Annotated in this window: 48 protein-coding genes and 3 pseudogenes (1 of these 51 cut by a window edge); 30 read left to right on the forward strand and 21 right to left on the reverse strand. The window is 70.4% G+C overall.

Features of this window, described 5'->3' with window-relative positions; translation table 11 throughout:
• Positions 1-91: 91 nt before the first annotated feature.
• Positions 92-436, reverse strand: coding sequence for a hypothetical protein (locus tag ABH940_RS30215; RefSeq protein ID WP_370106710.1), 345 nt, complete (start codon positions 434-436; stop codon positions 92-94).
• A 159-nt stretch (positions 437-595) separates the two neighbouring features.
• Positions 596-1,822 (reverse strand): serine/threonine-protein kinase, encoded by a 1,227-nt coding sequence (locus tag ABH940_RS30220; RefSeq protein ID WP_370106711.1) that lies wholly within the window; start codon positions 1,820-1,822, stop codon positions 596-598.
• Between the two features lie 173 nt (positions 1,823-1,995).
• Here ABH940_RS30220 and ABH940_RS30225 point away from each other — a divergent pair, with 173 nt between their 5' ends.
• Together ABH940_RS30225 and ABH940_RS30230 are read left to right on the forward strand one after the other, a co-directional pair.
• Positions 1,996-2,841: a class I SAM-dependent methyltransferase gene (locus tag ABH940_RS30225; RefSeq protein WP_370066027.1), complete on the forward strand. Its 846-nt coding sequence runs from the start codon at positions 1,996-1,998 to the stop codon at positions 2,839-2,841.
• Positions 2,841-3,485, forward strand: coding sequence for a hypothetical protein (locus tag ABH940_RS30230; protein ID WP_370066029.1), 645 nt, complete (start codon positions 2,841-2,843; stop codon positions 3,483-3,485). The genes ABH940_RS30225 and ABH940_RS30230 overlap by 1 nt, the downstream gene beginning before the upstream one ends.
• A gap of 129 nt (positions 3,486-3,614) precedes the next feature.
• On the opposite strand, the pseudogene ABH940_RS30235 reads toward ABH940_RS30230, so the two are convergent.
• A pseudogene (locus tag ABH940_RS30235) lies at positions 3,615-4,004 on the reverse strand (DUF1992 domain-containing protein); the annotation flags it as partial.
• Between the two features lie 85 nt (positions 4,005-4,089).
• Between ABH940_RS30235 and ABH940_RS30240 the strand changes: the two are divergent.
• The 4 genes and pseudogenes from ABH940_RS30240 (at position 4,090) to ABH940_RS30255 (ending at position 6,995) form a co-directional block, all read left to right on the forward strand.
• Positions 4,090-4,635 carry a MarR family winged helix-turn-helix transcriptional regulator gene (locus tag ABH940_RS30240; protein WP_370066031.1) on the forward strand — a complete coding sequence of 182 codons (546 nt, stop codon included), beginning with the start codon at positions 4,090-4,092 and terminating at the stop codon, positions 4,633-4,635.
• Entirely contained in the window at positions 4,626-5,900 is a 1,275-nt protein-coding gene (locus tag ABH940_RS30245) for an MFS transporter (protein ID WP_370066033.1), read from the forward strand. The genes ABH940_RS30240 and ABH940_RS30245 overlap by 10 nt, the downstream gene beginning before the upstream one ends.
• A 25-nt stretch (positions 5,901-5,925) precedes the next feature.
• A pseudogene (locus tag ABH940_RS30250) lies at positions 5,926-6,123 on the forward strand (VOC family protein); the annotation flags it as partial.
• A gap of 89 nt (positions 6,124-6,212) precedes the next feature.
• On the forward strand, positions 6,213-6,995 hold the full coding sequence (locus tag ABH940_RS30255) for a maleylpyruvate isomerase family mycothiol-dependent enzyme (protein WP_370066035.1): 783 nt from the start codon (positions 6,213-6,215) through the stop codon (positions 6,993-6,995).
• Between the two features lie 119 nt (positions 6,996-7,114).
• On the opposite strand, the gene rox is transcribed toward ABH940_RS30255, so the two are convergent.
• Positions 7,115-8,605: a rifampin monooxygenase gene (gene rox / locus ABH940_RS30260; protein ID WP_370106712.1), complete on the reverse strand. Its 1,491-nt coding sequence runs from the start codon at positions 8,603-8,605 to the stop codon at positions 7,115-7,117.
• Between the two features lie 232 nt (positions 8,606-8,837).
• On the opposite strand from rox, the gene ABH940_RS30265 reads away from it, so the two are divergent.
• Entirely contained in the window at positions 8,838-10,175 is a 1,338-nt protein-coding gene (locus ABH940_RS30265; RefSeq protein WP_370066039.1) for a hypothetical protein, read from the forward strand.
• 48 nt (positions 10,176-10,223) lie between these two features.
• Here the strand turns inward: ABH940_RS30265 and ABH940_RS30270 are convergent, their stop codons facing one another.
• From ABH940_RS30270 to ABH940_RS30285, 4 genes are all read right to left on the reverse strand, one after another.
• Positions 10,224-10,646 (reverse strand): hypothetical protein, encoded by a 423-nt coding sequence (locus ABH940_RS30270; protein ID WP_370106713.1) that lies wholly within the window; start codon positions 10,644-10,646, stop codon positions 10,224-10,226.
• A 110-nt stretch (positions 10,647-10,756) separates the two neighbouring features.
• Positions 10,757-11,569, reverse strand: coding sequence for an SAM-dependent methyltransferase (locus ABH940_RS30275; RefSeq protein WP_370066043.1), 813 nt, complete (start codon positions 11,567-11,569; stop codon positions 10,757-10,759).
• Between the two features lie 49 nt (positions 11,570-11,618).
• Positions 11,619-11,909: a DUF397 domain-containing protein gene (locus ABH940_RS30280; RefSeq protein ID WP_370066045.1), complete on the reverse strand. Its 291-nt coding sequence runs from the start codon at positions 11,907-11,909 to the stop codon at positions 11,619-11,621.
• Entirely contained in the window at positions 11,906-12,778 is an 873-nt protein-coding gene (locus ABH940_RS30285; RefSeq protein ID WP_370066047.1) for a helix-turn-helix domain-containing protein, read from the reverse strand. The genes ABH940_RS30280 and ABH940_RS30285 overlap by 4 nt, the downstream gene beginning before the upstream one ends.
• A gap of 212 nt (positions 12,779-12,990) precedes the next feature.
• Between ABH940_RS30285 and ABH940_RS30290 the strand changes: the two genes are divergently transcribed.
• Positions 12,991-13,461, forward strand: a complete 471-nt coding sequence (locus tag ABH940_RS30290; RefSeq protein WP_370066049.1) for an ATP-binding protein — start codon at positions 12,991-12,993, stop codon at positions 13,459-13,461.
• 58 nt (positions 13,462-13,519) lie between these two features.
• Here ABH940_RS30290 and ABH940_RS30295 read toward each other — a convergent pair whose 3' ends face one another.
• On the reverse strand, positions 13,520-14,437 hold the full coding sequence (locus ABH940_RS30295; RefSeq protein WP_370066051.1) for a LysR family transcriptional regulator: 918 nt from the start codon (positions 14,435-14,437) through the stop codon (positions 13,520-13,522).
• A gap of 311 nt (positions 14,438-14,748) precedes the next feature.
• On the opposite strand from ABH940_RS30295, the gene ABH940_RS30300 reads away from it, so the two are divergent.
• Positions 14,749-16,005 (forward strand): MFS transporter, encoded by a 1,257-nt coding sequence (locus tag ABH940_RS30300; protein ID WP_370066053.1) that lies wholly within the window; start codon positions 14,749-14,751, stop codon positions 16,003-16,005.
• A 23-nt stretch (positions 16,006-16,028) separates the two neighbouring features.
• Here ABH940_RS30300 and ABH940_RS30305 read toward each other — a convergent pair whose 3' ends face one another.
• Entirely contained in the window at positions 16,029-17,255 is a 1,227-nt protein-coding gene (locus ABH940_RS30305) for an epoxide hydrolase family protein (RefSeq protein ID WP_370066054.1), read from the reverse strand.
• A gap of 70 nt (positions 17,256-17,325) precedes the next feature.
• Between ABH940_RS30305 and ABH940_RS30310 the strand changes: the two genes are divergently transcribed.
• Positions 17,326-17,607, forward strand: a complete 282-nt coding sequence (locus ABH940_RS30310) for a hypothetical protein (RefSeq protein ID WP_370066056.1) — start codon at positions 17,326-17,328, stop codon at positions 17,605-17,607.
• Between the two features lie 323 nt (positions 17,608-17,930).
• On the opposite strand, the gene ABH940_RS30315 is transcribed toward ABH940_RS30310, so the two are convergent.
• The 3 genes from ABH940_RS30315 to ABH940_RS30325 all read right to left on the reverse strand — a co-directional run bounded on the left by ABH940_RS30315 (position 17,931) and on the right by ABH940_RS30325 (position 21,671).
• Positions 17,931-18,794 (reverse strand): transposase, encoded by an 864-nt coding sequence (locus ABH940_RS30315; RefSeq protein WP_370066058.1) that lies wholly within the window; start codon positions 18,792-18,794, stop codon positions 17,931-17,933.
• Positions 18,795-18,922: 128 nt separating this feature from the next.
• Positions 18,923-20,419: an HlyD family efflux transporter periplasmic adaptor subunit gene (locus ABH940_RS30320; protein WP_370106714.1), complete on the reverse strand. Its 1,497-nt coding sequence runs from the start codon at positions 20,417-20,419 to the stop codon at positions 18,923-18,925.
• Positions 20,420-20,426: 7 nt separating this feature from the next.
• A complete protein-coding gene (locus ABH940_RS30325) occupies positions 20,427-21,671 on the reverse strand; it encodes an NAD-dependent epimerase/dehydratase family protein (RefSeq protein ID WP_370066062.1) in 1,245 nt (414 codons plus the stop codon).
• 533 nt (positions 21,672-22,204) lie between these two features.
• Here ABH940_RS30325 and ABH940_RS30330 point away from each other — a divergent pair.
• From ABH940_RS30330 to ABH940_RS30370, 9 genes are all read left to right on the forward strand, one after another.
• Positions 22,205-22,993, forward strand: a complete 789-nt coding sequence (locus tag ABH940_RS30330) for a phosphoadenylyl-sulfate reductase (protein ID WP_370066064.1) — start codon at positions 22,205-22,207, stop codon at positions 22,991-22,993.
• 3 nt (positions 22,994-22,996) lie between these two features.
• On the forward strand, positions 22,997-23,959 hold the full coding sequence (cysD, locus tag ABH940_RS30335) for a sulfate adenylyltransferase subunit CysD (protein WP_370106715.1): 963 nt from the start codon (positions 22,997-22,999) through the stop codon (positions 23,957-23,959).
• The gene (locus ABH940_RS30340; protein WP_370106716.1) at positions 23,959-25,380 is read left to right on the forward strand and encodes a sulfate adenylyltransferase subunit 1; all 1,422 of its coding nucleotides are present in this window, start codon (positions 23,959-23,961) and stop codon (positions 25,378-25,380) included. Before cysD ends, ABH940_RS30340 begins: the two co-directional genes overlap by 1 nt.
• Positions 25,377-26,489 carry an ABC transporter substrate-binding protein gene (locus tag ABH940_RS30345; protein ID WP_370106717.1) on the forward strand — a complete coding sequence of 371 codons (1,113 nt, stop codon included), beginning with the start codon at positions 25,377-25,379 and terminating at the stop codon, positions 26,487-26,489. Before ABH940_RS30340 ends, ABH940_RS30345 begins: the two co-directional genes overlap by 4 nt.
• A gap of 86 nt (positions 26,490-26,575) precedes the next feature.
• The gene (locus ABH940_RS30350) at positions 26,576-27,355 is read left to right on the forward strand and encodes an ABC transporter ATP-binding protein (protein ID WP_370106755.1); all 780 of its coding nucleotides are present in this window, start codon (positions 26,576-26,578) and stop codon (positions 27,353-27,355) included.
• On the forward strand, positions 27,342-28,244 hold the full coding sequence (locus ABH940_RS30355) for an ABC transporter permease (protein ID WP_370066072.1): 903 nt from the start codon (positions 27,342-27,344) through the stop codon (positions 28,242-28,244). Before ABH940_RS30350 ends, ABH940_RS30355 begins: the two co-directional genes overlap by 14 nt.
• A 66-nt stretch (positions 28,245-28,310) precedes the next feature.
• A complete protein-coding gene (locus tag ABH940_RS30360) occupies positions 28,311-30,302 on the forward strand; it encodes a glycosyltransferase family 2 protein (protein ID WP_370066074.1) in 1,992 nt (663 codons plus the stop codon).
• Positions 30,303-30,424: 122 nt separating this feature from the next.
• A complete protein-coding gene (locus tag ABH940_RS30365) occupies positions 30,425-31,381 on the forward strand; it encodes a hypothetical protein (RefSeq protein WP_370106718.1) in 957 nt (318 codons plus the stop codon).
• Between the two features lie 298 nt (positions 31,382-31,679).
• A complete protein-coding gene (locus ABH940_RS30370; RefSeq protein WP_370066078.1) occupies positions 31,680-32,897 on the forward strand; it encodes a glycosyl hydrolase family 28-related protein in 1,218 nt (405 codons plus the stop codon).
• 31 nt (positions 32,898-32,928) lie between these two features.
• Here ABH940_RS30370 and ABH940_RS30375 read toward each other — a convergent pair whose 3' ends face one another.
• Positions 32,929-33,666 (reverse strand): helix-turn-helix transcriptional regulator, encoded by a 738-nt coding sequence (locus ABH940_RS30375; protein ID WP_370106719.1) that lies wholly within the window; start codon positions 33,664-33,666, stop codon positions 32,929-32,931.
• 189 nt (positions 33,667-33,855) lie between these two features.
• Between ABH940_RS30375 and ABH940_RS30380 the strand changes: the two genes are divergently transcribed.
• On the forward strand, positions 33,856-37,194 hold the full coding sequence (locus tag ABH940_RS30380) for a bifunctional cytochrome P450/NADPH--P450 reductase (RefSeq protein WP_370106720.1): 3,339 nt from the start codon (positions 33,856-33,858) through the stop codon (positions 37,192-37,194).
• A gap of 64 nt (positions 37,195-37,258) precedes the next feature.
• On the opposite strand, the gene ABH940_RS30385 is transcribed toward ABH940_RS30380, so the two are convergent.
• On the reverse strand, positions 37,259-38,416 hold the full coding sequence (locus tag ABH940_RS30385; RefSeq protein ID WP_370106756.1) for a DUF222 domain-containing protein: 1,158 nt from the start codon (positions 38,414-38,416) through the stop codon (positions 37,259-37,261).
• A gap of 518 nt (positions 38,417-38,934) precedes the next feature.
• Between ABH940_RS30385 and ABH940_RS30390 the strand changes: the two genes are divergently transcribed.
• Positions 38,935-39,564 carry a DUF3887 domain-containing protein gene (locus tag ABH940_RS30390; RefSeq protein ID WP_370070135.1) on the forward strand — a complete coding sequence of 210 codons (630 nt, stop codon included), beginning with the start codon at positions 38,935-38,937 and terminating at the stop codon, positions 39,562-39,564.
• 44 nt (positions 39,565-39,608) lie between these two features.
• Positions 39,609-39,947 carry a hypothetical protein gene (locus ABH940_RS30395; RefSeq protein ID WP_370070133.1) on the forward strand — a complete coding sequence of 113 codons (339 nt, stop codon included), beginning with the start codon at positions 39,609-39,611 and terminating at the stop codon, positions 39,945-39,947.
• Positions 39,948-39,984: 37 nt separating this feature from the next.
• Here the strand turns inward: ABH940_RS30395 and ABH940_RS30400 are convergent, their stop codons facing one another.
• Complete coding sequence (locus ABH940_RS30400) at positions 39,985-40,875, reverse strand: winged helix-turn-helix domain-containing protein (protein ID WP_370106721.1); 891 nt, start codon at positions 40,873-40,875, stop codon at positions 39,985-39,987.
• A 394-nt stretch (positions 40,876-41,269) separates the two neighbouring features.
• Here ABH940_RS30400 and ABH940_RS30405 point away from each other — a divergent pair, with 394 nt between their 5' ends.
• The 6 genes and pseudogenes from ABH940_RS30405 to ABH940_RS30430 form a co-directional block, all read left to right on the forward strand.
• Positions 41,270-42,511: a serine hydrolase domain-containing protein gene (locus ABH940_RS30405; protein WP_370106722.1), complete on the forward strand. Its 1,242-nt coding sequence runs from the start codon at positions 41,270-41,272 to the stop codon at positions 42,509-42,511.
• A 183-nt stretch (positions 42,512-42,694) separates the two neighbouring features.
• The gene (locus ABH940_RS30410) at positions 42,695-43,375 is read left to right on the forward strand and encodes a class I SAM-dependent methyltransferase (protein ID WP_370106723.1); all 681 of its coding nucleotides are present in this window, start codon (positions 42,695-42,697) and stop codon (positions 43,373-43,375) included.
• A 146-nt stretch (positions 43,376-43,521) separates the two neighbouring features.
• Entirely contained in the window at positions 43,522-44,109 is a 588-nt protein-coding gene (locus tag ABH940_RS30415) for a hypothetical protein (protein WP_370070127.1), read from the forward strand.
• 215 nt (positions 44,110-44,324) lie between these two features.
• On the forward strand, positions 44,325-45,959 hold the full coding sequence (locus ABH940_RS30420) for an APC family permease (protein WP_370106724.1): 1,635 nt from the start codon (positions 44,325-44,327) through the stop codon (positions 45,957-45,959).
• 278 nt (positions 45,960-46,237) lie between these two features.
• On the forward strand, positions 46,238-46,999 hold the full coding sequence (locus ABH940_RS30425; RefSeq protein WP_370106725.1) for a hypothetical protein: 762 nt from the start codon (positions 46,238-46,240) through the stop codon (positions 46,997-46,999).
• 547 nt (positions 47,000-47,546) lie between these two features.
• A pseudogene (locus tag ABH940_RS30430) lies at positions 47,547-47,780 on the forward strand (glycoside hydrolase family 3 N-terminal domain-containing protein); the annotation flags it as partial.
• A 634-nt stretch (positions 47,781-48,414) separates the two neighbouring features.
• On the opposite strand, the gene ABH940_RS30435 reads toward ABH940_RS30430, so the two are convergent.
• Positions 48,415-48,831, reverse strand: a complete 417-nt coding sequence (locus ABH940_RS30435) for a winged helix-turn-helix transcriptional regulator (protein ID WP_370106726.1) — start codon at positions 48,829-48,831, stop codon at positions 48,415-48,417.
• A gap of 150 nt (positions 48,832-48,981) precedes the next feature.
• On the opposite strand from ABH940_RS30435, the gene ABH940_RS30440 reads away from it, so the two are divergent.
• Complete coding sequence (locus ABH940_RS30440; protein ID WP_370106757.1) at positions 48,982-50,376, forward strand: MFS transporter; 1,395 nt, start codon at positions 48,982-48,984, stop codon at positions 50,374-50,376.
• 55 nt (positions 50,377-50,431) lie between these two features.
• Positions 50,432-51,283: an IS5 family transposase gene (locus ABH940_RS30445; RefSeq protein ID WP_370106727.1), complete on the forward strand. Its 852-nt coding sequence runs from the start codon at positions 50,432-50,434 to the stop codon at positions 51,281-51,283.
• A 41-nt stretch (positions 51,284-51,324) separates the two neighbouring features.
• On the opposite strand, the gene ABH940_RS30450 is transcribed toward ABH940_RS30445, so the two are convergent.
• The 4 genes from ABH940_RS30450 to ABH940_RS30465 form a co-directional block, all read right to left on the reverse strand.
• Positions 51,325-52,130 (reverse strand): IS5 family transposase gene (locus ABH940_RS30450; RefSeq protein ID WP_370106758.1). Its coding sequence is split into 2 segments (ribosomal slippage): positions 51,325-51,788 and positions 51,788-52,130, totalling 807 coding nucleotides; the frame shifts between segments, so codons are not numbered across the junction.
• Positions 52,131-52,627: 497 nt separating this feature from the next.
• Positions 52,628-52,921: a transposase gene (locus ABH940_RS30455; RefSeq protein ID WP_370106728.1), complete on the reverse strand. Its 294-nt coding sequence runs from the start codon at positions 52,919-52,921 to the stop codon at positions 52,628-52,630.
• 116 nt (positions 52,922-53,037) lie between these two features.
• Positions 53,038-53,556 carry a hypothetical protein gene (locus tag ABH940_RS30460; RefSeq protein WP_370106729.1) on the reverse strand — a complete coding sequence of 173 codons (519 nt, stop codon included), beginning with the start codon at positions 53,554-53,556 and terminating at the stop codon, positions 53,038-53,040.
• Positions 53,556-57,439, reverse strand: the 3' portion of a protein-coding gene (locus ABH940_RS30465; protein WP_370106730.1) for a hypothetical protein. It continues 67 nt past the right edge of the window; 3,884 of the gene's 3,951 nt are visible here — the last part of the coding sequence; its start codon lies beyond the right edge, outside the window; the stop codon is at positions 53,556-53,558. The genes ABH940_RS30460 and ABH940_RS30465 overlap by 1 nt, the downstream gene beginning before the upstream one ends.

Genomic DNA, 57,439 nt, shown 5'->3' on the forward strand with positions numbered 1-57,439 from the left:
CACCGCCAACCAGCCGGACCCGAAAGCCCCCTGGCAGAACTCGGTACACCAGACAACTCACGAGGCGACGAACAACCTCAAGACCAGATCACTAGTGGCTGGGCCGCGGGGCGGCAAGCGTGCGGTGCTTGGCTCCGGCGTAGGCGGTCAGCTCCGCGCGCAGCCGCTGGAGGATGGCGGGGCGGCTGAGCTTGCTGTAGGCGACGCGGGCAGGGTGGCACAGGACGTAGCCGTCGCCACCCTGGTAGGGGCTGATGCCGTGCTCCTGCAGCCACTCACGCCCGGGATCGTTGCCGCGGCTGAACCACGCGACGACGGGGGCGTCCCGCCCACTGCCCGCGACACCGATCCGGTCGATCGCGGTCCAGGGGACGGAGAACCGCACCACGCGCAGGACACCCTGCTGCCTGACCTCCTGTTCGACGGTCAGATGCACCCGGTCGAGGAGGACCCTGCCCCGAGGGGCGTCCTTGGCCAGGCCGAACCTGACGTATTCGGCGAGGACGCACCCCAGGAATACGATGCCGAAGACCGCGTAGTCCGGACCCTCGGGCGTCCAGCTCTGCCGGGGATCGGACAGGTGGTAGATCGCCGCCTACACCGTCAGCACTGCCGCAGCTATCAGCACCTTGACCAGCAACCCGTAGACGTGTGGGCCCAACGGGCGTGGGAAGGCGGCGGGTTGGGCGGCATGGGGATTCGAGGTGAGGAACCAGCCCGGCTCGCGCCTCGCTCGCTCGTGCAACGGGCCGATCACCTGGTCCCGCTTCTGCACGACCACGCCTTCCAGTACCTCCGCAGGTACCTCCGGATGTGCCTCCGGAGGTACCTGCGGGCGCTCCTGGCTGCGCCGGCGTTCGAGCCTCCGGAGCGCGGTCGCCAACTGCCGGTACTGGGCCCTGCGTGCGGCAGCGAGCTCTGCGGTCGCCCCCGGGCGCTCGACCCCGGGGTGCTCGACCGCCGGACGGTCCACCCCCGGCCGGTCCACCCCCGGCCGGTCCACCCCCGGCCGGTCGACCACGGTCGGTGGGTGCCAGGGTGCTCGGGCAAGTCCGCGCAGCACTCCGGCGACCGCGACGGCGCTGTCGTACCGCTCGCCCGGCTCCTTCCGCAGGAGGGTCAGGACGACGTCGTCCCAGGCGGGCGGAATCCCCTCGGAGAGCGTGCTGGGCGCGGGGGGCTCCTCGGTGAGATGGGCCGTGATGTAGCCGAGGGTGTCACCGGCCTCGAAGGGCAGACGGCCCGTGATCATCTCGAAGAGCAGGCACCCGAGCGCGTACAGGTCACTGCGCTTCTCGGCCTTGCCGCGCGCCTGCTCCGGTGCCATGTACGGCGGGGTGCCGACGATGAAACCGGTCTGGGTGATCCGGTCCGCCGTCGCATAGGGGTCGGCCGCGCGGGCGATGCCGAAGTCCAGGACCTTGACCGCGCCCGAGGGCATGACCTGGATGTTGGACGGCTTGATGTCCCGGTGGAGGACGTCCGCCCGGTGCGCCTCGGCGAGCGCCTCGCAGATCTGCGCGCCCCAGTCGGCCGCCTGGGGGAGGGGGACCGGGCCCCGGCGCAGCACCGCGTCCAGCCCTTCGCCACGGAGCAGCTCCATCACCAGGAAGGGGGCCGTGCCGTCCTCGCCGTGGACCTCGCCGAGATCGTGGACGGTCACGATGTTGGGGTGCTGGAGCAGGCCGGTGATCTGCGCCTCCCGAAGGAACCGGGTCCGCGCCTCGTTCCCCCGGCTGCCGCCGCCGGACAGCAGGGTGATCACCTTGACGGCGACGGAGCGGCCCAGTGTGCCGTCATGGGCCTGCCATACCTGCCCCATGCCTCCTTCGCCAGCTGCCGGACCAGCCGGTACCGACCCCCGAGAAGCTGTCCCTGCACCGCACCGGCCCCCGTTCGGAACACATCTGACACCCCGACAGTAACCCGGTACCCGGACCGGCTCCCGTTCAACGGCACAACCGGAACACGGAGCTGATCGACTACGGTGGTGGCGTGAGCGACGACACCTGGGCAAGCCTGGCCGATCAGTTCGCGGACGAGGCCTACGCCTCGGTGAAGGGCCAGGTGCGCACCTATGTGATGCACCAGCAGCTGCTGGGGCATCTGCCGCCGCCTCCCGCCTCCGTGCTGGACGTCGGCGGCGGAGCGGGGAACCAGTCGTTCCCGCTGGCCCAGGCCGGTTACCAGGTGACCCTGCTCGACCCGTCGCCCGGGATGCTCGACAAGGCGCGTCAGCGCCTCCAGCGGTTGCCGGAGGACGTCCAGCAGCGGGTGACCCTCGTGCACGCCGACGGCGCGGACGCCGACGCGGCGCTTGCGGGCCAGCGCTTCGACGCGGTGCTCTGCCACGGCGTGCTCGGGTACCTGGAGGATCCGACGCCCCTGATCGATCAGCTGTGCCGCTGCGCCGCGCCCGGCGGTATCGTCTCGATCATGGCGGGCAATGCCAAGGCGGGTGCGGTGCGCCCGGCCATGGAGCGGCGCTGGGACGACGCCCTGGCCGCGTTCGACGCCACCCGTGAGATCGGCGTACTGGGTCTGCCGACCCGCGGCGACACGGTGGAGGAGCTGAGCGAGCAGATCCGCAGCCGTGGCGTGGAGCCGCTGGACTGGTACGGGGTCTGGTTGTTCGTCGACTGGCTGGAGTTCGGCGGAGCCGAGCTGGACCCGAAGGACGCCGAGCAGGCGCAGAAGGTCGCCGCCGTCGAACTCGAAGCCGGCCGCCGCGACCCCTACCGCCAACTCAGCCGCGTCTTTCACCTCGTGGGACGCAAGGGCGAGACGCAGGAGCGGGAAGGGGAACGGGAACGGAAACAGGAGCAGGAGCGGACGAGCTGATGAGCGAGGAACTTCCGCCCGGGGGAGTGGAACTGTCGCCCGCCGAGCTCGATGCCCTCGAAGTGCAGTGGGCGCAGTCCGCCTGGACCCCGAGCGAGGTCGCCGAGCGCCTGGCCGGCGTCGCCACGCCGTGGTGCGTGGCGGCGGGTTGGGCACTGGACCTGTTCCGGGGTGGGCAGACGCGCCCGCACGGTGACCTCGAGATTGCGATCCCCGCCGCGGACTTCCCCGAGATCCGTGACCGCTTCCCCGGCTACGCCTTCGACGCGGTGAGCAGCGGCCGGATCTGGCGGAACGCCGCACCGGAGGTGCTCGCCGCCACGCACCAGACCTGGCTGCGCGATCCGGACGCCGAGGCCTACCGCCTCGACGTGTTCCGTGAGCCCCATGACGGGGGGACCTGGATCTCCCGCCATGACCCGACGATCCGGCTTCCCTACAGCGAGATCGTCGGGCACACCCCGGATGGCATCCCGTACCTCACACCCGAGTTGGTCCTGCTGTTCAAGGCCAAGCACGCCCGTCCCAAGGACCAGGCGGACTTCGAGTCGACCGTCCCGCAGTTGACGACGCGTCAGCGTGCGCGTCTGGCCGGGTTTCTCGCACACACCTACCCCGGGCATCGCTGGCTCGAAGGCCTGTGAACCGGGCGGCTACGGCCTCCTGCGCCCGCGGCGTCGCAGGCGCTGGAGCAGGCCCCACTTGTGGGAGTCACGCGCCGGCGGGGGAGTGCTCGGCCCGGACGCGGCTGTGTCTGCCGACTTCGCTGGGTGGCGCAGGCGCCAGTCCTCCACGATCGCGCCGATGTCGTAGGGGGCGAGGTTGAGCGGCGGCCCCTCGACGGGCCCGCGCAGGCAGGCGCTGATCTTGTCGTTGATGTCCGAGACGATCCGGCGCACCTCGGACTCGGACGGCGCGTCCGCGGCAGCGGCCAGGGCGTCCTCGGCCTCCTTGCGCAGGGCGAGCGTCGGCGGCAGGATCGACAGGCCCTCCGTCGCCAGCTTCTGTTTGACCCACCACAGTTCGTCGTAGGGCTTGTCCTCGTCGGGCAGGGGCTTGCCGAACCCGGGCAGGTTCTCGAAGTCGCCCCGCTCCTGCGCTTCGCGGATCTGCTGGTCGACCCATGACTCGAAGCTGAGGCCGGGGGGTTTCCGCTCCGTCATACCTCCATCCTGCCTCCGGCGGGTGCGGCCCCGGCATTGGTTGCAGATATAACAGTGCTTATATAAGTGCTGTTACGATGCCTGCATGGCAGACGAGCGCGCGCTTGATTCCATCCAGCCTGATCCCACTCGGCTTGATCCCACTCCGCCTGATCCCACCCAGCAGAGCCTCTGGCGTCCCCTGCGGTTCCTCCAGGACGCGATCGAGGCGGACATCGCCCGCGTCTATGCGGAGGCGCCGATCGAGGGGCTGAAGTCGAGCTTCGTCATGGAGCTGCTGCGGCTGCACGCGGCCGGGCCGATGACCATCACCGAGCTGGCCGAGTCGGTCGGGCGGACGCACTCGGCACTGAGCCAGAAGGTGGCCGCGATGCGCGCCGCCGGCTGGGTGGAGACCGTCGCGGGCGACGACGCGCGCAGCAAGAAGGTGACGCTGTCGGAGCAGGGCCGGAGCGTCGTGGGTCGTCTGGCGGCGGAGTGGCGGGCGACCGAAGCCGTCCTCGCCGAGATCGAGGCCGAGATCCCCTACCCGCTCAGCCGGGTGGTCACCGACATCGAACGGGTCCTTGCGCGCCGGAGTTTTCACGACCGGATGGACGAGAAGCTCGCCGAGGACCCGGAATGGCGCTGAGGCGCGCCCTCCGCGACACCGTGAAGGGCGCACTGCTGGACATCGCGCCGCTGGGGTCCTCGCCGACCTTCCGGCGGCTGTGGATCGGGCAGTCGCTGTCCGGATTCGGCGGGCAGATGACGCTCGTCGCCGTGATGTTCCAGGTCTGGCAGGCGACCAGGAGCACGGCGTGGACCGGTGCGGTCGGGCTCGCCCAGGCGATTCCCCTGGTGGCGCTCGGACTCTTCGCCGGATCGCTCGTCGACCGCGTGGATCGGCGAAGGTTCTACCTGGTCACGACCGGCGGGCAGGCCGTGTGCTCGTTCCTGCTCGCCGCGCAGGGCCTGACCGGGAACCTTCCGGTGGCGGCGGTGCTGGCACTGCTCGCGGCGCAGTCCTGCCTCGCGGCGGGGAGCAGCCCGGCGTCGCGCACCTTCATGCCGCACCTGCTGTCCAGGGATCAGCTGGCGGCCGGGCTCGCGCTGCGGCGGATCGCGTTCCAGGGCTCGATGCTGCTCGGACCGGCGCTCGGCGGCGTGATCGTCGGCTGGCTCGGGGTCGGCGGCTGCTACCTGATCGACGCGCTCAGTTTCGCCGCCGCGTTGTACGGCGCGTTCGGCCTGCCCCGGCTGCCACCCGGCGACGCCCCCGCCCGAGCCGGCCTGCGCGGGGTCGCGGACGGGCTCGCCTTCCTGGTCCGGTCCCCGGTCATCCGTGGGGCGCTGCTGACCGATCTGGCCGCGACCGTGCTGTCGATGCCGATCAGCCTCTTCCCGCTGATCAACGCGGAGCGGTTCGGTGACGATCCGCGTACCCTCGGGCTCTTCCTCACCGCGATCGCGGTCGGCGGCGTCGTGGCCTCCCTGCTCTCCGGCAGCTTCACCCGGTCGGCGCGGCCGGGCGTGGTCATGCTCGTCGGATCCGCCACCTGGGGTGGGGCGTTGGCCCTCTTCGGCCTGACGCCGAACGCCTGGGTCGGGCTCGCCTTCCTGACCCTGGCCGGAGCCGCCGACACCGTCGCGGTGGTCTCCCGCAGCACGATCGTCCAGACCCACACGCCGAGCGAGCTCCTCGGCCGGGTCAGCGCCGCCGAGCAGATCGTCGGCCAGGCCGGTCCGGACCTCGGAAACATGCGCGGCGGGTTGGTTGCTGAGGCGACGTCAGGAATGTTCACCCTGGTCAGCGGTGGGCTGCTCTGCCTGGGCGCGGTGATGCTGGTGGGGGCCGCGACGCCCGGCCTGCGCGGGGCAACGGTCTTCCCGGAGGCAGAAGCGGTCGCGGGTTGACCTGGCACACCGGCCCGAGGTGCCCCCGCAGTGGCCTGGTCAGACTGCGCCGCAGCAACTGCACCTCGACTTCGAGGTGGACCATCTGGACGAAGCCGAGGCCCGGCTGCTGGAGTTGGGCGCGGGAAGGCCGGAACCGCAGGCGCGCGGTGAGAGGTTCCGCGTGCTCACCGACCCGGCGGGACATCCCTTCTGCCTGACGCTGGGCAGCTCCGCGCCCTAGGTGTGGGCTCGCCTGGGCCGGAGTTCCCCGCCGCACCGGCTGGGAAAACCGCTGTCGGGCAAGTAGATCAAGATGGTAGAACCACCGCTGTGCATAAGACTCTGGAGTTTCCCGATCTGCTGCGGCTGATCGACGAACGTTCAACCGCCTTCCGCGCCTCGATCGCCGCCGCGCCCAGCCTCGACCTGCCCGTGCCGACCTGCCCCGAGTGGACGCTGTCCGACCTGGTGCAGCACATCGGCGAGGGCCGCCGCCGCTGGGCCGCCACCGTCGCCGCCGGGCCGGACGCCACGTCCAGGACCCCGGCCCAGGGTGACGCGGTCGCGCCGCAGGAGCGCGAGGCCGTGCTGGCCTGGCTGGCCGCCTCAACCGAGCTGTTGCTGGCGGCCCTGCGGGAGGCCGGTCCGGACCAGGGCTGCTTCACCGGCTGGGGTTACACGCAGACGCCGCACACCGCCGGTGGCGTCGCCCGGCACCAGGTCCAGGAGATCGCGGTGCACACCTACGACGCCCAGCTCAGCGTGGGCGAGCCGGCCTCACTGCCTGTCGAGGTGGCGCTCGACGGTGTCGAGGAGAACCTGTTCATCGCGAGTTTCTCGACGAGCGCCTGGCCGCACAAGCCCACCGCCTTCGACTTCCACGCCATCGAGGGCCGCTCTTGGCGCCTCACGGTCGACGGCGACGGTGCACGGACCACCCGGCTGCCCGCTACCGGCGAGGACCCGGACGCGGCAGGCCTGTCCATTCGCGGCACGGCCAGTGATCTGGTCCTCTACCTGTACCAACGCATTTCGGTGGACTCCCTGCAACTCGACGGGGACCGGGAGCTGCTCGACCAGCTCTGGGCCTGGGAACCGGAGGACTGGGCGTGACGACACGCCACCGCGCATGAACCGGCTGCTTGAATCGCGAACGGCCTCGTACCGAACGGTGGCGGTCTCACTGGATGAACCCGGCCGAGGTGCTGCGGGTGTGCCAGATCCGTCAGTCCTCAGCCGACGGCCGGCGCGCCGAACCACGTCGGCAGGGCGCTGAGCAGGTCGTCCGGGTCGTCGCCGACCCAGGCGATGTGGCCGTCGGGGCGCAGGAGGACGGCTGGGGCGTCCAACTCCTCGCTGGCGTCCAGGACATGGTCGACGCGGTCGGACCAGCCCGCAACCGAGAGGCGGCCGCCGCCGGTCTGGTCGAGGAGGAGGCCGCGGCCTGCGTGCATCAGGTCGTAGAGACGGCCCTGCTTGAGGGCGATGTCGCGCATGCGCAGGCCGAGGAGGTCGTGTCCCTCGTCCTGGCCCGCGCCCTCGCCGAAGTCGTAGCGGATGCCGATCGCGGTGATCCTGCCGACCAGGTAGCGGTTGACCTCGTCGAAGTCCGCCAGGTCGGACAGGAGCCGGCGCAGGGCGGCCGGGCCCGGGCCGGGGGAGAGCAGCTGCATCTGGGCGCGGGTGTTCTCCAGCACATCCGCGGCCACCGGGTGGCGCTCGGCGTGGTACGTGTCGAGCAGGCCTTCCGGCGCCCAGCCGTTGATCTCGGCGGCGAGCTTCCAGCCGAGGTTGAACGCGTCCTGGACGCCGAGGTTGAGGCCCTGGCCGCCGGTCGGCGGGTGGATGTGGGCCGCGTCGCCCGCCAGCAGCACCCGGTCGACGCGATAGCGCTCGGCCAGCCGCGTCGCGTCGCCGAAGCGGGAGAGCCAGCGCGGCGAGTGGATGCCGAAGTCGGTGCCGGTGAAATCCCGCAGCCGCTGCCGAAGTTCGTCCAGGGTCACGGGGGCCGTGCGGTCCTCGCTCAGGCCTTCGGCGGGCACGATCATCCGGTACCAGCCGTCCCGCATGGGCATGGCGCCGAACCTCAGATGGGTCTTGCGGACCTCGGACATCACGGCGGCCAGTTCCTCCGGCGTCACGCCGATCCTGACCTCGCCCAGCAGCGTTTCGTGCTGGGCGGGTTCGCCCGGGAAGGCGACGCCGAGCAGCTTGCGTACCGTGCTCCGTCCGCCGTCGCAGCCGACGAGGTAGCGGGAGCACAGCCGCGATCCGTCGGCGAGCTCCGCAGTGACACCCGCATCGCCCTGCTCCAGCGTGACCAGTTCGAAGCCGCGCCGGATCTCCGCGCCCAACTCGACGGCGTGTGCCTCGAGCAGGCGCTCGGTGTCGGCCTGCGGGATGCCGAGGACGTACCCGTGCGCGGTGTCGAGGCCCTCGGGCGCGGGCTTGGTGATGCCGCCGAAGAAGCCGAAGAAGGGGTGCTTCACCCCGTCGGCGAGAAACCGGTCCAGCAGACCGCGCTGGTCCATCACCTCGATGCTGCGCACGTGCAGGCCGAGACCGCGCGAGAGGCCGGTCGGCCGCGGTTCCTTCTCCAGCACCAGCACGCGGACGTCGTGCAGGCGCAGTTCGGCGGCCAGCATCAGGCCGGTCGGCCCGCCGCCGACCACGACGACGTCGAACCTGTCGCTCAGATCGATCGTGTCGGTTGTGTCAGTCATGAATTCCTCGTCCGCAGTTCTGGTTCGGCCGGCAATTGTGCGCCAGGACCAGGGCCTTGCGGCAAGGCCCCCCATACGCTATAGATTGAAACTGGCAGGGAGTGGTTCATCTCCCTGCCTTTGCTTTTGTCTGCTTTTGCCGCGCTGCTGTCGCACCGCTGCTGTGCCGCCGACGGAGTGTCGCCGCCGGGCGGCTGTGCGTCGCGGGTGTCCGGGCCGGTACGGTGCCAGGGTGGAGATCAACGGCGGGGGAGGGGCGGCACGCGGACTGGTGCTGCTGATCGGCGGCGCGCCCGGCGGCAAGCGACGGCAGCCGGTCCGTCCGGAGGCTGCGCTGGGTCTGCTGGCGACCGTGCCCACGGAGGCACTGCTGGGCAGTCCGGTCCCGGCGAGCGTGCTGCAGTTGGCGGACCCGTCGGATCCGCAGCTGCTGCTGGCGCAGCTCCAGACGGCCGCAGAGACGCCCGGCCCGGTCCTGGTGGCGCTGGCGGGCCAGCTGACGGCGGACCGACGCCGACACGAGCTGCACCTGGCCCTCGCACAGACCACGCGTGACAACACCCGCTACACCGCGCTGCCCTGGGTCTGGCTGGCCGACCAGCTGCGGCAGCGCCCGCCCGGCACCACGACGGTGCTCGCCGACCTGGTCGCCGATCCGGAGGCCTGGGCCGTGGTGCAGCAGCACGGGCCGGCTGCGCTGACCACCGGGCTGCCGCTGTTCGGTCAGGTCAGCCCGCCCGGGACCAGCGGCGACGGCTACGCGCCGCTGTACACCCGTGCGCTGGTCGAGCAACTGCGCCGCGCCCAGCCCGGCGTCCGGCCCGCCGACCTGCACCACATCGCCGGGCACTCCGGGCTGCCCGCCGAAACGATGCTGCTGGCGACGGAGATCCCGCCGCCGGCTCCTGTTCCGGTCCCCGCGCAGGCGCCTGTGCCCGTGCCCACACCTGTGCCCGTGCCCACACCTGTGCCTGTGGCCACACCCGTTCCCGTTTCCACACCTGTGCCCGCGCCACTTCCCGCACCGGTTCCCCTGCCGGTCCAGGCGCGGCCCGAGCCCGTCGCACTGCCGCCCGCCGCTCCGGTCGTCCACGCCGCCGTGGTGGAAGCGGTCCGCCCGGCACCTGCTGTCGCGGACCCGCGTGCGGACATCGCGGCGGCGCTCCACGCGGGCGACCACCCCCGTGCCGCGTTCCTGATCGCGTCCTGGGAGAGGGAGTTGCTGCGCCATCAGGGCCCGCGCGCGCCCGAGCTCGCCGACGTCGCGGACGCCCAGGCGCAGTTGGCCCTCGCGGGCGGCGACCTCGGGCAGGCGACCGGGCGGCTGATCGAGGTGGCCCGGCTGCGGATGCAGCAGTTCCCGCCGCACGCCGAGCAGGTGGCCGTGGCCGTCGACAACGCGACCGCGATCTGGGGGCGGCTGCCGCGCGAGACGGCGCTCCAGCACAGCGGCCAGCTGCTCGCGCTGTGCCGGGCGATGCCGCCCGGTACCGGTCGGGTGGAGGGGGTCGAGCAGCGGCTGGCCCAACTCACCAGGAAGACCGGCCTGCTGCGCCGCCGCGCCGGATAGGTGGCTCGGCGGCTCAGCAACTCAGCAACTCGGCGGGTCGGCCGAGCTTCAGACGAGACCCGACAGCTCCAGATCGGCCACGGCGACGAGCAGGTGGCCGCAGAGCGCGGCCGACGGGAACTCGACGGGGTGGGTGAACGGCCCGGTGACCAGGAGCAGGCGGCCCCGGGCGCGGGCGACGCGTCGCCAGGCGCGGGTGGAGTGGAGCAGCCCGTGGTACCACTGCAGGCCGTCCGGGCGGGTGACCCGGAGGCAGCCGTCGTCGAGGGTCGCCCGCCAGCGCACGGCGTCGTCGACGAAGTCGGCCGCGTCGGCCGGGAGCCAGCCGGTCTCGGTGGGATGGCCGGGGCGGGCCGGGAAGACCAGCGCCGGCAGATCCTGCCACAGCTCCGGCCAGACGGCCGACTGCGTCAGGGGCAGATCCGCGAACGACCCCGGCGGGTCCTCCTCCGCCGGGAGCGGGATCACCACGGCGCCCCCACCGCGCCATGGTGATCCGTGTCGCGCTCCGTGAGGTGCTGTACGCGCTGTAGCTGCTGTGTCACGTCGATCCCTGTGCGGGAGGGAGCAGGAGGGAGGGATCAGGGCTTGATGCCCACGCCCACCCACAGGCTGACCTCTGCGTCCGTCAGTTCCTTTGCCGGGCCGGCGTCCGGACGCCAGCGGTGGCCGACGACGACGCCCGGCTCCAGCAGGTCGAGGCCGTCGAAGAAGCTCGCCACCTCCTTGTGCGTGCGGAACCGGACCGGTGTGCCGGAGCCGTTGTAGATCTCCTCGATCTTCTGCCAGCTGTCCTGGTCGAACTCGGGCGTGCAGTGACTTATCGCCAGCGCGCTGCCGGAGGGGAGCGCACTCAGCAGGGTCCGCACGATGCGGTGCGGGTCCTGGGCGTCCGGGACGAAGTGCAGCAGCGCGTTGAGGGAGAGCGCGACGGGCCGGTCGAGGTCGAGCAGCTCGGCGAGCTCCGCGGACTCGAGCAGGCTCTCCGGGTCGTTGACGTCCGCCTCGATGTAGGTCGTGCGCCCCTCCGCGGTGCTGCGCATCAGGCGCTCGGCGTACTTGAGGACCAGCGGGTCGTTGTCGGCGTAGACGACGCGCGCGTCCGGGGCGACGGACTGGGCGACCTGGTGCAGGTTCGGCTCGGTGGGGATGCCGGTGCCGATGTCCAGCCACTGACGGACGCCGTGCTCGCGCGCCAGGACCCGGGTGGCGCGGTGCATGAACGCCCGGTTCTCGCGGGCGCAGGTGAAGATGCTGGGGTACGCGGCGGCGACCTGCTCGGCGGCCTGGGCGTCGACCTCGAAGTGGTCCTTGCCGCCCAGGTAGTAGTCGTACATCCGCGCGGAGTGCGGCCGGTTGGTGATGATGCCCCTCGCGGGCCGGGTGTCGCTCATCGGGTCCCCCAAATCGTTGTCGTGCGTCCGTTTGTCCGTCAGCGGGTCGTCAGCCGGCCGTCAGGTGGTCGGCGAGTCCCGCCTTGGCGCCCCTGACGAAGGCGCCGATCTCCTCGGCGGTGTAGATCAGGGCCGGGCCGCCCGGATCGGTGGACTGGCGCACCGCGACCCGGCCGTCGGGCAGGCGCTTCACCTCCACGCACTGTCCGCCGTTGGGCCCCGACCACGGGCGCTCCCAGCCCTCTTCGCCGAGGTCCCCGGCGGGCATGCCGTTGTGGACGCTCCTGCAGTCGTCCGTGTTTCTGCCGTTGTCCGCGCTGTTGTTGCTGGTGAGAGTCATGAGTACTCCTTGCGCATGCGGTTCAACAGGGCCTTGCTCTCGGCGGACGACGTCAGCAGCGCCATCCGGTTGTGCGCTTCGAGGTGGGCGACGACGTCCGCGCGCTGGTCCAGGTAGACGGAGGCGGACAGGATCTCGCTGTAGACGACGTCAGGGAGTTCGGGTTCCCGGAAGCGGAAGTAGGTGAATGGCGCGCAGGCGCCGACATGCGCGCCCGCGGTGAACGGGACGACGTCGATGCTGATGTGGTCGCGCTCCATCGCCTCCAGCAGCACCTCGATCTGACCACGCATCACTTCCTGGTCGCCGACCAGGCGGTGGAGCACCGCCTCCTCCATCACCACCCACAGCGTGGGCGCGTCGGGCCGGTCGAGCAGGCTCTGGCGGCGCAGTCGCAGGTCCACGCGTCGCGCCAGTTCGTCGTCGGTGTCGTTGGGGAAACCGCCGCCCAGCAGGGCGCGGGCGTAGCCGGGGGTCTGCAACAGGCCCGGGGCGCAGTGCGGTTCGTAGGTACGGAGCATGGTCGCGCCGGACTCGAGGCTGACGTAGGCCGAGAACCAGCTCGGCAGCACGTCCCGGTAGGCGTACCACCAGCCGGGCTCGTTGGCCTTCTCGGCCAGGGCGACGAACTCCTCGATCTCCTGCTGGTCGGCGCCGTACCGCTCCAGCAGCCGCTCCACGTAGAGCGGTTTGAGGGCGACCTCCGCCTTCTCCAGGCGGCGCACGGTCAGTGGGGTGACGCGCAGGACCTTGGCCGCCTGCTCCAGCGACGCGCCCGCGTTCTGGCGGCGCTCCTGGAGCCGTCGGCCGAGGATCATGCGCAGCACGGTGGGCGCGCCGACGCCGGCCGCCGAACGGCTCTCACTCACGGGCTGCACCTCCCCGATGGACCTTGCCGATGGACCTCGCCTATGAAGCTGCGGATGATCAGTTCCGGTGCCGAGGATCGGTTCCGATGATCAGTCACCATCCTGATTTTGACAGAGACTTGGCGCTGATGACCCCAGAAGGATGACATCAAGCTGAAATTATCAGGGAGTCGGTTGCGCCGTGACAATCGCGACGAGCATAGTCTGATGCCGTGAGCGCTCATCGGCACCAGACCGCCCAGCTTCTGGACGCCCGCCTCTTAGAGACGGCGGGTCCCCGCAGATCGCACTGGCTGGAACTCCCGGCCGAGCGGTCCAGCGTCGCTGTCGCCCGCCACCGCATCGCCGAGCAGCTGGACGCCTGGTCCGTGCCGCGGGCGACCCGGAACGACGCGGTCCTGCTCCTGTCCGAGCTGGCCACCAACGCGGTGGTGCACACCGCCAGCACGAGGATGCTGTGCGGCGCGGCCCTGCTGGCCGACGGCCGGGTCCGGGTCGAGGTCCACGACGACAACCCCGCCCACTGCACACTCCCGGACGCTCCCGATCTCGACGAGGAGAGCGGCCGGGGACTGCTCATCGTCCAGGAACTCGCGGACGCCTGGGGCATCGCCGGATCCACCTGCACCAAGGGCAAGTTCGTCTGGGCGATGTTGGGAACGGCCACCCCGCACGCCGCCTGAGCAGAGGCCCGCTGCCACCTGGGCCCACCACGCCGCGCGCCCGGACGGGCAGCCGGTGTCAGGAGTCGTCCTCCCGGGGGCCGTCCTCCTCCGGTGGGGCCTGCGGGGTGCGTTCGCGCAGGAGCTGGAGGAACGCGCGAGCCGCCGGTGAGGCTCCGGAGGCGATCCAGACCGCACGCACTGTTCGCGGAGGCACGCCCGTCGTAGCCACCGCGGTAACTGCGGGCATGCGCGCGGCGGTGGCGGCGGGGACCAGGCCGATGCCGAGGCCGCGCCCCACGAGCTGTTCCAGCAGTGCCATCGTGTCCGCCTCGAAGGCGACGGTGCGGGTGGCACCGGCCGCCGTGAACGCCGCGTCGTTGTGCCGGCGGATGCCGGAGCCGGGTGGCATGTCGACCATGTCCTCCTCGGCCAGCCGGGCAGGCGTGACGCGCGCTTCCTGGGCCAGCCGATGCCCGTGCGGGACGATCGCGACCAGGTCCTCCTGCGCGAGCACCCGCCCCGCCAGCCCGGCCGGGGGCCGCTCCGGGCGGGTGTCGACGAACGCGAGGTCGCAGGCGCGGTCGCGCACCTCCTGCAGCAGGTCCCGGACCAGCCTGGCGCGCAGCGTGACCTGCACAGCAGGATGCCGCTCCCGGTAGGCGGCGAGCAGGTCGGGCAGATCCACCGCGGTGAGCGGGGTGATGGTGCCGATGCTCAACTGGCCGCGTACCTCGCTCTCGGACGCGGCCACCTCGCTGCGGGCCCGCTCGATCGCGGCCAGCGCCTCGCGGGCCGGGCCGAGGAACGCCTCGCCGGCGGCGGTGATGCGAACCCGCCGGCTCGTGCGTTCGAACAGCCGGGTGCCCAACTCGCTCTCCAGCCGGGCGATCTGGTGGCTGAGGGCGGACTGGACCACGAAGCAGCGGTGAGCGGCGCGGGTGAAGCTGCCGGTCTCGGCGACGGCGACGGCGTAGACGAGCTGGCGGAGTTCCATTCATCCATCGTGTTCCACGATCGCTGGCATGACAACCATCTGTTGGATTCATCCGGGCTGGCCGGAGAGCATGAACGCGAGCCCGGACCGACCGGCGCCGCGGGAGCTGCGACGCGGTCCGCCGACGGACGTTGTCGGTGACGCTCTGATCTTGACGCTCTGATCTCGGCGCTCTGAACTTACGGAAGGAAACGGACATGGCCTCCTCCTCGGCTTCCCCCGCTGCGCCATCAACGTCCACGACAGGCGCTCCCGCACCCCGTTCGGGCAGCGCCGGCGCCGACGGTCCGGGTCGCGGCACGGTGGTGCTGATGTCCGCGGCCGTCGGGCTGTGTGTGGCGAGCAACTACTACGCCCAGCCGCTGCTGGACACCATCGCCCGGGACCTGCGGCTCTCCGCCGCCTCCGCCGCGCTGGTGGTGACGGTCGCCCAGGTCGGCTACGCACTGGGGTTGGTCCTGGTACTGCCGCTGGGCGACCTGCTGGAACGGCGTCGGCTGGTCTGCGGCCTGACCCTGGCCACGGCGTGCTCCCTGGCGCTGACGGCGGTCGCCGCCAACGCAGGGCTGCTGCTGGCCGGCACCGCGCTGACCGGTCTGCTGTCGGTGACCGCGCAGGTCCTGGTGCCGTTCGCCGCGGACCTGGCCGCCCCGCACCGGCGCGGTCAGGTCGTGGGAACGGTGATGAGCGGACTGGTGCTGGGCATGCTGCTGGCCCGAACCGCATCCGGTGCCCTGGCCGCGGTCGGCGGCTGGCGCACGGTGTACTGGGCCGCGGCGGTTGCGATGGCCGTCCTGGCTGTCACTCTGCACAGGGCGCTGCCTCAGTACCGGGGATCCGCCGGTCTGCGCTACGGACGGCTGCTGCGCTCCACCGCGCGTCTCCTGGTCGACGAACCGGTACTGCGGGTCCGGGCGTTGCTCGGCCTGCTGGCCTTCGCCTGCTTCAGCGCGCTGTGGACCTCGCTGGCATTTCTGCTCTCCGGCCCCGGTTACCACTGGTCGGACAGCGAGATCGGACTGCTCGGACTCGCCGGTGCCGCCGGTGCGGTCGCCGCCCAGCTGGCCGGACGGCTGGCGGACCGTGGACGGACCACGCTGACCACGATGGTCAGCGCGCTGCTCCTGCTCGGTTCCTGGGGACTGCTGGCCCTGGGGGCGCATCACCTGGCGGCGCTGATCGCCGGCATCGTGCTGCTGGACCTGGCGCACCAGGGCGTGCACATCAGCAACCAGTCGCTGATCTACGCCCTGCGCCCGGACGCACGCGGACGCATCACCTCGGCCTACATGACGTGTTACTTCCTGGGTGGGGCGATCGGCTCAGGGCTGGTCGGGGTGGTCCACGCCCACGCCGGTTGGAACGGGGTCTGTGTGCTGGGTGCCGCGCTCGCCCTGCTGTTGTGCCTGGCGGCGGCCGGCACCGCCATCGCCGGCACCGCCACCGGCGTCCGGAGCTGGTGGCGTGGGCGGACCCGGCTGCGCGAACTGTGGACCGTGGCGAGCGCAGGTGTTCTGGGCGCCGCTGTGCTCGCGCTCATCGCCCTGGCGATCCGCCTGGCCCGATGACCCCGGCGAGCCGGGCGAGCCGGTCATCGGGCGCGCTTCTCCGACACGCCGGTGCTCAGGGTGCGGAAGAAGGCGCGGATGTCGCCGACCAGCAGGTCGGGCTGTTCCATCGCGGCGAAGTGGCCGCCGCGTTCGAACTCCGTCCAGCGGACGATGTTGTCGGTCCGCTCGGCGATGTGGCGCAGGACGATGAAGTTCTCCGCAGGGAAAGACGCCAGGGCGGTGGGTGCCCGGGACGGCTCCGGCGGTTCTCCCCAGTAGGCCGCGTGGGCCCGCTCGTAGTAGATCCGGGCGGAGGAACCGGCCGTGCCCGTCAGCCAGTACAGCATCACGTTGGTGAGCAGGTGGTCGCGGTCGACGGCGTCCTGCGGGCCACCGCCGCCACAGTCGCCGGAGTCGGTCCACTCCTTGAACTTCTCGGCGATCCAGGCCAGTTGGCCGACCGGCGAGTCGGTGAGGGCGTACGCGAGGGTCTGCGGCCGGGTGGACTGGATGTCGGCGTAGCCCTGCCGGTCGCGCAGCCACGCGCGGGTCCGCTCCCAGGACGCCCAGGTGCGCTCGCGCTCGGCCGGGCTCAGCCCGGCGAGTTCCGCCTCGGTCGGCTCGGCTGACGCCGCGGCGCCGGGGATCAGGTTCAGGTGCACGCCGATGACCTGGTCGGGGCTGGTGCGGCCGATCTCGCGGGAGATGGCCGATCCCCAGTCGCCGCCCTGGACGCCGTAGCGCGGGTAGCCCAGACGCCGCATCAGTTCGGCGAAGGCAGCCGCCACGCGCCGGTACTCCCAGCCGGTCTCGCGGGTCGGGCCGGAGAAGCCGAAGCCGGGGATGCTCGGCAGCACGAGGTGGAACGCGTCGGCGCGGTCGCCGCCGTGGGCCACGGGGTCGGTCAGCGGACCTGCGATCCGCTCGAACTCGACGATGGAGCCCGGCCAGCCGTGCGTGATCAGCAGCGGCGTGGCGTCGGGTTCCGGCGAGCGGATGTGGGCGAAGTGGATGTTCGCGCCGTCGATCGTGGTCATGAACTGCGGCCACTCGTTCAGCCGGGCCTCGGCCGCGCGCCAGTCGTACCCGTGCCGCCAGTGCTGCGCGAGCTCCTTGAGGTAGTCGGCCGGGATCCCGTAGTCCCAGCCGACCCCCGGAAGCTGGTCCGGCCACCGGGTCCGGTCGAGCCGCTGGTGGAGGTCGTCCAGGTCGGTGTCCGGGACGGCGATGCGGAAAGGTCGGATGCTGTCGTCAGGCGAGATCCTCATAGGGGCCGCAGCATACGGCGCGGACGCTCCAGCGGATGCGTGAGTGCGTCGCCGGGCGCAGGATCGAGAGGTGACCGCGATCGTCGTGCTGATGGAGCTGGAGCCCGCCACCGAGGTGGTGGACAGCGTCGTCGGCGAGACCGACATCGGCGCCCGCGTCCGCGCCGTGCACGCCGCCGCGGCCGACCCGGACGCGCCCGGCGACCCCCTCGCGCGCACGCTCTGCGGCCTCGTCGCGGACGAGCTGGAGCCCGAGCCGTACGCGCCCGTCAGCCCGGGCGGGCCCTGGTACCCGCCCGAGTACCGCAGCCGTCGCTGCCTGGACTGCGACGCGGCGCTGAAGAGCGGCTGACGTCAACGGCACGACCGTGTTCACCCCGCCGTTCACCCCGGCATTCACGGCTCCGCGTCCCGTTCTGTCCTCACTTCTTCTCGTAGCGCCGCAGGTCAGCCGTGGTGTCGTCCCGCAGCACCGTCAGTCGCGCCTCGGCCGTGCGGTGCACGGCAGTCGGATGACAGACCGTGCTGGAAACATCTGTGCTGTCGCGGTGAGCGACGAGTACAGCGGGACTGGTACAGCGGCCTGTGCCTGGGCACCACCGACACCCAGGCAGGTGCCCACCTCGTCCAGCAGCGGTGCGAGGACACCGAGGACCTGGCACCGCGGCTGATCGGTCACCTCACCGGACCGGCGCTCCGGAGCAGGTGGCTGCGCGCGTGGACGGCGGCGTGGGGCCAGGCGGTCCGGGCCGCGGCGGGGAGCCCGGCGGTGCCGTTGCCGACGACGATGGAGACGTGCTGGAGGCCACGACAGCGCAGGTCGCCGAAGATCGGCTCCCAGACGTCGGCCGGGCCGGCTGCCCCGGCCGCCCAGAGGGAGAGCAGCTCCCGGCGCCCGTCCGCCGCGACCGCGACGGCCAGATGGACCGCCTCACGGCCGCCGGGGACGGTGGCCGTGTCGGCGAAGAGGACGAGGTAGCGCGGCGCGAGCCGACGCCGCTGCCACAGGTGCAGGCGCGCGGCGACGCGGTCGGCGACGTGGGAGAGCGGCGCCGCCGGCGGGCTGTCGCCGTAGAACTGGACGAGTCGGGCCTCGAAGTCCGCACGCGGCAGCCCACGGGCGGCGAGCGAGAGCAGCAGCGGCTCGCGTCCGGCGAGGTCACGGCGGTACTTGGGGAGGATGGCGGGGGAGAAGCTGCCCCTGCGGTCCCTGGGCATGAGCACCTCGACGGGCCCGAACGTGGTCAGCACCGTCTTGGGGCGGTGGCCGTTGTGGGAGTTGACGTCGGCCCGGTCGTCCGGGTCCTCGGCGCAGCCGTTGAGGTGGTGGTCCAGCTCCACCTGGAGGGCGGCTTCGAGGATCAGCCGGGTGACGTCGCGTAACGGGGCGTCGCAGCTGCCCAGCAGGTCACTTGCGTCGCCGTGGCTGTAGCCCGGCCCCGGCCCGAGGCACGGATCCGGCACGGACATCGGAGTGATCGCGGCGGACCGCACGGGCGGAGCTGTCTCCGGGCTGCTGCTGGCTGCGGGGTGGTTCATCGGAAGCCTCCTCGTGCCGGGACGGCGAGCAGTCGGCGGGGTCGGTTGGCGAGAGAATATGGCGGGGATATGACGATTGGTCAGACAGGTCACACAGGTCAGACAGGTCAGATGGATCAGACAGTCGATCAGTTGAGGGTGACATTCACCGACATGCCCGCCAACACGTCGGACGGGGGGTTCTCGATCGTGATGGTCACGTCGTAGTAGGTCGCGCCCGGTACCCGGGCCGGATCGAGCAGGATCTGGCTGATGCGACCGGTGAGCGTGCGTCCGTCCGAGGAGACCGAGAGGGAGGCGGTCTGGCCCCGGTGCACGGTGCTCATCTGCGACTCGGGGAGCTGCGCGGTGACCTCCAGGGTGCCGGAGTAGATGGTGATCAGCGCCGAGGTGCCCGGGTTCTCGTCGGCTGCAGAGCCGCTGCCCGCCGCCGGGGAGGGGACGAACAGCTGCACGCCAGGCTGCTGGTCGACCAGGGTGCCGGACTGGGCGGCCGGTCCTGAGTACGCGTGCACGCCGTCCGGGCCGACCAGGTCGCCGGCCGCTCCTGCGGTGTCGGCCACCACACCGTCGGCGGGTGCGAGGATGGTGGTCTGCTGCAGAGCGAGCGCGTCGGCGGCCACCTGGGCCTGGGCGGTGGCGAGTTGGGACCGCGCCTGGGCGACGGTTGCCGGGGTGAGCGCGCTGCCCTGGGCGTCGATCTGCGCCTGCGCGGCCTGGACCACGGACTGGCTCTGGGACAGGGCCGCCTGGTCCTGCTGCTCCTGGGACTGGGTGCTGGACTGCAGGCCGCTCAGCTGGGCCTTGGCCTGAGCGAGGATGGCCGCGTCCTTGTCGATCTGGGACGCGAGGTTCTGACAGAGCGCCGGATCGGGGGTGGCGGCGACCACCGCACCGGGAGTTCGTGCCGCAGGGGCTGCCGCTGGAGTCATCGTCGCCGCCGGAGTCATGGTCGGCGCCGGCGACGGGTGGGACGACGGGGGCGGGGCGGCGGGCGGAGTGACCGTCGGCGGCGTGGCGGAACTGCCGCAGGTCTGGGCGTAGCGGGTCTCGTCGTCGGTCAGTGTGGTCTGGTCGGAGGAGATGGCGGTGGACTGCGCGGTGAGCTGGTTCGCCGTGTCGGTCTGCACCAGCGACAGCGCGCCCTGGGCGCTGCTTGCGTCCGTCTGGGCCTTGGCCAGGGCGAGTTGGTTCTGTGCCGCGGTATCGGGGTCGGTGGCGGGATGCTCGTCCTCGGTGATCAGGGCGGTGTCGGCGGCGACGGCCGCGCGGGCGGCCTGGAGGTTTGCCGCCGCGACGCTGCTCTGCTGGGTGGCCAGCACCTGCCCGGCGTGGACGTGGTCGCCAGGCCGGACCAGAAGCGTCTGCACCGCCCCGGTGGCAGGGAAGTTGAGGTAGTAGGTGTGGGCGGGGGTGACCTCGCCGCTGAAACTGAGCGGCCGGTTGGCGATGGCATGGTACGTGGCTGCGGTGGCCGCGGTGCAGGCGACGGCTGCCGCCACCGCTGCACCGAGCTGCCACAGCGCCCTGGGCTTGCGGGCGGGGAGGATCTCCCCCACGCCCGCCTCCCCGTCGGCGAGTGCCGCGTTCATGCCCCGGACCGGACGGGACTTCTTGCCGCGCACGTTCTCGTCACCTCCGGGTGCTGGGCGCCGAGTCCGCCGCAGGAGCGGTCTCGGGCAGTTCGCTGACCAGGTCCTCGGCCGTCGTCATGCCCGCGCGCCAGACCGAGCGGGCGACGATCTTGCTGGGGTCGACCCGGGAGCGGTAGCGGCCGGCGACCTCGCGGCACTCCTCCATCAGGCCCTCGTTGAGCGTGGTCGGGTTCAGGCCGAGGGCGAGGAACTGGTCGTTGCGGACGTTGAGTTCGTTCTCGTCGGCCTCGCGCCGCGGATTGGGCAGGTGCGCGACGGGCACGCCGGTGAGCGAGCCGACCAGCTTGGCCAGGTCGCGCACCCGGTGGCTCTCGGTGATCTGGTTGAAGACCTTGGGCTTCTCGCCGGCGGCGGGCGGGTTCTCCAGGGCGATCTCGATACATCGCACGGTGTCGCGGATGTGGATGAACGCGCGGGTCTGCCCGCCGCTGCCGTGGACGGTGAGCGGGTGCCCGACGGCGGCCTGCATCAGGAAGCGGTTGAGTACGGTGCCGTAGTCGCCGTCGTAGTCGAAGCGGTTGATCAGCCGCTCGTCGCGGGCGGTCTGCGCGGTCTGGGTGCCCCAGACGATGCCCTGGTGCAGGTCGGTGATGCGCAGCTGGTCGTTGGCCGCGTAGAAGGCGAACATCAACTGGTCGAGCGTCTTGGTGAGGTGGTAGACGGAGCCGGGGCTGGCGGGGTGCAGGATCTCGCGCTCCACATCGCCGTCGGGCGTGGGGACCTTGACGGTCAGATAGCCCTCGGGGATCGGCGCGCTCCCGGACCAGCCGTAGCCGTAGACGCCCATGGTGCCCAGGTGGACCAGGGCCGCGTCGGTCCCGGAGTGGACCAGCGCGGAGAGCAGGTTGTGGGTGGCCCGGACGTTGTTGTCGATCGTGTAGCGCTTGGACGTGGTCGACCGCATCGAGTACGGCGCCGCCCGCTGCTCGGCGAAGTGGACGATCGCGTCGGGACGCAGGGCCGACAGCAGCGCGGTGAGGCGCTCGGCCTCGTTGGCCAGGTCGAGCCGGACGAAGCCGATCTCCTTGCCGGACACCTGGCGCCACACCCGCAGCCGCTCGCCGATCGGCCGGATCGGGGTCAGCGAATCGACCTCCAGCTCCAGGTCGATGGCGCGTCGGCTGAGGTTGTCGACGATGGTGACGTCGTGCCCGCGGTCGGACAGATGGAGCGCTGTCGGCCAGCCGCAGAATCCGTCCCCGCCAAGAATGAGCACATGCATGTGCGCGCACCTCCATGAAATACGGATGGAACACGAACGCAATACAGGGGAGAAATATCGAGGCAAGACACGCCTGGTGCTCTCGCCGTTTTGGTGCACGGCCGAGGAAATTACCGCCGCAGCTCGGCCGGCCACGGTGGACGCTGCGGAATGGCGTCCGGAGGCACGATGACGAGGCGGCCTCTTGTACCGGCCAGTACGGACTCTGGCACAAGATCTGTGTCATGTCCAGCGCACAAGATTTTTTGAACCCGCTGGTCATCCTGTCACCACTCTTGAAAGAGGCACTGTCTGTAACAAGCGGGCTGTGGACCTGCAGTGACGCACTGTCATCCACATCGAGTGCCATGCTGCGGCCGAAGTTCCGCCATGGCGATCTCACAGGAAACTCCACACATGATTTTCCGGTGTATCGGAAAAGGCCCGATGATTCGCCCGGGGTAAAGTAAAGGATCAGGTAAGAACGACCCATTCGGCATTGCCTCACGGTGCAGTTCAAAGGTTTCACTTGGGAAGGCGAAAGGAGGGCTCCCATGGCTCGAAGTGCCGCCTCGGAAGAGAATTCCGACCCGCTCCCGCTCATCGCCCCGCCCTCAGCACCCCCTGCAGCACCCCCCGCCCCGCCGGCTGATCTGCGCGCGCTCGCCGAGTCCGCCGCAGTGCTGCTGGAGGATGCCGACGCGGCCGACGTCATCGCCTGGGCCCGCCGTGAGTTCGGAACCGGGCTGGTCGTCGCGTCCTCCATGGCCGACACCCACCTGGTCCACCTCGCCCAGAGCGTCGCGCCCGGCATCGACGTGCTCTTCCTCGACACTGGCTACCACTTCGCCGAGACCATCGGCACAAGGGACGCCGTCGCCACCGTCTACGACGTCAACGTCGTCACCATGACGCCGCATCAGACCGTCGCCGAGCAGGCGCTGACCTACGGCGCGCACCTCTACCAGCGCGATCCGGACCGCTGCTGCGCGCTGCGCAAGGTCGAGCCGCTGGAGCGCGGACTCCGGCCCTACCGCGCCTGGATCACCGGGATGCGCCGCGAGGACGCACGCACCCGCGCCGGCATGCGCGTGGTCGAGTACGACAAGGCCCGCGACAAGATCACCGTCGCGCCGCTCGCACGCTGGACCCAGCAGGACGTGGACGCCTATGTGACCCGCCATCAGGTCCTGGTCAACCCGCTGCTGTACGACGGCTACACCTCCATCGGCTGCGCCCCCTGCACCAGAAGGCCCAGCCCCGGCGCCGACCCGCGCTCGGGCCGCTGGGCCGGATCGTCCAAGACCGAATGCGGGCTGCGTCAGCAGCCGGGAAGGCAGTGAACGATGAGGGACCTCGCACCCACCGGACCGGGGACCGCACTCGGGACCGCAGCCCCGCCCACCCGACAGAGACCACGCCTCTCCCACCTCGACGTGCTGGAGTCCGAGGCGGCCCACATCATCCGCGAGAGCGCGGCTCAGTTCGAACGTCCGGCGCTGCTCTTCTCCGGCGGCAAGGACTCCATGGTCATGCTGTACGTGGCGCTCAAGGCCTTCCGGCCCGCGCCGCTGCCGTTCGGGCTGCTGCACGTGGACACCGGCCACAACTTCCCCGAGGTGCTGGACTTCCGCGACCGCGTCGTCGCCGAGCACGGCCTGCGGCTCACGGTGGCCAGGGTCGAGGACTACCTCGCCGACGGCCGCCTGACCGAGCGTCCCGACGGCACCCGCAACCCGCTGCAGACCGTGCCGCTGCTCGACGCGGTGACCCGCGGCCGGCACGACGCGCTCTTCGGCGGCGGCCGACGCGACGAGGAGAAGGCGCGCGCCAAGGAGCGGGTCTTCTCGGTACGCGACGAGTTCGGCGCCTGGGACCCGCGCCGTCAGCGCCCGGAGCTGTGGTCGCTCTACAACGGCCGCCACCGCCCCGGCGAGCACCTGCGCGTCTTCCCGCTCTCCAACTGGACCGAGCTGGACGTGTGGCAGTACATCGTCCGGGAGAAGGTCGACCTGCCGTCGATCTACTACGCCCACGAGCGGGACGTCTTCCGGCGCAACGGCATGTGGCTGACCGCGGGGGAGTGGGGCGGCCCGAAGAACGACGAGCCCGTCGAGCGGCGGAGCGTGCGCTACCGCACCGTCGGCGACATGTCCTGCACCGGCGCGGTGGAGTCCGACGCCGCCGACCCGGACCAGGTCATCGCCGAGATCGCCGCCTCCCGGCTCACCGAGCGCGGCGAGACCCGCGCCGACGACCAGCTCTCCGAGGCCGCCATGGAGGACCGCAAGCGCGAGGGGTACTTCTGATGGACCTGCCCCCGCTCACCCGCACGCCCCTCACCCGTACGCCGGTGGCCACAGACCCCGACGGCTTCGACAGGCCCGACGGCCCCGACGGTCCAGGCGCACCGGCGACGCTGCTGCGGCTGGCCACCGCCGGGTCCGTGGACGACGGCAAGTCGACCCTGGTCGGTCGACTGCTCCACGACAGCCACGCGGTGCTGGCCGACCAGCTCGCCGCCGTCGCCCGCGCCTCCCGCGAACGCGGACTGGCCGCCGCCGACCTGGCGCTGCTGACCGACGGCCTGCGCGCCGAACGCGAGCAGGGCATCACCATCGACGTCGCCCACCGCTACTTCGCCACCGCCCGCCGGCGGTTCATCCTCGCCGACACCCCCGGGCACGTGCAGTACACCCGCAACATGGTCACCGGCGCGTCCACCGCCGACCTCGCCGTGGTGCTGGTCGACGCGCGCGGCCGGGTCCGCGAGCAGACGCGCCGTCACCTCGCGGTCGCCGCACTGCTGCGGGTCCCGCGTCTGGTGCTGGCCGTCAACAAGATGGACCTGGTCGGCCACGCCGAGCCGGTCTTCGCCGCCGTCGCCCTGGAGTGCGCGGGCTACGCCGCCGAGCTGGGCGTCCGCGACCTGCTGGCGATCCCGATCAGCGCCCTGAACGGTGACAACGTCGTGCACCCCTCCGCGTCGATGGACTGGTACAGCGGTCCGACGCTGCTCGAACACCTCGAATCCGTCGAGGTCGACGAGGACCCGCAGCGCCTGCCGATGCGTTTCCCGGTCCAGTGTGTCGTGCGGGCGCCGGAGTCCGGCTCGCTGCACGGCACCAGTGTCTCCGGTGTCTCCAGTGAATCCGGTGTCTCCAGCGGCTATCGCGGCTATGCCGGACGCGTCGCCAGCGGCGTGGTTCGGCTGGGCGACCCGGTCGTCGTGCTGCCGTCCGGGCGGACCTCGACGGTCGTCGGCATCGACCGGATGGACCAGGAGAACGCCGAACTCGCGGTCGCTGACCAGTCGGTGACGCTGCGTCTGGCCGACGACCTGGACGTGGGCCGGGGCGACCTGATAGCCCCGGTCGACTGCGCGCCGCCGGTCGGCCGCGAGTTCACCGCGACCGTATGCCACCTCGACGCGCGACCGCTGCGAGCGGGGGACCAGGTGCTGCTGCGGCAGCAGACCGCCCTGGTGCGCGCCGTGGTCCGCTCGCTGGACGCCCGGCTCGATCTGACCACCCTCGCGGCCCTGCCCGTGCCGACCGCGCTGGAGGCCAACGACATCGGGCAGATCACCCTGGCCACGGCCGAGGCGCTGCCGTTGGACGAGTACCGGGACAACCGGCGCACGGGCGCGTTCCTGCTGATCGACCCAGCCGACGGCAGCACGTTGACGGCGGGCATGGTCGGCGGCCTCGTACCGGGAGGGCGGCCATGACCAGCACGACCGTGACCGGCAGCCGCGGCCTATCCGTCGTGCCCGTGCCCGTGCGCGTGCCCGTGCCCGCGCTGCTGCTCGGCCTGTTCGCCCTGTTGTGCGCCGCCCTCTCCGGCTGCACGCAGGATGCGGCGGCCGCGCCGGGCCCCGCCGTGGCGCTGCGGCTCGGCTACCTGGCGGACATCACCCACGCCACCCCGCTGATCGGCCTCCAGAACGGGATCTACGCCCGCGACCTGGGGGAGACCCGGCTGACCCCGCAGGTCTTCGGGGCCGGCCCGGACGAGATGACCGCCCTGCTCGGCGGCCACCTCGACGCCGCCTACGTCGGGCCGTCCTCTGCGCTCAACGCCTATATGCGCAGCCACGGTGAGGCGCTGCGCATCGTCGCCGGAGCAACGCTCGGCGGCGCGGAACTGGTCGTGCGTCCCGGTATCACCAGCGCGTCCCAGCTGCGCGGCCGGACCCTCGCCACCCCGCAGCTCGGCAACACCCAGGACGTGGCGCTGCGCTACTGGCTGCTCCAGCAGGGCTTCCACACCGACCCGAGCGGCAGCGGCGACGTCGCCGTCGTCCCCGAGAGCAACGCCACCACGCTGGAGCAGTTCCGCGCCGGTCGGATCGACGGAGCGTGGGTGCCCGAGCCGTGGGCCTCGCGGATGGTGCTCGAAGGCGGCGGGCACGTGCTGGTCGACGAGCGCTCGCTGTGGCCCGGCGGCCGGTTCGCCACCACCGACCTGGTCGTCGCGACCTCGTTCCTGAACGCTCATCCGCAGACCGTCACCGCGCTGCTGACCGCTCAACTGGACACCCAGGCCTGGATCACCGCTCACCCGGCGACAGCTCGGACGGACGTCGGCAAGGCCCTCACCGCGGCGACCGGCGCCACCCTCCAACCGGCCGAACTCGCCCGAGCCTGGGCCGCGTTGACCCTGAGCGACGACCCGGTGGTCAGCGACCTGCCGGCGCTGGCCGCGCACGCCGCCGCCGTCGGGCTGGGCTCGGACGACGGCAGCGGTGCCGCCGCCTCGGTGTCCGGCATCTACGCGCTCGGTCCGCTCGACACGCTCCTCGCCGCGCGCGGCGAACCCACGCCCGCTTCATCCTGACTGTCCGTCACTTTCGACCCGTACGCGCCGGAGGGACCCTCGTGAGCAGTCCGCCCCAGACCGCGCCGACCAGACCGGCGCCGTCCGTGACCGTGCCCCCGCCCGCCGTGCCGCCGCCCGTCGTGCGGTTGACCGCGGTCGGCAAGACCTTCGGCCGTCCCGGAGCGACGGCCGCGCCCGTGTTGGAGGACATCGACCTGACCGTGCCGTCCGGCGGCTTCACCTGCGTCATCGGGGCGTCGGGCTGCGGCAAGTCGACGTTGCTGCACCTGATCGCGCAGCTGGCCGAGCCCAGCAGCGGGACCGTCGAGGTGGCCGGCGGGCATGCGGCGCTGATGTTCCAGGAGTCGGCGCTGTTCCCGTGGCTCACGGCCGGGCGCAACGTCGAACTCGCGCTGCGCCTGCGTGGCCTGCGTGGCCGGGCGGAGCGCCGGGCCGAGGCCGAGCGGCTCCTCACCCTGGTCCGGCTGGACGGCGCCCACCCGAAGCCGGTGCACGAGCTGTCCGGCGGCATGCGTCAACGCGTCGCGCTGGCCAGGGCGTTGGCCCAGCAGAGCAGCGTGCTGCTGATGGACGAGCCCTTCGCCGCGCTCGACGCGATCACCCGCGACGTGCTCCACGAGGAGCTGGTCCGGATCTGGCAGCAGACCGGCTGTGCCGTCGTCTTCGTCACCCACAACGTCCGCGAGGCCGTCCGGCTGGGACGCGAAGTGGTGCTGCTCTCCTCCCGCCCCGGCCGGATCACCGGACGCTGGACCGTCCCGGTCCCGCAGCCGCGCCGGATCGAGGACGCCGAGGTTGCTGGCCTCGCCGCCGAGATCACCGACCACCTGCGCCAGGAGATCAGCCGCCATGGCCGCGCCTGACAGCGGGACCGACACCGTGCCGGATGCCGCGCCGGACACCGTCCTCGTCGAGGCCGGTCTCGACGCGCTGGAGGCGCAACCCCGGCCGCGCCGGAGCGGGTTGACCGTGCTGCGCGACCGTGTACTGCCGCCCGTGCTCGGCCTCGCGCTGGTCCTCGGCGCGTGGCAGCTGGTGTGGGCGTCCGCCGTCGAACCCGACTGGGTGCTGCCGAGCCCCGTCGAGGTCGGCCAGAGCCTGCTGGGCGCGGCGGGCCAGGGGGAGGTCTGGCCGAGCATCGGTCAGAGCGTGCTGCGCGGCGTGCTCGGGTTCGCCGTGTCCGTGGCCGTCGGCACCGTGCTGGGCCTGCTGGTCGGACGGCTCCGGCCGTTGCGTCTGACAGTCGGGCCGGTGCTGGCGGGACTGCAGAGCCTGCCCTCGGTGGCGTGGGTCCCGCCCGCGATCATGTTCTTCGGCGTTACCCCGGCCGCCCTCTACAGCGTGGTCCTGCTCGGTGCGATCCCGTCGATCGCGCTGGGACTGGTCTCCGGACTGGACCAGGTACCGCCGCTCTTCCTGCTGGTCGGCCGAAACCTCGGCGCCCGTCGGCTCACCTCGGTCCGGCATGTGCTGCTGCCCGCCGCGCTGGCGGGCTATGTCAGCGGCCTCAAGCAGGGCTGGGCCTTCGCGTGGCGCTCGCTGATGGCGGCCGAGATCATCGCCGTCTCGCCCGCGCTGGGCCCGGGCCTGGGTCGGCTGCTGAAACAGGCTCAGGACGCGGGGGACATGCGGCTCGCCTTCTGCGCCATCGCGCTGATCCTGGTCGTCGGCGTCATCGTGAACCTGCTCGTCTTCGCCCCCATGGAACGCCGCGTGCTCCGTGCCCGTGGCCTCACCGCCCCCGGCCGCTGAGCCGCAGGCAGAAACTCCATACACCCAAGGACTCCTGGCACTCCACGCGAAAGGAATCGTCGGCCGATGCCGAGCACCACCAGTCGCGACACCCTGGCCGCGCTCGTTCTGGAGGCGCTGCTCCTGCTGCTGGTCACCCGCTGGCCACTGGCACGGCGCTTCGACGACAGCGACCGAGGCAGCGGCCGGATCGTCGAACTCCCGTCCGTACGGCGGCCGTCGGTCCCGCGCGTCGTCGCGTTCCTGGTGGTCGGCGCGGCCGTCAGCACCGCCATCATCGCGCTGCGGCACCCGCAACTGCTCCAGGCCTACGACTCCCTGGTCGCCGACACGCTCAACGCGACCGCACGCGACCCGCACCAGGCCCTCGTCTACGCCCAGACGCTCCCACCGCTGCTGCCCGCCGCCGTCGTCGGGTACCTGCTGACGCTGGCCGTCGTGCTGCCCGCCAGCCTCGGACGCAGGCTGATGATCCTGGCGCACGCGCCGCTCTTCGTCGCGTTGTCCGTGCTCGCCGAGTGCTTCACCGCGCTGCTCGGTGCCACCACCGGCATGCCGCTCGCGCCCGCGCCGCTGATCGCCCTCGCGCTCCAATCCACCCTCGGCTACCTGCTGATCTTCCGGCTCACCTTCACCACCTACCGGCTGCCCTCGATCACACCGTTGCGCTCCCTGCGACGCGGTGCGGACTGGCACGACAACCTTGTGCTGGCGTTCTGCCTGCTCGCCTCGCTCAGCGCGGTGACCGCCCTCGCGCTGGTCCTGATCCAGCATGTCGGCAACCACCCGCTGACGGTGTTCCTGATCCTCGCCAGCCTGCGCTCCTGCGTCACCGACCTCACCTTCGTGCTGCTCACCCTGGTGCGCGCGGTCGGCGGACGCATCGCGCGTCCCGGCCCGGAGCGGCCCCCGCTCGACGTCATCATCCCCGCGTACAACGAGGCCGCCGGGATCGAGCGGCTGCTGCGCTCCATCGACCGCGCGGCGGGGGAGTACGGCGGACCGGTGCACGTCGTGCTCTGCGACGACGGGTCCACCGACGACACCCGCGCGCTGGCCCAGGCCGCCGTCGCCGCCTGGCGGTACGCGACGGGCGAGGTGATCCAGGGTCAGCACGGCGGCAAGGCCAAGGCACTGAACCTGGCGCTGGCCCGCTGCACGGCGGAGTTCGTCTTCCGCGTCGACGCCGACTGCGCGCTGGACCCGGGCTCCTTCGCGGGTGCCATCCCGCACTTCCTCGCCGATCCGCGCGTGGGCACCGTCGGCGTGCTACCGCTGCCCAAGGAGCCCTACAGCACCTGGATCGACCGGATGCGCGCCATGGAGCAGCTGTTCACCTACGGTTTCTGCCTATCCGCGCTCAGCGAGGTCGACGCCGTGCCGTGCATTCCCGGCACCTTCTGCGCCTTCCGGCGGGAGCCGGCGGTCGAGCTGGGCGGCTTCGTGCACGGGATGTTCGGTGAGGACGCCGAGTTCACCTGCGCGCTGGCCAGGATGGGCTGGCGGGCGGTGGTCGCCCCGCAGACCATCTCCTACGAGGACGTGCCGGCCAGTGTCGGCCAGCTGCGGGTGCAGCGGTTCCGGTGGGGGCTCGGCGGCATGATGAACTTCAGCCGGTTCACGCCGTTCGGGCAGGGCGCGCCCGGAACGCGCTTCTGGTTCGAGCTGCCGCGCAGCGCGGGCACCCGGATGACCTCGCCGGTGCACTTCTTCGTGCTGATCCTGGCCTTGGTCTACGGCGTGCTCCAGCCGCAGCCGCAGCACAACGTCGCGCGCTTCGCGGTGGTGTTCGTGCTCGCGCAGATCCCCGCGCTGCTGCCCAGGGTCGCGGCGATCATCTACTACCGCCGCACCCGCCTGCTGCTGTGGCTGCCACTGTGGTTGCCCTTCACGTTCCTCAAGCGCGTCTTCCAGCTGGAGTCCGCCCTGGCCTGCGGCACCCGGCCCGTCGGCCTTCCGCTGGCGTTCCGTCAACTTCGGCGCAGCCGACGTCCGGTGGGGGCGGCAGCGGGGAGGGCAGGGGGGACGGCGGTCGCCGGAGCGGCACCGGACAAGTGAGAGGATCCGAACACTGGTCCGAGTTCAGACAAGACAGCTGCTGCTCCACCGCAAGAGAGCTGCTCCACTGCAAGAGAGCTGCTCCACCGCACGACAGGCGATCCACTGGAGGACTCCATCGCATGAAGCTCACCACCCGCGCCGCCCGGATCCCACTGCTGCTGGGCACAGCCCTGCTCCTTGCTGCCGTGGCCGGTTGCAGCTCCGACCACGGCAGCAAGGGGGCGACGGGGACACCCGCGCCGCCGAGCGGTACGACCGGCACGAGCACGGCCCCGGCCGCCGGCGGCAGCGGCGCGCTGTCCTGGATCGTCAGCGGCCAGACGCTGACGCGCATGATCGCCGTGGACGGAACCTCCGCCGCGAAGGTGTTCGACACCCCCACCACCTACGTGCTCACCGAGGCCAAGCACTGGGACGTGCCCGCGGGGTGGAACAGCACGCCCACCGCCGATTTCACCAGCTACAGCGCCCTGCGCACCGCGATCCGACACCACACCCTCGACCCGCGCATCCGTGCCGTGCTCTACGACAACGAGCACTGGTCGCTGACCCCGTCCGTCGAGCAGTCGAACCCGGCCCACTATGACCAACTGGCCGCCCAGCTCGTCCACAACGACCACCTGCAGTTCCTCGCCTCCCCGGCCACCGACCTTGCGACCGTGCTGGAGCCGAACTCGACCGGCGGCAGCTTCGACGCGATGCTCGCCAGCGGCCTGTTCGGGCAGATCGCGCCGTACACGGACGTGCTCGACATCCAGAGCCAGGGTGCCGAGCCGTCTTCCACGCGGTTCGCCTCCTACGTGCGTGCCGCCGCCGCGCAGGCGCGCGCCGCCAACCCGCACATCCAGGTCCTGGCCGGGATCAGCACCAACCCGTCCGGCCAGTCCGTGACCGCTGCCGGGATCGAACGCGCCGCCCGGTCGGTTGGCTCCTCCGTCGACGGCTACTGGCTCAACGATCCCGCCGAAGGAACCGCCTGCCCGCGCTGCGCCGGTCCCCTCCCGCAGACGGCACTTGCCGTCGCGAGCAACCTCTCCGGGTCGACCGGCCTCGCCGGGGCGGCGCCGACTTCATGACACCGCATCACCATCGCTGGAAGGACCCACCATGACAGACGTGTCACCCGACCGTGATCCACTCGCCAAGCCCCTCACGCGCCGCCGCAGCCTCACCCTCGGAGCGGTCGGCGCGGTCGGCGCGGGCCTGGGGTTAGTCGCCACCAGCGCGACGCCCGCGGCAGCCGCGACCCGGGAAGCCGCTACATCTCGTGCCGCCGCTACATCTCGTGCCGCCGCTACATCTCGTGCGGCCACTCGTTCCACCACTACATCTCGTGCCGTCACGTCTCGTGCCGGCACGTCCACCGTGTTCGACGTGACGACGTACGGCGCGCTCGGCGACGGGCACACCGACGACACCGCCGCGATCCAGAAGGCGCTCACCGCGGCGGGCGCGGTCGCGGGCTCGGAGGTCTACTTCCCGCCCGCGCCCGGCGGTTGCTACCGCACCTCCGGGGTCACCGTCCCCGGCGGCGTCGCCACGCTGTCCGGCTCCAGCACCCTCCAGGACTCGAACGCGCCCACCGTGGCCAAGCTGACCGGTTCCGTCCTCGCACCGCTGACCGCGACCACCGCGGCCCTGCTCACCGTCGGCGTCTCCGGCAACGGCAGCGTCGTCGACACCAACCCGCACGGACTGACCGTCGACGGGATCGGCTTCCTCGGCACCGCGCCCGGCGGCGGCGCCGTCGTCGGCCTGTGGGGAGCGACGGTCGTCGACACCTCCGACGTCACCTTCATCAACTGTCGTGACCTGTACTGCGGTTCGCCCGCCTTCAGCGGCTACCCGACGGGCGGCGACCCGGACGGCACCGGGGGGTTCCTCCGGTTCCTCTCCTCCGGGACGGACAACTTCTTCGCCGTCAACGGCCGCGTCCTGTCCTCTTCCTCCTACGGCGCGGGCACCTTCGTGCTGGCCGACGGCCTCTCCACCACCTACCCGGGCGGCGGCAGCACCGACGGACGGGTCAGCGGCTGCCAGGTCAACGGGCACAACCACGGCGTCCAGCTGGGCCCGGTGGTGGCGGGTGCGGGTGGCTGGTCCATCGCCGACTGCCACTTCTCCTCAGCCGAGGGGTCCAGCCACATCACCTACGGCATGGCGGGCACCCCGTGGACGCTGCGCGTCGAGGGCTGTTACTTCGACCTGGTCGCGATCGTCCACATCGACTGCCACGGCCGCGGGCTCCAGGCGGTCGGCAACTACTTCCGGGCGCTCGGTGGCCTGACCGCCGTCTCCTTCGGCAGTGAGCTCGCCACCGCCGGACGCGACCCGGGCGCGCTGCTGACGGGCAACGTCCTGGACCTGAACGGTTCCACCGCGACGGCCTGCTTCGCGCACTTCCTCGGCTTCACCGCTGCCGTGCTGACCGCTCACGGCGGCGGCCAGTACAGCGGCAACCTGGTGCACAACCACGGTGCGGCGATGCCGAAGAGCTGGGTGGGCCAGTACATGGACAACGCCCACAAGCCCGTCAGCAAGGCGTCCACCGCCCAACTCGACCTGACGGCGGGTCCGGTGCTCTCCGCCTGAGTCAGACCGCCGAGAGCCTCGCCTGGCTGCCTCACGCCTCCGGGCGTCCCGGTTGAGCCGGAGCCGGAGCCGAGGCCGGGGCCGAAGCCGGGGCCGGAGGCCAGGCGTGCGGCGCGAGCACGCCCTTGACGTAGGCGCGGGCGATCAGCGCCGTGCGGTTGGCCACGCCCCAGCGTCGGGACAGCCGGGTGAGGTGGTAGTTGACCCCGTCCGCTGTCAGGCCCACCTCGGTGGCGATCCGGGCGCTGGTGAGACCGGTCGCGGCCAGCGCGAGGATCCGCGACTCCATCGCGCCGGCCTCGGCGGGCCCGTTCTGCTGCGGCGGGGCGGTCGGCTTCGTGTCGCCGTCGGCGTGGAGGAAGAGCAGCAGGTTGGGCACGGCGTCCGGCGTGTCGCGGATCAGGTCGATCGTCAGTTCGCCGTGCCGCTCCGCGCCGGAGCCGCTGGTCCAGGAGACCGCGATCGGATAACGGGCGCTGCGGCGCAGGCGCAGAGCCTGGATGATCCGGTCGAACCGCTCCGCACCGGTGGGGTGGAAGAGCTCCTGGGCGTTGCGACCGACCAGACGGCCCGGAAGGGTGCCCCACTCGACGGCCATCGGATGGTTGGCCGCGAGGATCCAGCCCCTCGCGTCGCAGAAGGCGAGCGGCAGCGGGACCCGGTCGAAGAGGACCGCGGTGCGGTTGCGCCAGAGGACCGCCGTCTCGGTGTCCGGCACGTTGCGGCGGGCTTTCTCCGCACCGTCCGGCTGCTGTGCGGGGTCGTGCACGGGGGCTCCCGTCGGTCGGCTTGTTCCGGGCACAGGGCGATCGGGAGGGCAAGATCGCCGGGAGTGAATCCACTACAGGAAATTGTAGTGCCCCTGCGCCCGGGGTGCTGTGCGCGGCGCAAGAGTGGAGGTGATCCGCAGCGGGGGCGAGAGCCCTGAATTCCCCGATATCGGAGGGAAGTTCACCTCATGACCACAACCCGGCCCATCCAGTCGGAAACGAGCAGCGCTTTCGGTGGGGTACCCGTCGTCGACGTGTCCGAGACCGGACCTGGCGCGGTGCCCCTGCTCCAGATGATGGAGCTGGCCCGGCGTCACGGCCCCGCCTACGTCCGCCGCCTGCACGGTCGGGACGTGCTCCTCGTCAGCGGGCTCGACCTGGTCACCGAACTGGCGGACGAGCAGCGGTTCACCAAGTCGGTCGGCCCGGCGCTGGAGAACGTGCGAGCGTTCACCGGCGACGGCCTCTTCACCGCCTACAACGACGAGCCGAACTGGGCCCGCGCGCACGACATCCTGATGCCCGCCTTCGCCCTCGGCTCGATGCGCACATACCACCCGGTGATGCTCCAGGTCGCGCACCGGCTCATCGACTCCTGGGACCGCCACGCCGCCGCCGGCGCCCCGGTGGAGGTGGCCGAGGACACCACCCGGATGACGCTGGACACCATCGGCCTGGCCGGCTTCGGCTTCGACTTCGACTCGTTCGGCCGCACCGAGCCGCACCCCTTCGTCAGCGCGATGGTGCGCTCGCTGGAGTGGGCGATGCACCGCCTGGCCCGTGTCCCCGGGGTCGACTACAGCGAGGCCGACGCGGCCCTGCGGGTGGACGCCGCGTACCTGGCCGAGGTCGTCGACCAGGTGATCGCCACCCGCACGGGTGACCGGGCTGCCGGTACAGGTGCCACCAGTACAGATGCCACCGGTACAGATGCCCATGAGGACCTGCTCTCCCTGATGCTCGACACGGTCCACCCGGTCGACGGCACCACGCTGGACCTGGAGAACGTCCGCAACCAGGTGATCACCTTCCTGATCGCCGGGCACGAGACCACCTCCGGGACGCTCGCGTTCGCCCTCTACCACCTGGCCAAGAACCCCGCCGCGCTGCGGCTCGTGCAGCGCGAGGTGGACGAGCTGTGGGGCGACCAGGCGGACCCGGAGCCGACCTTCGAGGACGTCGGCCGCCTGCGGATGACCCGTCAGGTCCTGAACGAGACGCTGCGGCTGTGGCCCGCGGCCCCCGGCTTCGGTCGGCAGGCGCGCCAGGACACGCTGCTCGGGGGATGGATCCCGCTGCGCGCCGGGCAGAGCGTCCAGGTCATCTCGCCGATGCTGCACCGCGACCCGGCCTGGGGCGACAACCCGGAGTCCTTCGACCCGTTCCGGTTCACCCCCGAGGCGGAGGCGGCCCGCTCCCCGCACGCGTTCAAGCCCTTCGGTACCGGTGAGCGCGCGTGCATCGGGCGGCAGTTCGCGCTGCACGAGGCGACCATGCTGCTCGCCATGCTGGTCCACCGGTACCGGCTGATCGACCACGCCGACTACCGGCTGACGATCAAGCAGAGCCTGACCATCAAGCCGCACGACTTCACGCTCACCCTCCTCCCGCGCACCCCGGCCGACCGCGCGCTGGTCCGCGCCGCCCTGCCGAGCAGCACCCGGCCGAGCAGCACCCGGCCGAGCAGCACCCGTTCGAGCAGCGGCGCGGCCTCGGACCAGGACGGCGTCGGCGCGACGGCGCGTCCCTCCGGGCCCACCCGCGTGCGCCAGGGCACCGGCGTCCTGCTGCTGCACGGGTCCAACTACGGCACCTGCCGGGACTTCGCCGCCCGTCTCGGCGACGCTGCGGCCGAACTGGGCTGCGACACCTCCGTCGCGCCGCTCGACGCCCACGCCGACGGTCTGCCCACCGGCCGGCCGGTGATCGTCTGCGCCGCCTCCTACAACGGCCGTCCCACCGACGACGCGGCCGCGTTCGTCCAGTGGCTGGAGACCGCCGCGCCGGGTGCCGCTGACGGCGTCCGTTACGCCGTGCTCGGCGTCGGCGACCGCAACTGGTCCGCGACCTACCAGCGCATCCCTACCCTGGTCGACGATCGGCTCGCCGCCCTCGGAGCCACCCGGATCCTGCCGCGCGCCGAGGCCGACGCCTCCGCCGACCTGTCCGGCGCCGTCGAGGAGTTCACCGGGGCGCTGCGCGCCGCGCTGCTGGAGCAGTACGGCGACCCGGACACAGTCGGCCGCGGGGCTTCCGTCGGGGTGCCTTCCGGGACCGGCCAGACTGGCACCGACCAGACCGGGACCGGCTACACCGTCACCGAGATCAGCGGTGGCCCGCTCGACGCGCTGGCCGCACGTCACGGCATGACCGCGATGACCGTCACCACGGCAGAGCACCTGAGCCGGGCCGACTATCCGCGCGTCAAGCGCCTGGTCCGGCTGGCGCTGCCGGAGGGCGTCGACTACCGCACGGGCGATCACCTCTCCGTACTCCCCGCCAACGCGCCTGGTCTCGTCGACCGCGTCGCCGAGTTGATGGGTGCCGACCTCGACACCGTGCTGAGCATCGTTCCGCCCCGGCAGCGCCGAGACGGTCTCGCAGTCGACCGGCCGCTGACGGTCAGGGAGCTGCTGACCCATCACGTCGAGCTCCAGCACCGCCCGACGGCACGTCAACTGTCCCGGCTCGCCGAGCTCAACCCCTGCCCGCCCGAGCAGGCCACGCTGCGCGCCCTCGCCGCCGATCCGGCGGCGGACCCGCGCACCCTGCTGGACGTCGTCGAGGACCACCCCGCCCTGCGCGAGGTGCTGACCTGGCCACTGTTGCTGGAGCTGTTGCCCGCGCGGCGCCCCCGCCACTACTCGATCTCCTCCTCGCCCGCCCGCGACCCGCGCCATGTAGACCTGATGGTCTCCCTGCTCGAAGCCCCGGCCCGCTCGGGACGCGGCCTCCACCGGGGCACCGGCTCCGGCTACCTCAACAACGTCGGGGTCGGGGACACCGTCGTCGCCCGAATCCAGCCCTGCCGCGAGGCCTTCCGGATCGACCACGCCGCGTCGTCCCCGGTCATCATGATCGCCGCCGGTACCGGTCTGGCCCCGTTCCGCGGCGCGATCGCCGACCGGCGCGCGCGCCTTGAGGGCGGTGACGAACTGGCCTCGGCGCTCTGCTACTTCGGCTGTGACGCCCCGGACGCCGACTTCCTGCACGCCGCGGAGCTCACAGCGGCTGAGCAGGCGGGCGCGGTCTCGATGCGTCCGGCGTTCAGCGAAGCCCCGGTCGACGGCCGCCGCTTCGTCCAGGACCGCATCACCGCCGAGGCGGATGAGGTCTGGGAGCTGCTGGAGTCGGGTGCCTCGGTCTACGTCTGCGGCGACGGCGCCCGCATGGCACCGGGGGTACGCGCTGCCTTCCAGAGCATCCACCGCGAGCGGGTGAGTAGTTCGCGTCCCGAGGACGCTGAAGCCTGGCTCCAGCAACTGATCGCCGACGGCCGCTACGTCGAGGACGTCTACGGCGGCTGACCCACACCGGCCGTGCAGCCCACTGTCACTACCGGCGGGGCTGCACGGCAGTCGCTATCGAGCCCTACTGGCGGTGGGGGTAGCGGGTGTTGGGTGGGGGTGGGGTGTCGGGTGGTGGGACGGCTCGGGGTCGGCCGCTCTTCATCTGTAGTTCCCAGCCGGTGTGGTGGAGATCGGTGTGGTGTTCGTTGCAGAGCAGGGCGAGGTTGTCCAGCCCCGTCTCGCCGCCGTCGGCCCAGTGGACCAGATGGTGCGCCTCGCACCAGGTGGGTGGCCGGTCGCAGCCGGGCCACACGCAGTGGCGGTCCCGGGCGATGACCGCGTCCCGCAGGTGCGCGGGAACAGTACGGGTGGCCCGGCCGATCGACAGCGGCTTGTCCTGGCCTCGGGTGAGGATGACGCGGAGCTGGCAGTCGCAGGACTCCTTGCGGGCCTGCCAGGCGGGAAGCTGGTAGCCGCGCGTCGTGGTCGCCGCCGCCTTCGGGCGCAGCAGCCCCGCCAGCTCATCCGTCTCGTCGGTGGCGAGGACCGGGTGGGTGGGGCAGGTGGTGCGCAGGGCGTCGAGGTCGGCGATCAGGGTCAGGTGGGGACGCTGCCCGCCCGTGGTGGGGAGCTTGTCCGAACCCAGCGCGAGATCGGTGACGGCTTCGAGGGCGTCGCCCATCCGCTCGGAATGCGTCCGGGTCTCGCCCTCGACGGGGGCGCCCATCGCCGCCTCCAGGGCGACCCGCAGCTTCTCCCCCGCCACCGGCGACAGCTCCCCCGACAGGACCCAGAAGGGCCGGTCACTGGTGCCGGTCGCGGAGAGCTTGACCCAGGACTGGAACACCGCCGGAACCTCAGCAGCGTCCGTGTCCTGCTCAGGGATCAGGTGGGCGTGGATCTGCTTCGCGGCCTGGCGGACGTGCGCGAGGTGGAGCTTCGGGGTCTGCTCCACCATCAGCACCTCCGCCGCGTGACGCGCGGCGACATCGTCGATGGGGGCGAGCTCCTTCGCGAGGATCTCGACCTGGTCCGTGGACAGGACGCCATCGGCCTGCGCCTGACGCACCGTCGGCAACTTGTCCAAGTCCCGCGCCAGATTCACCAGGCGGTTCGCGTGACCCTGCGCCATCTGCGCATGCGTCCGCAGGAAACCCTTCGTCGAACGACACCGCACCGCCGTCGCACCACCCACGCGATCGAACACCGCGAGACGGCGCAGCTTCTGCGCGTCCAACATCTCCGTCACACGCTCAAGCGCCAGGAACTGCTCCGCGAGGAAATCCACACCCGCACCCAGCAGCGCGTCATCACCCTCATCCGCAAGCGCCGTCAACAACTCCCGAGCACACCCCGGAAGAGTCCGCAACGGATCCACGAACCGCGCCTGACGCGAAGAGGAAGGAGTACCCGAGACGAACCGGGAACCCGCCGCATCCCGCGGCAGACCCAGCCAGTCATCACCAGCCGGAGAAGGAGAAGGAATTGAGGGGTTACGGGGATCCGAACCAGAAGACGAACCCTGGGACTCCGGGGACCCACCCCACCCATGGACGCCATCTCCGTCTTCACACCCGCCCCCGAACATCGAGGCGTCCATAGAACAATTATCAAGCCACAACCCCACCCAAGACCATGGCCCATCAGGACTATCTTCCGAACACGAACGAGTTAGTCATTCCGTTCGATTTCCAAGCGACCCCGGCCTGCTGTAAAGGCTTCCTTGACACGCTGGCGGCGTAAAGGCATCCTTGACACATGGACGAATCTCCGCGAACCCTCGCCGCCCTGAGCGCCTTGCTCGCTGAGCAGTCCTCGGTCCTCGCCCAGGCGGTGGGGAGCCCGTTGGCGTCGCCTGCGTACCTGGACCTGGTCCAACGCGCTCGGGACGTCGACAGCCTCGCGGAGCAGGTGCTCAAGCTGTGCGTGCAGCAGAGCCGAGATGCCGGACATACCTGGCAGGAGATCGGAGACCTGCTCGGGGTCACCCGGCAGGCGGCCTTCCAGCGCTTCGGCAAGCCGATCGACCCCCGGACGGGAGAACCCATGGACAAGACGGTGCGCATGACGAACGCGGCAGAACGCGCCGTCACCATCGCCACGGCCGTCCTCGAAGGACGCATGGACGACGCCCGGAAATCGTTCAACGCCCAAGTCCTGGAGGCATTCACGGACGAGGTCCGGGGCAACGGTCTGGCGACGGTCGCCGGCCTCGTCGGAGCCTTCGAGGGATTCGGCGAGGGCGAGCCGTTCGTCCGCCGCGTCGGTGACCACACGGTCGTCGACATTCCGCTGCGCTACGAGGCCGGCGACATGAAGGCCCGCGTCGCGTTCGACGCAGACGAGAAGGTTGCCGGGATCTTCATCCTCACCCCTGAAACCCCGTGAAACACCGCTCCATAGAGCAACTGGCTGAATATCAGGAGACATAGATGGGCGTGAACACGGTCGCCTACGACGACGGTCTGATCCTCTGCAACGATCAAGGAATCACCATCCGTCGCTACTACCCATGGGGATCCAAGCAGATCCCCTACGCCGCCATCAAAGGCGTCCAGACGCTCTCCCTGACCGGCCCGAACGCGATCCGCCGGTGGCGCATCTGGGGCTCGGGCGACTTCATCCACTGGTGGAACCTCGATCCGCGGCGTCCCAGGAAGGACACCGCGCTCGTCATCGACGCGGGAGGCCGCGTGCGTCCCACCATCACGCCGGACGACCCGGCTGCCGTCGCCAGGATCCTCACCGAAAGGACCAAGGGCAGGAGTTGACCACTCGTGCGCTGGTGAACAGACGGGCGTCCTCTGCTCACAACCGCTGGTAGAGCACGTGGCGGGAGCGCCGCCTTCGGGTGACGACCCCGGCGCGGTGGAGGATCTGCAGATGGTACGAGACGGTCGCCGGGCTCAGGTGGACGCGCTCTGCGATCTCCGTGGTCGAGCGGGGCTGGCTCAGCTCGGCCAGAATGGTCGCGCGTGCGGCGCCGATGAGTTCCCCTGACGGGACGGGACGTTCCTCAGGCCCCAGCGGATAGGCGATGTGCGGGGTGTGCGGGTCCGGGGCGTCCGGGAGGTCGGCGGTCTGCACCAGGGCCCGGGGAGTGAAGGCACTCGGCGTCAGGATCAGACCTTCCGCCTCGACGGTCTTGTCGAACCGCACGCCTGCGGGAAGGTGCACGGTCAGCGTTCCGTCGCGCCATTCGAGGTTGTGGGCCAGGCGGCTCAGCATGTCCGCGAGGCCGTCGCGGGCGATTGCCGTGGCCCGCGCCGCGACGTCGGCCTCCAGTCGAGCGCGGAGTGCCGGCCAGTCCGGAGCCATGGCCGCGTGCCAGAAGCGTTCCATCTCCTCCGCGAGCCGATGGGCGAGGTGGTCCTCGCCGCGCTCCAGGGTTTGCAGGAACACGCGCGGTGGCCGACGGGAGGAGCTCTCGTCCCAGACGGAGGCGCCGAACGCCGCCGACAGGTCGTAGCGGACCCGGTCCGCCGGCGTGGTCGCGACCTGGTGCAACGCCGCGTCCAGGCTCACCTGGGGGCTCTGCGGCGTGGGCCGCAGGAAGTCCGTGCCGACCGCTCCGACCACGGCCAACAGGCCCAACCGTTGTTGGACCAGAGTTTCGGTGGCGTTGGCGCGCCAGCCTGCGGTCAGCCAGCCCGGCGCGTGGTCGCGCAGGAAGAGGAGCTGCCCCGCCGGATCCAGCACGGGAATCACGAACCTGACAGATCCCAGTCCGTGATGACCCAGAACGATGCGAATCACGAGCGGCCCCCTGGCGCTGTCGCAAGCTCATTAGAAACCCATCGAATCATTCGACCGGCCCAACTGCCCTGCTGTTCCATGGAATCCGTACGGGGGAGCCGACCGGGCCGCCTTGGGCGGCGGCCCGGTCCTGCCGCTTCGCGCTCGACCGGTCCAAGTGGCATCCCGACGTCGCGGGACATGTCGGGGACGTCCGACCGGCCCGGCCGCGCGGGGGGAGGCGTCGACGGCCGGACGGGTGGACTCGTGGCGTGGTGCACGTGGGTGGGGGCGATGGGCGCGGGGTTGACGGTGATGATGCGTGGCAAGGTCACCTCATCGGAAGACTGGAACCCAAATGCCCGCCGTGCGCCGCGCCTCCGCCCGCCGACTCGTTGCCGCCCTGGTCGCCCTCACCGCCGTCGGCTCCGCAGTCGTGGCCGCGCCGTCGGTCCAGGCCGCGCCACGGCAGGCCGCCCACGCCGTCAGCCTCCGCACCACCGGCCTTCCCTCCGGCACCGCCAGGGCCGCGGACGATTGCCCGCTGGACCCCGCGCTGGTGGCGCGCCTCGACAAGGCGATCGAAGCCGTGCAGAAGGAGACCGGGACCCCCGGTGTGACCGTCGGCCTGTGGATGCCCGGCCGTGGCGACTACGTGCGGTCGTTCGGGGTGGCCGACAAGGCGACCGGTGCGCCGATGCGGCCGGACCTCTACATGCGGATCGGCAGCGAGACCAAGACCTTCACCGCCACCGCCGTGCTCGAACTGGTCGACCAGGGCCTGGTCAAGCTGGACGCCCCGATCGTCACCTACCTCCGTGGCGTCCCGGACGGACGGCACATCACCATCCGTCAGCTGCTGGAGATGCGCAGCGGTCTGTTCCCCTACACCGCGGACGCGGGCTTCCAGAAGGCCTTCTTCACCAACCCGTACCAGCCGTTCACCCCGCAGCAGCTGCTGGCGTACGGCTACCGTCACCCGAACCTCTTCGCCCCCGGGACGAAGTTCCTGTACGACAACAGCAACTACATCCTGCTCGGCCTGCTGGTGGAGAAGGTCGGCAGGATGCCGCTCGCCGACTTCATCCGCGAGCGGGTGCTCAAGCCGTCCCACCTGGACCACAGCCACTTCCCCTTCGCCGCCGAGTTTCCGAGGCCGCACGCCCACGGCTACACCAATCAGACGTTGACCGGCGCGGTCGCCGACTCGACGCACTGGAACCCCAGTTGGGGCTGGGCGGCCGGAGCGATGATCTCCGACCTGCGGGACCTGCACCTCTGGGCCAAGGACGTTGCCACCGGCACCCTGCTGTCGCCCGCCACCCAGGCGCAGCGGCTGAAGTTCGTCCCGGTGGCGGGCTTCACCGGCGGCGGGTACGGCCTGGGCCTCTTCGAGACGCACGGTTGGCGCGGCCACAACGGCTCGCTGCCCGGCTACGAGAGCGTGACGGTGTACCTGCCGCAGGAGGACGCCACGCTGGTGATCCTGCTCAACACCGACATCCTGTACAAGGGCACCGAGCCCAGCACGCTGTTCGCGCAGGCGGTCACGTCCGTCGCGACCCCGGAGAACGTCTACACGCTCCCGAACGAGGGCTGAGCGTCCGCACTCCCGCCGGCGCGGCTCGGAGTCCGCAGGGCCGACGGTCTGCGTCTTCGGGGTGAACCTGGCACCACCCCCCGAGCGGGTGCCAGCACCGACGACAACGACCGTGCCGCTCCGGGAGGGTGGAGGCGACGGCCGCCGGGGACCCGGCGGCCGGAACCGCCTCCGAGGAGACCCGTGAACGCCCAGACCGTGCCGACCCCGTCCGCCGCCCTCGCCTCGCAGGGTTCCCGCGCCTCGCGCAGGAACCTCTGGCGCGGGGTCGCCTGTGCCTCGGCTGCGGCGGCGATGGCCGCCTGGTGGATGACCGATACGGCGCCCTACCCGTACTCCCAGCGCTGGCTGCTCGACCTGCCCCTCCCGTTCCTGTCGCTGCGGCGGCTGGACCGGATGCTGATGCCGTCCCCCGGGATGCGCGTGCTCGAGATCGGCCCCGGGACCGGACTGCAGTCCCTGCACGTCGCGCCGCAGCTCGGCGAGCGCGGACGCCTGGACGTCGTCGACGTCCAGCAGCCGATGCTCGACCACGTCAGTGCCCGCGCCGCCAAGTTGGGTGTCGGAAACATCGTTCCCACCCTGGCCGACGCGCACAGCCTCCCCTTCGAGGACGAGACCTTCGACGCCGCCTACCTGGTGACCGCGATCGGCGAGATCCCGGAACCCGCCGTCACGCTGGGCGAGCTGCGCCGCGTGCTGAAGCCCGCCGGGAGGCTGGTGGTCGGTGAGTTCTTCGACCGGCACCAGATCCGCCCCGCCCGGCTGATCGCGCACGCCGACAGCGCGCGGCTCCATGTCACGCAGATCATCGGACCGCCGTTCGCGTACTACGCGGCGCTGCGTCCGTGCGGCGCGGCGTAGGCCACGTCGTCGGACTCCCGACGCCCTGGGAGGTGGGCCGGACGAAGCAACCGCAACCGGTTCGGTCGGGGAGAGCGTCTCACCGGGCAGGAAGGCAGCTGTGTCGGTGCAGGTCGGGGGATCCGGCTGCGGCCCGGGGGTGACGGATGAGTACACGGCTGGGGGAGGCGTCCGGGAGCCTTGCGGGGCGGCTCCTGGGGACAGGGCTCGCCGCCGTGGTGGCGGTCGTGATGTGGCACATGCTCGCGGTGACGTGGGACGCGTTCGACGCGGCGGCGGGGATCGGTGGGCTGCAGGGGCGCTACACCGCCACGTCGTGCGAGAGCATCGAGATGGGCAGCGGTGACAACTCGTCGACGGCTTGGCGGTGCGTGGGCACCTTCCGGTCCGACGACGGCCGGGTCGTGCGCACGGGGGTGACCCTGCCCGACAGCGACGCGAAGGTGGGCGTCCCGACCCGCATGATCGACACCAACGGCGAGTTCCTCCTGCCCGGCCACAGCACCGTCTTCTGGCAGTTCCTCGAGGTGGCGTTCTGGTGGGTGCTGGGCTTCGGGGTGCTGGCTGTCATCTCCGGGATCGGGAAGGCGGGCAGTGAGCTCTCCGGAAGCACCGCCCTGGTCGGGATGTGGAACGCACTGTGCCACGGCGCGTGGGTGGTGACGGCCGTTCTGGCCGGCGGGGGCTTGCTGCTGGCACTGCCGGTGGGGATCGTGCTCGCCATCGCGTTGTAGTTCCGGTTCGGGTTCGGAACTCGGGCCGGTTCGGGCCGGGCCGGGACTCGGCCGGTCGGGACCCGGCCGGTCGGGACCCGGGTCGGGCCGGGTCGGGTCGGGTGAGCGAAGGCCAAGAGGTGGGCGCAGGGGCCCTGGGCGCCCGGATGGTTCGTCAACAATCCTCGTGGGTAGGCCAGTTCGACAACCTCGACAGCCCAGGGGAGGCGGCAGCCATGGTCACCGAGCCGGTTCTGGCCAAGCCCGCACGGCAGGACGATCTGCTGCGCAAGCGGCTCGGCTTCTGGTCGCTGCTGGCGGCCGGGCTCGGCAGCGTGGTCGGTTCCGGCTGGTTGCTGGCGTCGATGTACGCGGCGCAGGCCGCCGGGCCGTCGGCGTTGCTGGCGTGGGTGATCGGCGGCGTGGTGATGCTGCTCGTGGGTCTGGTCTTCGCCGAACTCGGCATGGTGAAGCCTGAGTCGGGTGGGCTGGTGCGCTATCCGCTGTACAGCAACGGCCGGTTGGCGGCGGCGGTGGTCGGCTGGTCGATGTGGGTGGGGTACGTCGGCAACCCGCCGACCGAGGCGGCCGGTGTGCTGCAGTACGCCAGCGCGTACCTGCCCGGGATGTACCACGGCAAGCAGCTGACCGGTCTCGGGGTCCTGGCCGCCGGTGGGCTGATGCTGCTCTTCGTGCTGATCAACTGGTTCGGGGTCGCGCTCTTCGCGCGTACCAACAACATCGTCACGGCGGTCAAGATCCTCGTCCCGGTGACCACCGCGATCGTGCTCATCGCTACCGGCTTCCAGTCCGGCAACTTCGGTCACCAGCACGGCGGTCTGGCCCCCTACGGCTGGTCCACGGCGCTGTCGACGATCGCCACCGCCGGGATCGTCTTCGCGTACACGGGATTCCGCAACGTCGTCGAGCTCTCCGGTGAGGCGCGGAATCCGCGGCGCACCGTGCCGACCGCGCTGATCACCACGATCGTGGTGTGCATCGTGCTGTACCTGGCCCTGCAGACCGCGTTCCTCGGGGCGGTGCCGGGCCACCTGCTGGGCAGCGGCTGGCACGGGGTGAACCTCAACTCCCCGTTCGCCAACCTGGCGATGCTGCTCAACCTGTCCTGGCTGTACTGGATCCTGATCGCCGACTCGATGGTCTCGCCGTCCGGTTCGGCGATCGTCTACACCGCGTCCAACGCCCGCAACAGCTTCGGGCTGGCCAAGAACGGGTTCTTCCCGGAGTGGGTGATGAAGGTCGACCCCCGATGGGGTGTCCCGATTCGGGCGCTGGGCATCAACTTCGTGGTGGGGCTGGCGTTCCTGCTGCCGCTGCCGAGTTGGCACGCGATCATCGGGGTGACGGGTACGCTCGCGGTCTTCACCTTCGCGATCGGGTCGGTGTCGGTGATCGCGTTCCGCCGCTGCGAGGTCGGCGACGCGGACACCCGGATCGGCGGGATGCAGGTCGTCGCACCGGCCGCGTTCGTGGTCTCGTCGCTGGTGATCTTCTGGGCCTCGTGGCCGACGCTGCTGAAGACGATCCCGATCGTGGCGCTGGGCCTGGTGCTCTACGGCCTCAACTACTTCCGGAACCGCAGCAGCGTCGGCGACCTGCGGGCCGGGATCTGGTTGCCGGTGTATCTCGGCGCGATGTACGTGCTGTCCGTGCTGGGCAGTTTCGGCGGCCACCACATGCTCTCGGCCCCGTGGGACAGCGTCACGGTGGGTGTCGTGGCTCTGGTGATCTACGTGTGGGCGGTGCGGAGTGCGGTCACGCACATGTCCGCCGACCCGGACCGCGTCGCCGCGCTCCGCGCGGAGGCCGCGGCAGGCCGCGAGTGGCAGGAGCCGGCGTCGGCGGGGTAGGCCTGCCTGGCGATACACCACAGCCGTCCGCCCCAGGGGACCCGCGCCCCTGGGGCGGACGGCTGTGTGCGGGTGACAAGAGTTCATCAACTGGTTCTCTTCCGGGCGGACGCCGGTCTGGCGGAATCCGCTCGTGCGCGCGACTCTTTGACGCATTGGGCTAGCCCAATGCTCGAAGCTCACAGTTCATCGAGCGCACAGCCCGAAGCACAGAGCTCGAAGCACCGCTGATACCCCGTCACCCACCCCCCAGCTCCCCTCTTGCCTGGAGGCACCTGATGTTCGGCAGGCTCAAAACCCCACGGCCCTGGATCGGCCGGGCCCTCACGGCCGCGCTGCTCGGCGCCGCCGTGACCGTCCCGGTCACCCTGGCCGGTCCGGCGGACGCCGCGACCACCAGCGCGAACCTGATCCTCAACGGTGACGCCGAGACGGGTCAGTGCTCGCCGGGTGGGTGGGAGGAGACGACCGTCCCCGGCTGGCAGATCACCTCGGGCGACCCGGTCATCGACTGCTACAACTCGACGAACGTCGCCAACACCACCACGCCGGGGGCGCAGGGCACGTCGTACTTCCAGGGCGGCTCGCGCGGCTCGTCGGAGATGGTGCAGACGGTGGACGTGTCGTCCGCCGCCTCGGCGATCGACGCCGGGGGAGTGTCCTCGACGCTGTCCGGCTACCTGGGCGGGGTGGGCAGCTACGCCGACGCGTCGCAGGTGACCGCGACCTACCTGGACGCCAGTGGCACCTCCCTCGGCACCAGCGTGATCGGGCCGGCCACTCCGGCCATGCGCAGCAACACCACTGAGCTGCTCGACCAGACCGCGACCGGCGCGGTGCCCACGGGCACACGCTCGATCAAGGTCGCCGTCGACTTCACCATGACGGGCACGCAGAACGACGGCCTGGCCGACGGACTGTCCCTGACGCTGAACACGGCGGTGACGGCCCCGACGCTCTCGGTCCCGACGTCGACGGTGCCCGGCTACGACCACGTCTTCGTCGTCATGATGGAGAACAACAACTACTCCGTGGCCTGAGTGCAGCAGCTTAGCGCACGGAAACGCGTTGGGATCCGACACGAGTACTTGGGTGGCAGAAGAAGGTCGAGATCAGGCTGAGGTGGGGTCGATCAGGCCTGTGGTCTGGAGTTTCTCGGGTTCGACACCGATGGGGGATGCGCTCCTCTGGTGGAGGGTGGCTGGCAGTGCGTCACTCTTGGAGATCAGTAGCGGTGAACTGTTGGCCGTGAGTACGGTCGTCTGTGACAAGGTCAGCCAGGACGAATGCTGACCCACTGCTGACTTTTATGACGAAGCGTCAGAGGGGAACTCGCCCAGGCCAGGAGGTACCAGGCCTCACCCTGGCCTCAGCCCGGTGAGCGGGCGTGCGCCGACACGGCGATTACTCGGGCCAATGCCGGGATGATGGCAGGTGGGCTTGGTCACTGCTCACCCACTTCTCCTCGCGCCGCACCGAGATCGAGGCGCGCTACGAGCAACTGTTGCGCACCTACCGTGCGGGGTTGTCCTCCTCGACGCCGAGTTCGGCGCGGGTCAGGCCTCGGGGACCGATCCGATGTTGAGCGGAACGGGCGTCAACATCAAACGCAACCCGCTCTGCGGGCGCAACATCGAATGCTTCTCCGAGGACGCCCACGTCGGCGGCGTGATGGGCGCAGCCCTCGTCAACGGCATCCAGTCGCTCGGTGTCGGCGCCTGCGTCAAGCACTCCGCCGTCAACAGCCAGGAGACGGACCGGATGCGGGTGAGCGCGCAAGTGGACGAGCAGACCCTGCGCGAGATCTACCTCCCCGCGTTCGCCGCACGTCGTCCGCCAAGCCCGCCCGACACGGTGACTCCGCGTCCGACATGTCCGTCGGGTAGCGGAGCTCGCGCCCCCCGTGGTCGCCGGCGTTCCCGAACCGGTGAGCCAGACAGCCACACGCAAGGGTGGCCGAAGTGGGCTCCGGCCACGTGATGCCGTAGAACTGCGTCAACAGGGCCTCCTGGAATGCTCATTGGTGTAGACACCCACTGAGCTACCAAGAGGCCCTGCTTTCGTGCCCGGCGGCCGCGACGACCACCCGATCGAGATCTCCAGCCCGACCGAAACCGCACGGAGAGCGGACCAACGGCCGTCACTACCTTCAAAAGAGCTGCGGGTAGGGACAGGCCTCCAGCGGCTCCGCAAGACGATCCGCCGATCGCCACCAGAAGTGACCTGCCGAGCACTTCCAGGCATGGCGGCACATGCGCTGCTTGTCCTCGTCGCGGAGAGAGAGGACGAGACCGAGGTTCTTCAGCGCTCGCCCGCAGTCGGGGCAGCCTGGCTGCTCAGGAGGGTTGCCCACGGCCGAGAGGATAGCTCACCCGATCGAGACGCCCGTTCGACCGACACCCCTCAAGATCGGAACGACAACAGCCACTTAGAGCGTCCGCCAGTAGGCGATCGTTCAACGCTCGCTGGATCCTGCGTAGGCGCCAGAGGTTGGTGCGGTGGCGGCGTCGTAGGTGGCGCGGGCGGTGGTGATGTCGGCTCGATGGCGTTCTGCCCAGCTGACGAGCCCGGCGAGGCTTGCGTGGAGTTCTCGGGCCATGGGCGTGATGCTGTATTCCACCTTGGGCGGCACCGTAGGGTAGACGGTCCGGACGAGCAGGCCGTCACGTTCCAACTTGCGCAGGTTCAGGGTGAGCATGCGCCGGCTGATGCCCGTGATGGTGCGCTCCAACTCGGTGAAGCGGACTGGCCCGTGTGCTGCGGCGACGAGAATCCCGATGCTCCACTTGCCCGCGACGTGGTCGAGAACCTCGCTGATCGGGCACGCCTCGTTGCTGACCTGGTCGGACACATCAGTGTGACTGTGGGACATGAAAGTGCCTCCTTCCGCTGCGCGCCATAGTTACAGACGATGACTGCTGTAACAAATCGTGCACCATTGGAAGGGGTTCCCTTGCGGAATATCCGGTCATCGGCGTCATCACGTTGGTCGGCACTGGCCGTGCTCTGTGCCGGGCAGTTGATGGTCATCCTCGACGGCAGCATCGTGAGCGTGGCGCTTCCGTCCATCCAGCACAGCCTCGGGTTCTCCTCGTCCAGCCTGGCCTGGGTCGTCAACGCCTACCTGATTCCCTTTGGCGGCCTGTTGCTGCTCGCCGGACGGCTCGGCGACCTCATCGGGCGCAAACGCGTCTTTATCGCGGGCCTTGGCATCTTCACCGCCGCCTCGCTGCTCTGCGGCGTCTCCCAGGACCCGGCGGTCCTGCTCGCCTCCCGGTTCGTCCAGGGCATCGGCGGCGCGGTGGCCTCCGCAGTCACGCTCGGCATGGTCGTGACCCTGTTCCCGCAACCGAGGGAGCGAGCCAAGGCCATCGGCGTCTACAGCTTCGTTCAGTCCGCCGGGGGCTCAATCGGGCTCCTCGCCGGCGGTGCCCTGACGCAGACCGTCGGCTGGCACTGGATCTTCTTCGTCAACGTCCCGATCGGCATGGTGGCCGTGCTTTCTGCTTGGCGTGTGCTTGCGTCCGAGCAGGGCGTCGGCCTCGGCAAGGGGACCGACGTGATGGGCGCGCTACTGGTCACCTCCGCGCTGATGCTCGGCGTCTACACAATCGTCGAGACCACCACCTACGGCTGGGCTTCGACCCACACGCTGAGCTCCGGCGCCGTGGCACTGGCTGCACTTGTAGCGTTCATCGCCCGCCAGGCCAAGACCCCGCACCCGCTGCTGCCGCTGCGCGTGTTCCGCTCACGCAACGTCTCAGGAGCACTGGGCGTCCAGGCCCTCATGGTGGCCGGAATGTTCAGCTTCCAGTTCCTGTGCGTCCTGTACCTGCAGAAGGTGCTCGGCTTCGACGAGATTCACACCGGCCTGGGCATCTTCCCGGTCGCGGTCGCGATCGGGACTCTCTCCCTTGGCCTCTCACCCAAGGCCATCGCACGCTTCGGTCCCCGCACCGTCCTCCTCCCGGGGCTCGCGCTGATCGCGGCGGGTCTCGCCGCGCTCGGCCGCGTGCCGGCGGGCGGCAGCTATGCGGTGGATGTCCTGCCCGCGTTGCTGCCGCTCGGTATCGGCTTCGGCCTCGCGATGCCGGCGCTGGCCACACTCGCGATGTCAGCGGCCACACCCGAGGACTCGGGGATCGCCTCCAGCATGTTCAACACCATGCAGCAGATCGGCGCCGCCTTCGGCCTCGCGGCCCTCAGCACGCTCGCCAACACGCGCACGAATGCGCTGCTGGGCGACGGGGTGAACACCGTCTCGGCCCTCACAAGCGGCTACCAGCTCGCCTTCCGCATCGGCGCGTGCCTCGTCGCCGGTGCCGTCGTCCTCGCCGCAGCCCTGCTGCGATCCTCCGCCCCAGCGCAACGTCCAGCGGTCGAGGAGATGCCAGTCGCCGAGCACGCCGCGCACTGAACAGGCTGCGACGCGACCACAGGCCGGACAGATTTCTGTGCTTGCAGGAGGATAGGTGCCTGTCGTTCCCTCGTTGATCATCGTCCCGATCCGTGAGGAGTTCATTGCGTCGTTGCCGCTGCGGGTCAGTACCCATCCGTTGGGATGTCATCGCCGACGGATCCCTGACGAGGTGGTTTTCGACAAGCTCATCGAGGTACTGGTGTCCGGGATGGGGTACGAACGAGTCGCGGACACGACCTGCTCGGCGACCACCTTGCGCAGGCGCCGGGACGAGTGGATAGCCGCCGGCGCGGGCGAAGCCCTTCGCCTGGCCGCACTCGCCGCCTACGACCGGATGGTCGGCCTCGAACTGGAACGGCTCAGCGCCGACGGCTGCCAGACCAAGGCCCCCTCAGGCGGTGAGTGCGCGGGCAAAAGCCCCGTCGATAGGGCCAAGCAAGGCGTCAAGCGCTCACAGCTCACCGAGGCGTACGGCATTCCGTTGGTCGCCGAGCCCGCACCGGCCAACATTCGCGATCACACCCTGCTGCCCGCCACCCTCGACCGCTACAACGACCTCGCCAAGACGCTGGGCCCACTGCCCGACCAACCTGTGCTGAACCTGGACGCGGGCTACGACTACCAACCGGTCTACACCGAACTCGACACGCGAGGTATCACCGCGAAGATCGCCAAACGGGGTGAACAGACCCCGCTCCAAGCCGACGGACGGTGGGTCGTAGAGCGCACGAACTCGTGGATGAACAACTTCGGCAAGCTCCGCCGGTGCACCGAACGTCGCCGCGTCTGCGTCGAATTCTTCATCGCCCTCGCCGCGGCGATCATCACCATCCGTAGCCTCATCCGCCGGGCGTGGCTCCTCTACCGCTGGCCCAACCGCCCTCGAAGCCCCCGCATCCGGTGACCTATTGGCGGACGCTCTTAGACCGTGTCCTACGTGGTGAGTCAGATCAGGCGTTTGTAGCAGCAGACGGCGGCGGCGAGGCCGAGGAAGGCCAGGTAGTTGCGGGGACCGCGCTCGTAACGGTGGTTGAGGTGCCGGTAGCCGGTTAGCCAGCTCATCGTGCGTTCGATGACCCACCTGCGGCGGCCGAGGCGTTCGCTGGACTCGGTGCCCTTGCGGGCGATGCGCACGCCGATGTGCTTGCCGCGTAACCAGCTCCGCAGGTGGGGGATGTCGTAGGCCTTGTCCGCGTGGAGGCGTTGGGGCTTGAAGTGGCGGCCTCTGGCAGGGTCGTGTCTCGTTTGGTGCCCCTGGACCATGGGCTTCAGAGCTTGGCTGTCGTGGGTGTTCGCGGCGGTGACGCCGACGACCAGGGGCAGTCCGTTCGCGTCCGACAAGACGTGCATCTTGGAACCCGGCTTGCCGCGGTCCACGGGGCTCGGACCTGTGAGTTCGCCCCCTTTTTGGCCCTCACGTGGGAGGAGTCGAGCACGACGCGGGAGACGTCGATCAGGCCGGCGTCGTCCAGGCGGTGCAGCACGGCCTCGTGCAACCGGCCCCAGACGCCGGCCCTGGACCAGATCAGGAAGCGGCGGTGGGCGGTGGACTTCGATATCCCGAAACACGGCGGCAAAGCCCGCCAGGAGCATCCGCTGACCAGCACGTAGATGATCGCCGCGAACAGCGTCTCATCAGGCGTGTTCGGTGTCCCGCCGCCCTGCGGCCGCACCCGGTCCGGCGGGATCAACGGCTTCGCGATCTCCCATAGCCCGTCCGGAACGATCCAACTCCAAGTACCCCGCCCCATAACCGGCCCAACGAGCCGCCACCACGTAGGACACGGTCTTAGGTCCGTGCCCAAGCCCTGGACGGCGTATGAGAACTGGACGCTGTCGGCGCTATCCGAGGTGATGCTGGCGATGTCCCTGGCCAGTGTGTTGATGTCAGCGGCCCCGCCACCGGTGGACCCTGAGAGGCCCACATACCAGGCATGCATGGCAGTTGTCGGCCGAGTAGCGGACGGCAGAGCGCTCTTCACGGGCGCGGATGCGGTCCTGCCCCCGCCGCTGCAGCCCGTCAGCCCGAGTGCTCCGGCGATGGCACTGATCACGAACAGATGGCTCACGCGGCGGGTCCTCCCATGTGCTCGGGCGCCTGAGCATCGACCGCCGTGTACCCGTGGTCTAAAGCGTGCCCATCTCATTGAAATGGGAGCAAATTGCGGAGAACGCCTGCGCTCGATCCGGAAACGGACTCGGCCTGGCTTTGGGCCGCCCCGATGGGCCTGGTAATGCGAGTCGTCGATCATCGTCCGCGATCATCCAACTCGCTGGCCCGGTGCAGCTTGGTTAGCAGCATCTGGCGCAGCCCGCCCCACACTCCGGCGGCGTTCTCGTCTGGCAACTGCCGCCAGCAAGTCATGCCGGAGCCGAAGCCGAACTCCTGCGGAAGCCACTCTCGTTGGATCCCCGTGTGCAGCACGAACAAGATCCCCTGCATGCACTTGCGGTCGTCCAACGGCAACCGACTCGGGAACCGCCGACGCCGCTCACGCACAGGAGGTAGCGGCGCGATCCGCTCCCAAAGATCGTCTGCCACCAGCCACGGTGGCCCCGCCCCTTTCCCTAATCGCTGACCAACGAGGCATCCGGGAAAGGGACATGGGTCACCAAGACTCTTTGCGTTAGCTCCTCTTACTCAGTCGATGAACCGCCTCAACCCCGGAGTGTGCTTATGTCCATGGTGTTGGTCGGCGGGCCTCCTTGGCTGAAGGGGCGCAGCGCGGCGGGACAGGTGGTGTCGGCGAGTGTTGCCTGGGCTGGCGTGGTGTCCCAGCTGAGCTTTAGACAGAGCCGGACCCCGCTTGAGATCTGGCCGCCGTCCAGCCAATCCTGGGCGGAGCTTTGCGCGTCGAGGGCGAAGGAGAGGGAGTAGACGTTCGGTCCTTGCCGGGTGGCGAAGATCCTGGTCTGGCTCTGCGTGGTGTTCGCGCCGGTGACCAGGCTCTTGGCCACCGCGATGCCGGCGGCCCCGCCGGCGGAGGGGTCCGCTTGGAAGGCGTTCTGGATCTGGAACGCACTTGAGCGGGCGGAGGCCAGGGCTTGGTCGTGTGCGACGTCCAACGACGGTCGCATCGCGGTCGTCCACCAGTGGATCACGGCGGCTGTCGCCGCAGCGGTGAGGGCGAGCGCCCCCACCACTACGGCGACGGCCTTCTTCGTACCGACTGTCACTACATTCCCAACGAGCGCAGAGTGGTGTTCAGCGCGCCAGCGTAGTCCAGTGCACCAGCAGCCGTCGGGTGGAAGGACTGCTGAGAGACCGGGTTGGAGCTGTTGGGGTCCTCACCAGCGGTCTTGGTCAGGACGAAGTCATTCAGCTCCTGCGGACTTCCGCACACTCCCTTGTCGGCCCAGACCGTGCGGGGGTCGGAGAAGATGACCTTCACGCCCTGAGCATTTTCCGCGTTGGACGCGTTCTGCATTGCTTGGTCGAGATCGTCGGACATCTGGTCGATCCAGGCCGCGTCGGTGGCGATGTGCGTGCTGGCGGAGATGTTCGCTGCGGTGGCGAGCACACCACCGACCGGCCCCAGGATGCCGTAGGCGGCGATCTCGTCCGCTCCGATCTTCTCGGCCAGGCAGCTGCCGCTGTCAGAGAAGAGCTCGGGGTAGCCCATCAGGACGATCTGAGCGTTCGGTGCTTCCTGGCTGATCTCGCTGAGGACACTTTCGATGTTCTGTGTCACGGCCCCACTGATCCGAGCTGGCTCTGCGGCGGAGAGAGGCTCAGAGTCACCGGTCTGTGTCACGGAGCTGCAGTCAGCGTTCACGATGTTGAAGATGCAGTTCTGCAGGATGGAGGAGAACTCAGAGTCGTTTCCGCCGACCGAGATCGTGACCAGTGTCGTGTTTGCATCGAGGTAGCCCGAGTCCAGCTGGGCGACTTCGCCGTTCTGCCCGACACCCTTGGCAGGCGTGGCGGTCGAATTGACGGGAACGCTGCTCGGGCCGTTGGGTATCGTCGTGCCCGACAGGAGGTTGAAGCTCTGAGCGCCGGAGCAGGCGATCAGGTGGTAGTCCATGGAGTTGTCTCCGTTGTCGGCCCGCAGGCCGATGGTGGAGGTGCTGTCGGCCAGGACGGCCTGCCGCGACCAGGTGTCCGGGGAGCGGTGGCAGTTGTCACGCAGGGACGGATTGGCGCCGTCGATGTCGCTGTTGGTGTAGTAGGTGCCGTTGCCCTCTCCGGAGGAGTAGGAGTCACCCATCGCGACGACGAAGTCGGCGGGCTTGGTCGGCAAGGGCTGGAAGGCGACTGCGTCCCAGGCGATGTCGTCGGTCCCGGCCCCGTCCGGAGTGGTGTTGGTGAGCTGGACGTTCTCGGTGCCAGCGGAGTTGAACTGGAACACCCCGAGTTGAACCCATTCGTTGGAGTTGTCCCGGGTGTCGACGTATCGGGTCTCCTGGGTGACGCCGCTGCTCATCCCCGTGTTGACGGTGTATGGGGCTTCGCGGGTCGTGTCGCCGCTGTCGGGGATGTGGACCCATATACGCGTCCACCCGTTGAGCGCGGGCGGGGTCCAGGTTCCGACGATGTGGTCCGCTGTGTCGGAGGCCGGTTCGGTGTGGGTGAACCAGATGTGTCCGCCGAACCCGAGGCCGAGCTGGTGAAAGTCGATCTTCCCGGGGTAGTCGATGGGGTCTGCGCACCCGTTTGCCCCGCAGTTCGGGGTGATACTGGTGAACTTGACCCCGAAACTTCCCTGATCGGTCCAGGTCTGATTGCAGCTCGCAACGCTGGGCGTGGTCACGTCGTCGACCACGATGGAGCCTGTCGGCGGGGTCTGTCCAGTGGAGTCCGAGTTGGTGTCGCCGCTGCTGTCACCCAGCGGGCGGCAGTCGGGCGGGTAGATGTCCGTGCCCAGCGGCTTGGAGCTACTGGAGGTGTAGGTGAGGACGGAAGTGCCGCAGTTGCCGGAAACAGTGCAGTCGACCCATGTCGTGGACTTGTGCCACCAGCAGTGATAGTCGGACAGGCCGCACAGGCCAGCCGAATTCGCGGTGCCGTTGGAGTCCGGTGCCGCATTGGGCGTGCAGTTGTCGTCGACCTGCGTGCAGAACGTCATGAACGCCGGCTCGCTGGGGCTGGTGCGGCCGCCTGCAGGCGTGAACGCAGGCCCCCACGCGCTGGTGGCGTAGTTGTAGCGTGGCACCGGGGAGTAGGCCCAGCCCATGACGAGTTCGGGGTAGGTCCAGTGGTTGGGAACCTTGGTGTCAGTAGTGCTGTTGGTGAAGACGCCGCGGTCGGCCGGGTAGGCGGGGTTGGCCGGGTTGTTGGCCCAGCCCAGGCCCCAGTTGCCGCTGCCGTCGGTGCAAGTGGCGCTGGGGGTGCAGCCGGTGGTGTTGCCTTCCGTGGGGCCAGGCTCGACACCGGCGTTGTACGCCCAGACGGCGAACCACCAGTTCTCGACGTGGGACGGGTCGCCGTTACCGGCGATGATGCCCGCGGCCTTGAGCTGGTTCCACTTGTCGATCAGCAGGTTCAGTGAGGCCGCGATGTTGGAGGCGTAGTCCGTCGCGATGGCCTGCTGCTGCTCGGCGGTTGTGTAAGCCATGTTGCCATCGGCGACAGGGGTGCCGCTGGGCGTGTTCATCGACATGCCAGTGGTGACCTGGCCGATGCCGTAGCCGCAGTCGACGGTGGCCCAGTCGCCGCCGTTGCCGTAGAAGCCGCCCTGGTTGAAGTTGCCGGTGGTGGAATCAACGGCATGCGGGCTGGCCTGCATGGTGTTCGACTCTTGGGCGAGCACGCCCAGGAGAACCTGCGCCGGCACGCTGCCGCCACCGGAGAGCTGCTGGAGCGGGAACATGCCCTGCGGTGTCCAGGACACCGGCATCCCCGAACCCTCCCAGTTCGCCGCGCGGCTGGGGGTCAGCTGGCCCTGTACCGCAAGGTCTGCGGCCCATTCAACCTGGGCGGCGGTCGGCTGGTAGGTCTGGATCGTCGGATCGTTGCGAGGAACCGCGCAGCCGCGGTCGGGATCCCACGTCTCGGTCGAGGGGTCGCCGCCGGTGTCGATGGCGTTCGCGTGGACCACGGCCGAGGCGGTTTTGACTGCGGAGGCCGACCGTGTGCCGGTCGTCGTCGTGGTCTGGGCCGCGCTCGCGGCGCTGGCTTGGATCTGCCCGAACTGGGTCAGTGCGGGTGATGCGGCCAGCCCGGCGTGGGATTTGAGTGCCTCGGGTGCTATGCGGAAGGCGACGTTCTTCCCCGTACCGGTGACCAGGGCGTTGATACCGATCAGGGTCGGAATATCGGTGGCCTTGGTGGAACTGGCGCTGGACTTGGCCTGGTTGAGATGGTTCGTGGAGAGGGTGACGGCCAGGGCTCCGGTGGTGGAGACGTCGGAGTCGACCGGGGCGTTCAGCCGCTGCCAGCCGCCCGGAAGCTTCGCCGCCGCGAGCGCCTTGCCCGGGTTCGACCCGACCACGAAGACCTGGTTGCCGCTACGGGTGAGCTGCACCTGCCCCAGGGCGCCGGTGCCCACCAGCTGGGATTTGCCCGCAGCGAACCTGCGGACCTGGACGTTCTTGCCCTGGGGCACTTGGTACGCCAGGCCACCCGCTCCGTCCGGGTGGATCCGGAACGGCGTGTCCTTCTCCACCGCGAGGGTGTGCTCACCGCCGCGGGTGTCGATCGAAACGAGGCGGTTGCCCAGCGCCGCGGCGACTCCTCCGTTGAAGGGGACCGGCGAGGACAGCTGCCCCGCGGACTGCGTTTCACGCAGCACCTTGCCGGTGGATGCGTCGACGACCCGGACGGTGCTGACCGCCTTGCCGCCGACGCTCTCCAGCGAGGACAAGGCAACTTGCTCACCTGCGCCGCAACCAGGGTCGTAGTAGGCAAGCGACGCCGTGAACGGCAGCTTGCGAACATCTCCGGTCACCAAGTCAACGATCGCAACGAACGCACCCTGGTTGAACACGCCGCTCTGGTTGGTGAACTGCCTCGGGGCGTAGACCACGACGGCACGGCGCCCGGACGAGGTCACACAGGACTGCCCGATCCACTGGTCCGTGTCAAAGCCGGGCTCCGACAGCGTTGCGGCCGTGCGCC

This window comes from Streptacidiphilus sp. BW17, from assembly GCF_041262485.1.
GTDB lineage: Bacteria > Actinomycetota > Actinomycetes > Streptomycetales > Streptomycetaceae > Streptacidiphilus.

Excerpts from the sequence above, each read along its gene's own strand:
- ABH940_RS30220 (WP_370106711.1), bottom strand. The coding sequence starts at position 1,822 with ATGGGGCAGGTATGGCAGGCCCATGACGGCACACTGGGCCGCTCCGTC.
- ABH940_RS30440 (WP_370106757.1), top strand. The coding sequence starts at position 48,982 with ATGGTCATCCTCGACGGCAGCATCGTGAGCGTGGCGCTTCCGTCCATC.
- ABH940_RS30380 (WP_370106720.1), top strand. The coding sequence starts at position 33,856 with ATGACCACAACCCGGCCCATCCAGTCGGAAACGAGCAGCGCTTTCGGT.
- ABH940_RS30365 (WP_370106718.1), top strand. The coding sequence starts at position 30,425 with ATGAAGCTCACCACCCGCGCCGCCCGGATCCCACTGCTGCTGGGCACA.
- cysD (WP_370106715.1), top strand. The coding sequence starts at position 22,997 with ATGAGGGACCTCGCACCCACCGGACCGGGGACCGCACTCGGGACCGCA.
- ABH940_RS30295 (WP_370066051.1), bottom strand. The coding sequence starts at position 14,437 with ATGGAACTCCGCCAGCTCGTCTACGCCGTCGCCGTCGCCGAGACCGGC.
- ABH940_RS30435 (WP_370106726.1), bottom strand. The coding sequence starts at position 48,831 with ATGTCCCACAGTCACACTGATGTGTCCGACCAGGTCAGCAACGAGGCG.
- rox (WP_370106712.1), bottom strand. The coding sequence starts at position 8,605 with ATGACTGACACAACCGACACGATCGATCTGAGCGACAGGTTCGACGTC.
- ABH940_RS30240 (WP_370066031.1), top strand. The coding sequence starts at position 4,090 with ATGGCAGACGAGCGCGCGCTTGATTCCATCCAGCCTGATCCCACTCGG.
- ABH940_RS30360 (WP_370066074.1), top strand. The coding sequence starts at position 28,311 with ATGCCGAGCACCACCAGTCGCGACACCCTGGCCGCGCTCGTTCTGGAG.
- ABH940_RS30275 (WP_370066043.1), bottom strand. The coding sequence starts at position 11,569 with ATGAGCGACACCCGGCCCGCGAGGGGCATCATCACCAACCGGCCGCAC.
- ABH940_RS30390 (WP_370070135.1), top strand. The coding sequence starts at position 38,935 with ATGGACGAATCTCCGCGAACCCTCGCCGCCCTGAGCGCCTTGCTCGCT.
- ABH940_RS30405 (WP_370106722.1), top strand. The coding sequence starts at position 41,270 with ATGCCCGCCGTGCGCCGCGCCTCCGCCCGCCGACTCGTTGCCGCCCTG.
- ABH940_RS30280 (WP_370066045.1), bottom strand. The coding sequence starts at position 11,909 with ATGACTCTCACCAGCAACAACAGCGCGGACAACGGCAGAAACACGGAC.
- ABH940_RS30245 (WP_370066033.1), top strand. The coding sequence starts at position 4,626 with ATGGCGCTGAGGCGCGCCCTCCGCGACACCGTGAAGGGCGCACTGCTG.
- ABH940_RS30415 (WP_370070127.1), top strand. The coding sequence starts at position 43,522 with ATGAGTACACGGCTGGGGGAGGCGTCCGGGAGCCTTGCGGGGCGGCTC.
- ABH940_RS30345 (WP_370106717.1), top strand. The coding sequence starts at position 25,377 with ATGACCAGCACGACCGTGACCGGCAGCCGCGGCCTATCCGTCGTGCCC.
- ABH940_RS30230 (WP_370066029.1), top strand. The coding sequence starts at position 2,841 with ATGAGCGAGGAACTTCCGCCCGGGGGAGTGGAACTGTCGCCCGCCGAG.
- ABH940_RS30315 (WP_370066058.1), bottom strand. The coding sequence starts at position 18,794 with ATGAACCACCCCGCAGCCAGCAGCAGCCCGGAGACAGCTCCGCCCGTG.
- ABH940_RS30340 (WP_370106716.1), top strand. The coding sequence starts at position 23,959 with ATGGACCTGCCCCCGCTCACCCGCACGCCCCTCACCCGTACGCCGGTG.
- ABH940_RS30420 (WP_370106724.1), top strand. The coding sequence starts at position 44,325 with ATGGTCACCGAGCCGGTTCTGGCCAAGCCCGCACGGCAGGACGATCTG.
- ABH940_RS30300 (WP_370066053.1), top strand. The coding sequence starts at position 14,749 with ATGTCCGCGGCCGTCGGGCTGTGTGTGGCGAGCAACTACTACGCCCAG.
- ABH940_RS30425 (WP_370106725.1), top strand. The coding sequence starts at position 46,238 with ATGTTCGGCAGGCTCAAAACCCCACGGCCCTGGATCGGCCGGGCCCTC.
- ABH940_RS30395 (WP_370070133.1), top strand. The coding sequence starts at position 39,609 with ATGGGCGTGAACACGGTCGCCTACGACGACGGTCTGATCCTCTGCAAC.
- ABH940_RS30325 (WP_370066062.1), bottom strand. The coding sequence starts at position 21,671 with ATGCATGTGCTCATTCTTGGCGGGGACGGATTCTGCGGCTGGCCGACA.
- ABH940_RS30385 (WP_370106756.1), bottom strand. The coding sequence starts at position 38,416 with ATGTTGGACGCGCAGAAGCTGCGCCGTCTCGCGGTGTTCGATCGCGTG.
- ABH940_RS30330 (WP_370066064.1), top strand. The coding sequence starts at position 22,205 with ATGGCTCGAAGTGCCGCCTCGGAAGAGAATTCCGACCCGCTCCCGCTC.
- ABH940_RS30355 (WP_370066072.1), top strand. The coding sequence starts at position 27,342 with ATGGCCGCGCCTGACAGCGGGACCGACACCGTGCCGGATGCCGCGCCG.
- ABH940_RS30305 (WP_370066054.1), bottom strand. The coding sequence starts at position 17,255 with ATGAGGATCTCGCCTGACGACAGCATCCGACCTTTCCGCATCGCCGTC.